This is a genomic window from Pseudomonas sp. GW822-FHT02G04, assembly GCF_058802085.1.
In genome coordinates this window covers 226,121-282,027 of record NZ_JBXANU010000003.1, presented here as the reverse complement: position 1 = coordinate 282,027, position 55,907 = coordinate 226,121, and the positions used below count along the sequence as shown (strand labels likewise).

The following is a 55,907-nucleotide window of genomic DNA, read 5'->3' as shown; positions in this document are numbered from 1 at the left end:
CGGTTGGCGTTTGCTCCCGCAGGCGGATCGAATGGTTGGTCGCCGCCAATTCACGCATACGCGCTTCGATCACAGGTAGCGCGGCCAGGGTTAACGATCGCTGGAAAGCAAACTCATAAAAGAAGCCGTCACCCAGCGCCGATCCAGCCCGCAACTGCGCATTCGGATGCAGCTGTTTGACGGCCATGGCCAGCATCAGCGCACAGGAACGCCGAAGGATCTCCAGACCGTCGGGCTCCTGGGACGTGACGATGCTGACCCGCGCATCACACTCGATCAGGAATCCACAGTCCACCAGCACGCCATCCACCCGACCCGCGAGCGCCGCATTAGCCAGGCCGAGGCTGATACTCGCGGCAACCTCAAACACGGACAGTGGTTGGTCGTACTCACGCATTGAACCATCAGGCAGGGTGATGTGGATCATGATCGGTGTTCTCGAATGTTTTCGATAACGTGCGTCAGCGCATAAACCGTAGTGGTAAGCCCTGACAGTTGTCATTAAGACGTTTGTCGTGCCAGGCAATTTGCCCCGACACGACGGTGGTGCTGACGCTGTGGCGAAAGCGATGCCGGGCGAAGGGGGTCCAGCCGCATTGCGAGAGGACCGGTTGTCGGGAGACGGCAATGCCATCGGGTTCGGATTTGATCAACACCAGGTCGGCCCAATACCCTTCGCGCAGGTAGCCGCGGTCGGGAATGGCAAACAGATCGGCGACCCGGTGACTGGTTTTGGCCACTAGGGTGGTGATCGGCAGGATCTCATCGGCCACCAGTTCCAACAGTGCGGGCAGGGCGTGTTGCACCAATGGCAAACCGGACGGCGCCTGGCTGTAGGGTCGCTGTTTTTCAGCCCAGGTATGAGGCGCGTGATCGCTGCCGATCACGTCGAGTCGATTACTCGACAGTGCTTTGCGCAAGGCATTGCGGTCAGCCTGGGTCTTGATCGCCGGGTTGCATTTGATCAGGTTGCCAAGGTTCGGGTAGTCGCGGTCGTCGAACAGCAAGTGATGCAGGCAGACCTCGGCAGTGATGCGTTTCTGTGCCAGCGGCTTGTCTTCGAACAGTGCCAGTTCGCGGGCGGTAGTCAGGTGCAAAACGTGCAGACGGGTGCCATGTCGCTTGGCCAGGTCGACGGCCATTGAGGAGGATCGAAAGCACGCTTCGGCATTGCGGATCAGCGGGTGAGCAGCGGGTGGAAGGTGCTCACCGAACAGCTCTCGCAGGTTCGCCGCGTTGGCTTCAATGCTGGGCGCGTGTTCGCAGTGGGCCAACAAAAGGGTTGGCACTTCGGCGAAGAGTCGCTCAAGAATTCGTGGATCGTCCACCAGCATGTTGCCCGTGGAGGCGCCCATGAACACTTTGACCCCGGCCACTTCACAAGGATTGAGCGCGGCGACGGTATCGAGATTGTCGTTGCTCACACCGAAATGAAAGCCGTAGTTGGCCACTGAATGGATTGCTGCTCGACGCTTCTTGTCAGCCAACGCGGCGAGGGTCAGGGTGGCAGGAGAAGTATTGGGCATGTCCATGAAACTGGTGATGCCGCCGGCCACCGCCGCCCGGGATTCGCTATGGAAGCTGCCCTTGTCCGGTGCTCCGGGATCACGGAAATGCACCTGGTCATCGATCATGCCTGGCAGTAGCCATTGGCCGTCGGCATCGATTTCCACGGCGGCTTTCTCGCCTTCGATGCTGCTGGCGATCTTGACGATGCGACCGTGGCTTACCAGCAGATCACCGTCGAATTCCCGACCTTCGTTCACTAGCCGGGCGTTGCGAATCAGCACGCTGCTCATGGTCAGAACTCGTTCTGCAGGGCTTTGTAGCCGCGGACTAAATCAACGTTGGTGCGCGCCACGTCTTCGGAAAACTCCGAGGCGCTGACGCTGACGGGTGGGAATTGCGACAGGTCGGTGTTGGGACCGATGCGTGTGGTGGAGGGCACGTAGAAGGCTTCAGGCAAGTCACGACCGTCGACCACCGAGTTGTGCCGCACCACGCAGCCGTCACCCACCGCGCAGTTGAACAGCACGCTGTTGAAACCGATGAACACGCGATTGCCGACGGTGCAGGGGCCATGGACGATGGAGCGGTGGGCGATGGAGCTGAACTCGCCGATGGTCACCGCCGCGCCAGACTTGGAGTGGATCACCACACCGTCCTGGATGTTCGAGTTGGCGCCGATGGTGATCGCTTCCATCTCGCCCGAGTCGTCCACTTCATCGGCGCGAATTACCGCGTAGGGGCCGACGAAGACGTTCTCGCCGATCACCACTTTGCCGCAAATGATTGCGGTTTTATCCACGTACGCCGACTCCGCAATCAACGGCAGATCACCTGAAGGATTCTTGCGGATCATGGCTTGCTCAACGCCTCGTACAAGGTATTGAGGTTGTATTCGAACAGCCCGGTGAAGGTGCTGGCCGGGCCGGTTGCTGCTAGAGCATCGGAGTACAGCGTTCCGCCGATGTGCGCACCGCTTTCATCGGCGATTTGCTTGAGCAGGCGTGCGTCCTTGATGTTTTCCATGAACACCGCTTTGACCTTGGCCTGACGGATCTGTGTGATCAGCGCAGCGACTTCGGCGGCCGAAGGTTCGCGTTCGGTGGACAGACCTTGAGGCGCCATGAAGTCGATGCCATAAGCCTGACCGAGATAGCCGAAGGCGTCATGGGAGGTGACGATTTTGCGATTACCCGGCGGCAGCGAACCGAGCTTGGCTTTGGCTTCGGCGAGCAAGGCGTAGATCTTTTTCAGGTAGACCTGGCTGTTGTGTTCGTAGTCGGTTTTGTGTGCAGGGTCGGCGGCGATCAGCGCTTTGGTGATGTTGCTGATGTACAACTCGGTGTTCGCCAGGTTGTGCCAGGCGTGCGGGTCGGGAATGGTTTCGCCGTCTTCATCCAGCGAGCGCGGAATGACACCGTGGCTGGCACTGATGACCGGGGCTTTGGTCTCGGTGCTGGTTATCAGGCGGTCCAGCCATGGCTCGAAACCCAGCCCGTTCTTGATAATCAGTCTGGCGTTGAGCAATGCCTTTGCATCGTCTGGAATCGGCTCGTAGGTGTGGGCATCGGCGTCCGGGCCGACCATGTTGGTGATCTGAATGTGGTCGCCGCCGACCTGATGAGTCATGTCGGCGAGGATGCTGAAGCTGGTGACCACCTGGAGTTTTTCCGCGGCAGACAGCGACATCGACAGCATCAGACTGAACAGCACGAGTAAAGCGCGCATCGGGTTACACCTCATTGGGATGTGAGTAAAGGCGGGCGGCGCAGCAAGCCGTGTACCGGACCGAACACCACGGACAGCAGATACAAACCGCCAGCCACCAGCACGATCGCCGGGCCGCTGGGCAGCGAGTAGTAGAACGACAGCAACAATCCGAGCCAGACCGAGAGGCTGCCGAGCAGCGCGGCGATGGCGATCAGCACCGGTAAGCGACGACTCCAGAAGCGAGAAGCCGCAGCCGGCAGCATCATCAAACCGACTACCATCAGCGCGCCGATAGCCTGGAAACCGATCACCAGGTTCAGCACCACCAACGTCAGAAATACCCCGTGAGCCAGTGGCCCGAGACGGCTGACGGTCTGCAGAAAGAGCGGGTCGAGGGTGTCCAGCAACAGTGGTTTGTAAATGAGGGCCATGGCGATCAGGCTGAAGCCCGAGACCCAGAGCATGCCGGTCAAGGTTGGGCCATCGACCGCCAGCGCCGAACCGAATAACAGGTGCAACAGGTCCAGGCGCTTGCCGGCGATGCCGAGGATCAGCACGCCGCTGGCCAGCGATATCGGGTAAATCGCGGCCAGGCTCGCGTCTTCCCGCAAGCCGGTGCGACGGGTAATCCAGGCGGCCAGTCCGGCCATGCTCAGGCCGGCACCGAGGCCGCCGATGGTCAGTGCGGGCAGGCTCAACCCTGCGAACCAGAAGCCCAGTGCGGCGCCGGGCAAAATGCCGTGAGCCACCGCATCGCCGATCAGGCTCATGCGTCGCAGGATAAGAAACACCCCAAGCGGCGCCGTGCTGCAGGCCAGAACAAGGCCACCCAGCAGTGCCCGACGCATGAACACGAACTCGTGGAATGGTTGCCAAAGTTGAGCAGCAGCGATCATCAAGCCACCTGCGTCTGAGGTTGTTGGTGAATCAGTTCGGTACTGGGACCGAGGACGCAGCCGCTGCTTTTGATCAGTAGCGCTTGTGGAATCTGTTGGCGCACGGCGGCCAAGTCATGACACACCACGACCAGGGTTCGGCCTTCGGCATGCCAGGCGTGGATGTGTTTCCACAGCAGCGCCTGGCCGAGTTCGTCGAGTGCGGCGTGGGGTTCGTCGAGCAGCAGCAAGGGCGCTTCGGCGAGGCTCAGTCGGGCGAGCAGGGCCCGCTGCAATTCACCTCCGGAGAGGGCCATCAACGGGCGATGCTCCAGACCGGTCAGGTACCAGTCTTCCAGCGCAGACATGAGGCGCTGGTTGCGTATCTCTGGCGCTTGTTTGTTGCCCCAGAAACCGGCAGCCACTAACTCTTGCAGGCTAATGGGGAATTGTCGGTCCAGGTGTTGTTGCTGAGGCAGGAACGAAAGGCCGCCCTTGCGTGGAACATCAATGACGATGTTGCCGGCCAGTGGCTTTTGCAGGCCAGCGATGACTTTCAGCAGGCTGCTTTTGCCCGAACCGTTGGCACCGATGACGGCGGTCAGACTCCCCTTGGGTAATTCGAAATCAACCGCTGGAGTGAGCGGCTGACCGGGTGCGCCCCAGCGCAAGGCTTGGCATCGGATCATGCGGCCTCCCAGTTCCAGCGGCTTTCGGCGACCGCATCGTGGGCGTGAAGGCTTTCGGCGTGGACGACTCGCACGTGAAAGGCGTTGATGCCCGGGGAGCGTTTCAGTGCCAGGTTCAAGCGTCGCGCGGCGTCTTCGCAGAACATCAGGTTCTGACCGTTGGCGAGGGCGAAAGCTTGTTCGTCGGCGCGTTTCACGGCGGTTTGCACAGCGGTGCCGAGGGCCGCTTCCGCGTCGTTGATCGCGGCGATCAGCGGCAGGTCATCCAGATAATCATCCAGACGCAGCCGCAATTGCGCATTGCTGCGTTGGCTATGCGGCGTCGCGACGATGCCTTTCGTGGAGCCGAGCCAAACCAGAACGTCAGCGTGTTGCAATGGCCGATTGGCGAAGTCGTCAACGAATTGCTGCTGAATCAACTGCCTCGAAAGGGCTGCTGAGCAAGGACAGGTTGAGGAATAAGGCACGTCGATTTTTAGTTCCACGTGGAACATCGCGTTTTTCAGACTCGCTTCGACGCTCACCGGATAAGTTTTCCAACCGGCCAACGGACTGACGAGCGCGGGTCTTTTGAGCAGTAGTTCGGTATGAATTTTTAGGTAAGCGTTGTGGGAAAGTCCTTCATGAGTCTCGAGAAAACTCCGCAAGACTCGCCGCAACAACGCGGGTGAAAGGTTTTCCTGCTCAAGCATTTCCAGCGCCAGATACAGCCGCGACATGTGGATACCACGCGCCTCTCCATCGTCGAGGCTAACGCCAGCGTCGGCCTTTGCGCTCAATCGCTGGCCATCGAATAAAACAGGAAGAGCAATGCCGCACATGCCCACCCAATCGAGTGGCAGGGCTTGGCGTGAGGCCTGCGCGGCGATATCCGGCAGAGTCAGCGCATTCATGAGCAGGTCCATCGTGGGAGTTGATTTGGCATGTTATATTATAACAGTCAAATCGACGATGCCTTTTTCGTGAACGAGCTTTCATCATGCACAGACGTCACTTGCTCAACCTGATTCTGGCCAGCGCGGCCTTCGCGTTACCTTTTGGTGTGTCGGCCACGCAAATTCGCAATGCACGACTGTGGCGTTCGGACGACAAGCTGCGACTGGTGTTCGATCTGAGCGGGCCGGTGCAATACAAAACCTTTTCCCTGAGTGCTCCGGAGCGGCTGATCATCGATATGAGCGGCGCCAACTTCAGTGGCGACTTCAGTCAGCTGGCGCTCGACAACTCGGTGATTCGCGCGATCCGTTCTGGGCATTTCGGTCAGGGCGACACACGGATCGTCCTCGACCTCAGCGGCCCGGTGCAGCTCAACAGTTTTCTGCTGCCGCCTCAGGACGGACAGGGGCATCGATTGGTGCTCGATCTGAAGGCTTCAGCACCGCTACAAATCGCGGCGGCGCCGTCGGAAAAACGCGAACCCGTCACCGATAAGGCCCACCCCAAGCGCGACATCATTGTGGTGGTCGACCCTGGTCACGGCGGCAAAGATCCGGGCGCGGTCGGCGCCAAAGGCGAGCGGGAAAAAGACGTGGTGCTATCGATCGCCCAACTGCTGGCCAAGCGGCTGAAACGCGAAAAGGGCTTCGACGTGAAACTGGTGCGCAACGACGACTTCTTCGTCCCGCTGCGCAAGCGCGTGGAGATCGCCCGCAAGCACAAGGCCGACATGTTCATCTCGGTCCATGCGGACGCCGCGCCGCGTCTCACTGCTTCAGGTGCGTCGGTGTACTGTCTGTCCGAAGGCGGCGCGACCTCGGCCACGGCGCGTTTCATGGCGCAACGAGAGAACGGTGCGGACCTGTTGGGCGCCACCAGCCTGCTCAATCTCAAGGATAAGGATCCGATGCTCGCCGGGGTGATTCTCGACATGTCGATGAACGCCACCATCGCCGCCAGTTTGCAGTTGGGCAATACGGTGCTCGGCAGTCTGGCGGGCATTACCACCCTGCATCAGAAGCGTGTGGAGCAGGCGGGATTTGCGGTGTTGAAGTCGCCGGATGTGCCATCGATTCTGGTGGAAACCGGCTTCATTTCGAACGCCCGCGACAGCCAGCGATTGGTGACGGCGCGGCATCAGCAGGCGGTGGCGGATGGTTTATTTGATGGTTTGCAGCGTTATTTCCAGAAGAATCCGCCGATGAACAGCTACATCGCCTGGCAGCAGGAGCAGAAGAAGGCTCAGGTCTAACAGCCAGTCAGCCGGCTACAGGTGAACTTCGCGCTGCTGCCTCCGGAGCTGGAGAACCGATTGATGGTTGTCCAGCCAACCCGACGGTTGTAGCCAACCCAGACTTCGCCATCGGACGCGATGCCGGTAAAGAACGTCAGTTGCCCGTAGCGGCTATTGGTCTGCGCCCAATGGCGTTTACCGGCCACTTCAAAGCCACGCAAGTAGATCGTGCTACCGACGGTGTTAACGCTGTAGGCATTGCCGTCGGCATCCACGCAGGCCAGCAGATTGGCGCTGCGGGTGCATTTGGCCAGGCTGGGGATCTGTCCCCAGGCATCGACCGCGACCAGCAGCGAAAGGCTCAACAGCGAGAATCTCAGGGCGTTTCCCATGGCATTTCTCAAGGGGCGGACGGGTTAAAGCATCATGCCCTTTGTCGTGATGAGCAAGAGGAGAGTGGTTCGATTGTGTTGTTATACTATAACATAAACTAAGCCCGACATTGCGACCGGGCATCCCTGTGAGGAATACCTGATGCCCAATCGTCTCCCCGTGACCGTCCTGTCGGGCTTTCTCGGCGCCGGAAAAAGTACACTGCTTAATTACGTACTACGTAATCGCGATAATCTGCGGGTCGCGGTGATCGTCAACGACATGAGCGAGATCAATATCGATGGCAGTGAAGTTCAACGCGATGTCAGCCTGAACCGTGCCGAAGAAAAACTCGTGGAAATGAGCAACGGCTGCATTTGCTGCACCTTGCGTGAAGATTTGCTCGAAGAAGTCAGCAAACTCGCCAAGGACGGTCGTTTCGATTACCTGTTAATCGAGTCCACCGGCATTTCCGAGCCACTGCCCGTGGCGGAAACTTTCACGTTTCGCGATGAAGAAGGGCAGAGCCTGGCCGACATTGCGCGGCTCGACACCATGGTCACCGTGGTCGACGGCATGAACTTCCTGCTCGACTACCAGGCCGCCGAAAGCCTCGCTTCCCGTGGTGAAACCCTGGGCGAGGAGGACGAGCGCTCGATCACTGATCTGTTGATCGAGCAGATTGAATTTGCGGACGTGATCCTGATCAGCAAGATCGATTTGATCAGTAGCCGCGAACGCCAGGAGCTGATCGCGATCCTCGAACGGCTCAACTCCCAGGCGGAAATCATTCCGATGGTTATGGGTGACGTGCCGCTCAAGAAAATTCTCAACACCGGCCGTTTCGACTTCGAGAAGGCCGCTCAGGCACCGGGATGGCTGCAGGAAATGCGCGGTGAGCATGTACCGGAAACCGAGGAGTACGGCATTGCCTCCACAGCTTATCGGGCGCGGCGACCGTTTCATCCGCAGCGCTTTTTCAGCTTCATCGATCGCCCGTGGGTGAACGGCAAACTGCTGCGGTCCAAGGGTTTTTTCTGGCTGGCCAGTAAACACATGGATGCCGGTAGCTGGTCCCAGGCCGGTGGCTTGATGCGCCACGGGTTTGCCGGGCGCTGGTGGCGTTTCGTGCCGAAAAGCCAGTGGCCGCAGGATGAAGAAAGTACCGCCGGGATCATGGAAAACTGGACGGCCGCCACCGGCGATTGTCGGCAGGAACTGGTGTTTATCGGCCAGAACATCGACTTTGCGCAACTCACCGCCGAACTCGATAACTGCCTGCTGACAGATGACGAAATGGCTTTGGGCGTCGAGGGGTGGAGGTTGTTGCCCGACCCGTTCGGTCCTTGGCACGAAGAGGCGGCTGCTTGATGTTGGCGCCCAGCCTGAAGCTGCGACCGGTCATTGCTCAGGTTCAAGGTGAAACGCCAAAGGTGCTGACCGGGATTCTGGACGACGGTGTGAACCTCGCCCTTTGGCAACGCCAACTGCCGACGCACATTGCCGATTTCGGTCGCTTGCTGTTGTCGCTGAACCAGCCGCTGGCCGAGTCGCTGTCCCTGGAAATGCCCAGTGATGACGTCGAGCCCAATCTTCACGGTTTAGCCTCAGGCTTCAGCGACCTTGAAGGTTACGAAGGCTTTATCGCCGACGTTTCCTGGCTGGTCAGCGCGTTCGCCTGCCTGTTGGGCGCCCAGCGCATCGGCCTGCGCCTGCGGGTTCTGGACAAAGCCATGTGCCCGCGTTTCCACGTCGATCATGTGCCGGTGCGGTTGATCACCACCTACGCAGGGATCGGCAGCCAATGGTTGAAAGAAGGGGCGATGGATCGCCGGCAATTAGGCAAGCCTGACGCCGAACCGCAGGATGATTCGCTGATCCAGCAAATCGCCAGCGGTGAAGTGGCGCTGCTCAAAGGAGAGAAGTGGCACGGCAACGAAGGCTTCGGTCTGGTTCACCGCTCGCCGCAGCCGGCGCCGGGCGAGCGTCGTTTGATCCTGACCCTCGACTGGCTGGGCTAGCGGCTCAAGGTTTGAGCCAGGTTCCCTGGCTCTGGGCTTCGCAAAACGGCTTCAGATACGCCGCATCGGTGGCCACGCCGTAATAGTGAATATCCTGCCGGTAAGGCATATTGGCGACTTGAGCGTTGCTGCATACGCCGAACGCGCCGGCGGGGCATTGGTCGACGTACTGCACCTCGACTTTCTGTCCGGCCAGATTCGGCTGGCAGAAGCCGTCGGCGAACAGTTTTTCCGGGATGTTGCGGTTCTGCTGGCAGACCTTCACGTCGAGCCGCGCAGCCGTACTATGTACCACGCAGGCCTGGGCCAGCGCTTCACCCGACGTAAGCGCCAGAAGCAACGACCATCCCATCAACCGCATCCTTTACCTCCTCAGAAAACCTCGACCATGTTGCAGAACATTCCCACCCACGTCATCGCCGGCCCGCTGGGTGCCGGCAAGACCAGCCTGATCAAGCACCTGCTGGCACAACGGCCGGCCGGTGAGCGCTGGGCGGTGCTGATCAACGAATTCGGCCAGATCGGCCTGGATGCTGCGCTGCTGACCCAGGACGCCGATGGTATCGCACTGGGGGAAGTGGCCGGGGGGTGTTTGTGCTGCGTCAATGGTGCGCCGTTTCAGATCGGCCTCGGGCGGTTGCTGCGCAAGGCACGACCGGATCGACTGTTCATCGAGCCCTCCGGGCTGGGGCATCCGGCGCAGTTGCTCAGGCAATTGAGCGAGGCGCCGTGGCAAGGCGTCCTGGCGGTGCAGCCTTGCGTGCTGGTACTGGACGCCCGGGCGCTCGCGGCCGGAAAACCGCTGCCAGCGGCGCAACAGCAAGCCTTGGACAGTGCCGGGTTGCTGTTGCTCAACAAGGCGGAAAGCCTCGACGACAGTGATCGCCAGCGAGTTGTCGCACAGTTGCCGTCGCGTCCTTTGTACTGGACGCAGCAGGCTGTCTTGCCACTGAGCGAGTTACCGGGCCTCAAGGCTCAGGCTGTCGCGGGTGTGGATAACTTGATCGTGCCCAAGGGATTGGCGCAGATGCCGGCCATCTGGACTGACCCCGCCCAGCCGATTTGCTTGAGTCAGGCGCAAGAAGGTGGCTGGAGCGTCGGCTGGCGCTGGCATCCGAGTCAGACGTTCGATGCCGTGCTTGTCGGAAAGTGGCTTGAGAGCCTTGAATGGCTGCGGGCGAAGCTGGTTATCCACAGCGTCGAGGGCTGGGTGTTGGCCAACGCACTGGATAACTCGCTACTGGATTGGCAACCCAGCGAATGGCGACGGGATTCGCGCATCGAGCTGATTTTCAGTGAGGTGCAGGATATTGAGTCGCTGCAAAGAGATCTGGCCGATTGCCGGTCGGTTTGAAGATCAAAAAATCGCAGGCTGCGATCTTTTGATCTTCAGGGACGCCACTTGGTGTGTTCTTGCCGCCACTGGCTCAATTCAATCACCTCGGCGCTGGGTTTTGCGACTTCGACCACCGGCGGTGTGTCGTCGAATGGCATTGGGTAGGGCGCGAGCTCGATCTGTGCGCTATGGGCGCCGAACTGGGTGATGGTGCCGTTGTGGCGGGTTTCGCCGGTCACGGTAAATTCGAAGTTATACACACGGGCCAGGCGCCGACGGCCGTTGGCGTCTTTAATGAAAGCGATCTTTTTCAAGGCTACGTTGCCGTCCAGCAGCTCGATCCGCAGCTTGGCGCAATGCTGCTGAACCCGCTCCAGTGCGCGTTCGCGCAAGCCGTGGTTGTGCCACAGCCACGCGCCACCGGTGGCGAGCAGCATCAGCACGAAGATATTTCCTAGGGTCAGCATCAACAGGGTGCTCCAACAAGATAGTGCCAGCTTAACTGCGTCTCTGGTCTGTCGTACAGGCTGCGTTTAGTCGCATACTGCGCGGCTCGAATTTCAATCGGTTTATGGAAAACTCACCGCATGAAACGTACGCCCCATCTGCTCGCCATCCAGTCCCACGTGGTGTTCGGCCACGCTGGCAACAGCGCCGCGGTTTTCCCGATGCAGCGGGTCGGGGTGAACGTCTGGCCGCTCAATACCGTGCAGTTCTCCAACCACACGCAATATGGCCAGTGGGCCGGGGAAGTGCTGGCCCCGCATCAGATTCCGGAATTGGTGGAAGGGATCGCGGCGATTGGCGAACTGGGCAACTGCGATGCCGTGTTGTCCGGCTACCTTGGCAGCGCGGCTCAGGGCCGGGCGATTCTGGCGGGGGTGGAGCGAATCAAATCGATCAATCCCAAAGCCTTATACCTCTGCGATCCGGTGATGGGCCATCCGGAGAAGGGCTGCAGCGTTCCAGCCGAAGTCAGCGATTTCCTGCTGGAAGAGGCGGCGGCGATCGCCGACTTCATGTGCCCGAATCAGTTGGAGCTGAACAGCTTCTCGGGGCGCAAGGCGCAGTCACTGTTCGATTGCCTGGCCATGGCGCGGGCGTTGCTGGCACGCGGTCCGAAGGCGGTGCTGGTCAAGCATCTCGACTATCCCGGCAAACTGGCGGATGGCTTCGAGATGTTACTGGTGACCGCCGAAGGCAGCTGGCACTTGCGTCGGCCGCTGCTGGCGTTCCCGCGTCAGCCGGTGGGTGTTGGTGATCTGACTTCCGGGCTGTTCCTGGCGCGCGTGCTGCTGGGTGACAGTCTGGTGAGCGCCTTCGAGTTCACCGCGGCGGCGGTGCATGAAGTGCTGCTGGAAACCCAGGCTTGTGCCAGCTATGAGCTGGAACTGGTGCGGGCGCAGGACCGGATCGCCCATCCGCGGGTGCGGTTCGAGGCGACCGCGATCAGCCTTTAAAAGCTTCGCGGGCAAGCCTCGCTCCTACAGGTTCGGGTTGATCACACATTATGTGTACGACCCGGACCTGTAGGAGCGAGGCTTGCCCGCGAAAGCGATCTAAAGGCCGAACACGTCAGGCGTCGCCCTTGATTTCCTGATAGCGCTTTTCCAGTTCCTGACGAATCTGCCGACGCTGCTGGGCCTGCATGTACCGACGCTTGTCTTCGCTGTTCTGCGGTTGCAGCGGCGGGACGGAGGCCGGTTTGCGCTGGTCATCCACCGCGACCATGGTGAAGAAGCAGCTGTTGGTGTGACGCACCGAGCGTTCGCGGATGTTCTCGGTCACGACCTTGATACCCACTTCCATCGAGGTATTGCCGGTGTAGTTGACCGAGGCCAGAAAGGTCACCAGTTCGCCGACATGAATCGGCTCGCGGAAGATCACCTGATCCACCGACAAGGTCACTACGTAACGGCCGGCATACCGGCTGGCGCAAGCGTAGGCCACTTCATCGAGGTATTTGAGCAGGGTGCCGCCGTGGACATTGCCAGAGAAGTTGGCCATGTCGGGGGTCATCAATACCGTCATCGACAGCTGGGCGTTTCCGGGTTCCATAACGTACTCACGGGTTCAAGGCAGGGTTTCGGGGTTGCACCTCTGTGGGTGCTTGTCGGTGTTTTTCAAACCAACAGTTATCGGGACGCCGGGCGGGGAGGCGCCGTCACGCCCGAAGCGATCTGTTTCCATATATTGCACCGTCTTTGCGCCGGAAGTCGTGGTGTTACCCTTCAAAAGCACATCCCCGAAGGAGCCACACACCATGCATGCCATCAGTTTCATTCAGGATCTGGCAGTGATCATGTTGATCGCGGGTGTGGTGACCGTGCTCTTTCACCGTCTCAAACAGCCGGTGGTGCTCGGCTACATCGTCGCCGGTTTCATCATCGGCCCGCACACGCCGCCGTTCGGCCTGATCCACGACGAAGAAACCATCAAGACCCTTGCCGAACTCGGGGTGATTTTCCTGATGTTCTGCCTGGGGCTGGAGTTCAGCCTGCGCAAGCTGTTCAAGGTCGGTGCCACGGCGTTTATCGCGGCCTTCCTGGAAATCGTCCTGATGATCTGGATCGGCTACGAAATCGGCCGCTGGTTCGACTGGAATACCATGGACTCGCTGTTCCTCGGCGCGATCCTGGCGATTTCCTCGACCACCATCATCGTCAAGGCGCTCAACGACCTGAAGATGAAGAACGAGCGTTTTGCGCAGTTGATCTTCGGCGTACTGATCGTCGAGGACATCCTCGGTATTGGCATCATCGCCTTGCTGTCGAGCATCGCGGTCAGCGGCACGGTCAGTTCCGGCGAAGTCTTTTCCACCGTCGGCAAGCTTTCCCTGTTCATGATTGTCGCACTGGTCATCGGCATTCTGCTGGTGCCGCGACTACTGGCCTATGTGGCGAAATTCGAAAGCAATGAGATGTTGCTGATTACTGTGCTGGGCCTGTGTTTCGGTTTCTGCCTGCTGGTGGTCAAGCTTGAATACAGCATGGTTCTCGGCGCGTTCCTGATCGGCGCGATCATGGCCGAATCACGCCAGCTGCTGAAGATTGAGCAGTTGATCGAGCCGGTTCGCGACCTGTTCAGTGCGATCTTCTTCGTCGCCATCGGCCTGATGCTCGACCCGATGATCCTGTTGCAATACGCCTGGCCGATCGCGGTGATCACCGTCGCCGTGGTGCTGGGCAAGATGCTGTCCTGTGGCCTCGGCGCGTTTATCGCTGGCAATGACGGACGCACCTCACTGCGCGTGGGAATGGGGCTTTCACAGATTGGCGAATTCTCTTTCATCATCGCCGCGCTAGGCATGACGCTGCAGGTCACCAGCAGCTTTCTCTATCCGGTGGCTGTGGCCGTTTCGGTGATCACCACGCTATTGACGCCGTATCTGATCCGCGCGGCCGATCCGCTGTCGATCAAGCTTGCAGCCGTGATGCCGCAGCGTCTGAGCCGCGTGCTGGGGATGTATGGCGAATGGCTGCGCAGCATCCAGCCTCAGGGCGAGGGCGCGCTGTTGGCGTCGATGATTCGGCGGATTCTGTTGCAGGTGGGGGTCAATCTGGCGCTGGTGGTTGCGATCTTTTTATCAGGCGCCTTCTTCGCCGAGCGCATGTCCGTTTACCTGCAAGACTGGATCAGCGACCCGAGCTGGCAGAAAGCGTTAATCTGGGGCGGGGCGTTGCTGCTGTCGCTGCCGTTTCTGATCGCCGCCTATCGCAAGCTCAAGGCGCTGTCGATGCTGCTGGCAGAAATGGGGGTGAAGCCAGAGATGGCCGGCCGCCACACACAGCGAGTGCGTCGGGTGATCGCCGAAGTGATCCCGATCCTCTCGCTGTTGGTGATTTTCCTGCTGTTGGCAGCCTTGTCGGCCAGTATTTTGCCGACCAACAAGTTGCTGGTGCTGATTGTCGTGGTCGCGGCCGCGGTGGCGGCGCTGCTCTGGCGCTGGTTCATCCGCGTGCATACGCGGATGCAGGTGGCCTTGCTGGAAACCCTGGATAACCACAAGGATTCATCAAGCCACTGACAAGTCGTGCAGGGGTAAATCAGCTTTCCAGCCAGACGTCCCGTGCCCAGTGCCAGACCGATTCCCAGGTTTCTTCGGCAAGCAATTCTTCTTCGGCCAGCCACAACACCACGGTGCCGTCTTCTTCGACGCAGTAGTAGTTGTCACCGTCCTGGCAAATCGGGATCAGGCTGCGATCAACACCAGCGTCCCAGGCGTTGGCAGCAACATCCGGCAGGTAGGTGTGGGATTGCGGGTCGGTGACGGTCACCGGCTCCAGGCTGCCGTAGACCACATCGCTGACGGTCAGCAGGAATTCTCTGAATACGAAGGGAATGTCGATGAACAGTTGTTCTTCGATTTCTACCAGCAGATCTTCGTCGGGCAGCTCCAAGGGGACCGGTACCGGTTCGTTGGCTTCACGCAGTTGTTCGATGATTTCTTCCACGTCCGGGATCCTCTTGCTTGATGGCGCGGTTTAGTTGGGGCGGTTTATACAGTAGCTCGCTATAGATGCAACCGTGAAATAGAAAACCCCGGCAGAGCCGGGGTTTTCATTACAGTATGCGAAAGCGCGAAGTTATCAGCCGTTCTGGCGGATACCCGCTACCAGCCAAGGCTGATTTTCGCCCTGTGGACGTTCCATGTTCCAGCTTTCGCTGAACACTTCGCCCTGGTCGAAACGCGAGGTCTTCGACACGCCGCTGAAGGTCAGGGTGGCGATGGTCTTGTCTGCACGGTCATCAACGCCGTCCAGTTGTACCTGGAGGTTGTCGATGTAGGTCGACTGGAAGCCGTCGCCCAGGTCGGCACGTTCGCGCTTGAGGAACTCCAGCAATTGCGGGGTCACGAACTCGGCGATCTTGTCCATTTCGTTGGCGTCCCAGTGCTGTTGCAGGGACTGGAAATGGTTGCGGGCGGCTTCGACGAAACGCTGTTCGTTGAACCAGGCCGGAGCATTGATCACCGGACGCGCAGCAGCAGGTGCAGCAGAACCGCCGAAGATCGAACCCATGGCTGGCTTCTGCTCGAACACTTCACGTTGCATCGGCGCGCCAGCCGGAGCCAGGTGCTCCTGCTGCTTGCGACGGCGAGCGGCAATAAAGCGGAAGACCAGGAAGGCGATGACCGCCATGATCAGGATGTCGAAGAATTGCATGCCCTGGAAGCCGCCGCCCATGAACATGGAGGCCAGCAGGCCACCGGCCGCGATACCGGCCAGAGGGCCGAGCCAGCGCGAAGCACCGCCGGCCTTGGTGGCAGCGCCAGCGGCACCGGCCGCGCCGGCAGTGGCGGCTGCACCGCCCACGCCAGGAGAAGAAGGAGCCATTTGGCTGGTCTGGTGAGTCGGCGCCGCACCGGCGCTTTTGCCGCCACCAAAGCGCTTGGCGTTGGCGTCCAGGCTCATCGTCAGGCCGATGCACAACGCCATGGCGATGCTAAGAAAACGTTTCATAAAGGGAATTCCCATTTGTGGATGGCACGCGCGCCATGTTGCACAGCTGAAGTGTTACTGGCTAGCGGCAGAGTGTTTCGGGCTTTTGCCTGACAGGTTGTGTTCAGCTTCAGTCAGCGCAATAAGGCCTGTTAGCGTTAGTCTGTAGGACGAGTGGACAGCTTCTGTAGGAAGGATGCCTAGCGCCGCAGCGCCAGCATGACCACACCGGCCGTAATCAGGCCGATTCCGCCCCATTGGCGCAGGTCGAGTTTTTCGCCCAGCAGAATTACGCCGAGCACTGCCACCAGCACCACGCTGAGCTTGTCCACCGGAGCGACCAACGAGGCCGGTCCCAGTTTCAGCGCGCGGAAGTAGCAGATCCACGAGGCACCAGTGGCCAGTCCCGACAGCAGCAGGAACAGGTAGCTCCTGGCCGAGATCGATCCTAATGACTGATATTGGCCCGTAGCGTACAAAATCAAGGCCAGGCTGACCAAAACCACCACCGTGCGCAGCAGCGTGGCGAAGTCCGAGTTAACGTTTTCGATGCCGATTTTGGCGAAGATCGCGGTCATGGCGGCAAACGCCGCCGACATCAGGGCCCAGAATGTCCAGGAAGAAAAGAAACCCGAGCCCATGTATTCGCGCCTTTTATAAGATCAACCTGAAACACAGAACATTGTGGGAGCGAGCAGACTCGCCCCCACATTAAATCACTGGCAGGTTTAGATCGCTTCCAGCTTGGCGTAACCGAGCATCAGCCACTTGCTGCCTTCGCTGAAGTTCACCTGCACCCGCGCCTGAGCACCGGCGCCTTCGAAATTCAGGATCACACCGTCACCGAACACCGAATGCCGCACAGTCTGGCCGAGGCTGAACCCGGTGTCCGGGATCTCGCTGCCGCCGAACAGGCTGCTGGAACTCTGCTGCTGGCCACCACCGAACGGACGGCTGACGCTGTTGGACAGCCGCACTTCCTGGATCAGGCCTTTCGGCACTTCACGGACGAAGCGCGACACCTTGTTGTAGGTCTCGCTGCCGTACAAGCGTCGGGTTTCCGCATACGTCAGCACCAGATTCTGCATTGCCCGGGTGATACCGACGTAGGCCAGACGACGCTCTTCTTCAAGGCGACCAGGTTCTTCCAGGCTCATCTTGTGCGGAAACAGGCCTTCTTCCATGCCCACCAGGAACACGTAAGGGAATTCCAGACCCTTGGCGCTGTGCAGGGTCATCAACTGAATGCTGTCCTCGTGCTCGTCGGCCTGGGTGTCCCCGGCCTCCAGCGAGGCGTGGCCGAGGAACGCCGCCAGTGGCGACTGCTCTTCGTCCTCTTCCGGGTTTTCGAAGTTGCGCGCGGCGCTGACCAGTTCCTCAAGGTTTTCTACCCGGGCCTGGCCTTTCTCGCCTTTTTCCGCCTGGTGGTAGGCGATCAGCCCCGACTGCTCGATGACGGTCTGGGTCATCAGGTGCAGCGGCATTTCCATGCACTTGGCGGCGAGGTTCTCGATCAGCTCCATAAACGCTCCAAGGGCGCCGGCAGCGCGACCGGTCAGGCCCTTGTTGGCCACCAGCTGACGCATGGCTTCCCACATCGACACATCACTGTGGCGCGCATGATCGCGAATCGCTTCGACGGTTTTTTCGCCGATGCCACGGGCCGGAACGTTGATCACCCGCTCCAGGGCCGCATCGTTGCCACGGCCTTCCAGCAAGCGCAGGTAAGCCATGGCGTTCTTGATTTCTGCCCGTTCGAAGAAGCGCTGACCGCCATAAATGCGGTACGGGATGCGCTCGCGCAGCAAGGCTTCTTCCAAAACGCGCGATTGGGCGTTGGAGCGGTACAAAATCGCGATATCACTGCGAGCCAAGCCGGTTTTCAGCGCGCTTTCAATGGTTTCAACCACGTAGCGTGCTTCATCGTGTTCGTTGAATGCGGCGTACAGATTGATTGCTTCGCCTTCGCCTCCATCGGTCCACAGCTCTTTGCCCATACGCCCGGTGTTGTTGGCGATCAGGGCGTTGGCGGCCTTGAGGATCCCGGCGGTGGAGCGGTAGTTCTGCTCCAGACGAATGATCTCGGCATCCGGGAAATCGTCGGAATACTGATAGATGTTCTCGATTTTCGCGCCGCGCCAGCCGTAGATCGACTGATCGTCGTCGCCGACCACCATCAGGCTGTCGCCACCCTTGGCCAGCAGACGCAGCCAGGCGTACTGCACGGCGTTGGTGTCCTGGAACTCGTCCACCAGAATGTGCCGGAAGCGCTTCTGATAATGGGCGAGCAGGCCCGGGTGATCGCGCCACAGATCGAGGGCGCGCAGCAGCAGTTCGGAGAAGTCGATCACGCCGGCGCGCAGGCACGCAGCCTCGTAGGCTTCATAAATGTTGCGCATGGTCGCCAGGAACAGATCGCCGCTGGCTTGAATATGTTGTGGACGCAGACCTTCGTCTTTCTGCCCGTTGATGAACCACTGAGCCTGTCGGGCTGGCCAGCGTTGCTCGTCCAGGCCCAGCTCGCGGATCACCCGCTTGACCAGCCGTTGCTGGTCGTCGCTGTCGAGAATCTGGAAGGTCTGGCTCAGGCCCGCCTCTTGCCAGTGCGCCCGCAATAAGCGGTGCGCCAGGCCGTGGAAGGTGCCGACCCACATGCCGGCCGGGTTGATACCCATCAGCTGCTCGATGCGATGACGCATCTCGGCAGCGGCCTTGTTGGTGAAGGTCACCGACAGGATGGAGTGGGGCGAGGCGTTTTCGACCTGGATCAACCAGGCGATACGGTGCACCAGCACTCGGGTTTTACCGGAGCCAGCACCGGCCAGGACCAACTGACGACCCACGGAGGCAGCTACGGCCTGGCGTTGGGCATCGTTGAGGGAGTTCAGCAGAAGGGAGAGATCATCGCGCATCGGGGCATTCTAGGGTGCGACGTCACACCGGGCAAACCGAGCTTTGCATTAGCCGATGAAAGAAGCACCGATGACGACCGGTCGGTCACTGGCTGCGAGCAGGGGCGGGGCTCGTCTGGATGTTTTTGTGCCGGATGCGGGCGACTAAAACTTTTGTCTATTTTATGACCTGGGGCAGTTTGGTCCGGGCATTTGCTTGTGTATGCTCCGTTCACAATTCGGGCTCACATGCTCACTATAAGAACAAGAACATTGCCTATGACCCTCAGTTCCGACCTGTCGGGCCCCTCTGTGGAGCCGCGGGCTATCCGTAAACAATACGCCATGGAGATGGCGGTCGAACGCACGCGTCTGCTGTACCAAGGCTCGTTGTTGCCGACGCTGTTCATGCTGATCAACGGTCTGGTGTGCGCCGGGTTGCTCTGGAGCCCGCAGCGTTACTTCGTGGTCAGCGTCTGGCTGATCTGGTTGTTGTCGCTGGTGGCGTTGCGAGTGATTCAGGTCGCGGCCTTCGATTCGGCGATTCCCAACCGTCAGGCCCATCCGATCTGGCGTCGCATGTTTCTGCTCGGTTCGGCGATGACCGGTTTGACGCTGGCCGGTGCTGGCATTGCACTGGTGCCCGCTGACAATTTCATCCAGCAAGCCTGGGTGTTCGGCCTGATCGGCGCCGCAGCCCTCTCGGCCAGCGTCGCTTATGCGGTCAGCCTGCCAGCATTTCTATCCTTTACCTTGCCCTGTCTGTTGCCGGCCATCGGCTATCTGTTCTGGGGCGGCGATGAACAGGAGCAGGGCTGGGGCTGGTTCGGGCTGATTCTGCTGGGCTCGTTGAGCGTGGTCGCCTGGCAGGTCAATCGGCTGATCGATCAGGGTTTGTTGCGGCGTTTTCAAAATCAGGCGCTGATCGAGCACTTGCAGCAGGCGCAAAGTCGCAGCGAGCAACTCAATCACGAACTGGCCAAGGAAATCGACCAGCGTCGTCGCGCCGAAGACGAATTGCGCGAAACCCAGGTCGACCTTGAAAACCGGGTCGCCCAACGCAGTCTGGAACTTGACGCGGCCAACCAGGCCTTGAGCAAGAGCGAAGCGCGGCTGGCGCTGGCGTTGAAGGCGAGCGAACTCGGTTTGTGGGACTGGAACCTGCAGACCGACGAAGTCCATCACACCCAGCTCCAGGAGTTGTTCGGGCTGGAGCCGGAATACGTGACGGCGATGCTCCGCCACCTCAAGCCGAGGCTGCACCCCGACGACTTGCCAGCGCTGAAGCGGGCGCTGGTCGAGCATTTGAAGGGCCGCACCGAGGATTATCAGATCGAGTACCGGGTGCGACATGGGGATGGCCATTGGGTCTGGATCGAGGACCGTGGTCGAGCGGTCGAGCGTAGCGAAAACGGCAGGGTGATCCGCATGGTCGGCACCCGCCGCGATATCAGCGCCAGCAAGCACCTGGAAGAACAGCGCCAACTGGCGGCGACCGTATTCGAGGCGGCCAGCGAAGGCATTGTGATTTTCGACCCGAATTACGCGCTGATCGCCGTCAATCAGGCCTTCAGTCGGGTAACTGGCTATGAAATCGACGACATGCTCGGGCGCAATGTGGTCGATTTACCCTGCAGCCGCGATGCCCGTCGGCATTACGCGGCGATTCGTCAGGCGCTGGAGCAGCACGGTAGTTGGCAGGGCGAATTGGTCGAGACCCGCAAGAATGGCGAGTTGTATCCGCAGTGGCTGCAATTGAATGCCGTGCGCGATATGCGGGGAAATGTCAGTCATATCGTCGGCTTCTTCGCCGATCTGTCCGCCCGGCGAGAATCCGAAGAGCGTATGCGTTACCTGACCCATTACGACGAGCTCACGGGGCTGGCCAACCGTTCGTTATTCCGTGAACGACTGAGCGAGGCTCATCAGCGGGTGCGCCAGGGCGGTCGGCGCAGCCTGGCGTTGCTGCACATCAATCTGGATCGTTTCAAGCTGCTCAACGACAGCCTCGGCCACGAAATCGCCGATCAGCTGTTACAGAAAATGGCCCGGCGATTGGTCAATGCGCTGCCGGAAGCGGACACCATCGCCCGGTTGTCCGGCGATGAATTTGCGGTGCTGTTCGATGCCTACGGCAACCTGTCGAGCCTGGCGCGCGTGGCGACCCGATTGTCGACCAAGCTGCGTTTGCCAATCACCGTCGAGGGGCATGAACTGGTGATGAGCGCGTCCATGGGCATCAGTCTGTTGCCGGACACCGCGCGGGAGATTTCCGCGCTGGTCAGCCAGTCGAATATGGCCATGCAGCATGCCAAACACTTGGGCGGCAACAACTTCCAGTTCTACACCGACAGCCTGCAGGCCAGCACGCTCGAGCGTTTGCAGCTTGAGAACCAATTGCGCAAAGCCATCGAAGAAAAGCAGTTGAAGGTGTTTTATCAACCGAAACTCTGCCTCGCCACCGGCCGGCTGAAGGCCGCCGAGGCGCTGGTGCGTTGGGATCACCTAACCCTGGGTCGAGTGCCGCCGGGGGACTTCATTGGTCTGGCCGAGGAAACCGGACTGATCAACGCTATCGGCGAGTTCGTATTGCGTCAGGCCTGCTGGCAAGCCTGCGAATGGCAGCGTCAGGGACTTGAGCCGATTCGGGTGTCGGTCAATCTGTCGGTGCATCAACTGCGTCAGGGGAAACTGGTCAGCCTGGTGCGCCAGGTGCTGGAGGAAACCGGTCTGGCGCCGCACTACCTGGAACTGGAACTTACCGAGAGCCAGTTGCTGGACAGCGTCGAGCACATCATCGCGACCTTCCAGCAATTGCGCGATCTGGGGGTGAAGCTGGCGATCGACGATTTTGGTACCGGTTATTCGTCTCTGAGTTACCTCAAGCGCATCCCTGTGGATTACGTGAAGATCGATCAGGCATTTATCCGGGGGCTGGGGGAGAGCAGTGAAGATGCGGCGATCACCCGGGCGATCATTGCCATGGCCCATGGTCTGTCGTTGAAAGTGGTGGCTGAAGGGGTCGAGCGGCCGGAGCAGTTGGAGTTTCTGAAGGTCGAGCGTTGCGATGAAGTGCAGGGTTATTGGATCAGCCGTCCGGTTGAGGCCGCGGACCTGGCCGAGCTTTTACGCGCAGACGAAAAAACCTCGTAGGTGCTACATGGAGCATATGTCGCGTGAAACGGGGACATTGAGTTACGCATTGAGCAGGCAAAAAGCCGATTCATGTAGTATAACTACAAGCGTGCTACATCCCCGGCAAATGCCAATAACAAAGAGTCCAGCCCCTTGAATCTGCTGCAACACATCGCCCAGTCACGCCACCTGTTACGCAAGTCGGAGCTCAAGGTCGCCGACCACGTGCTGCTTGATCCTGCGGCGGTGATGCACAGTTCCATGGCCGACCTGGCCCACAGCGTGGGCATTAGCGAGCCGACCATCGTGCGTTTTTGCCGCGCCATCGGTTGCACCGGGTTCCAGGATCTGAAGCTGAAACTGGCGCAGAGTCTGGCGGCCGGTGCGAGCTTCGGGCAATTCGCGATCCATGAAGACGATTCGGTTGCCGATTACAGCCTGAAAATCTTCGACACTACCCTGCACACCCTGATGGAAGTTCGCGAGAAACTTGACCCGGTAGCGTTGCAGAAAGCCGTGACCGCGATGTCCCAGGCCCAGCGTGTCGAGTTCTACGGCTTCGGCGCGTCCGGTGCGGTAGCGGCGGATGCCCAGCACAAGTTCTTCCGTTTGCTGCTGACCGCGGCGGCGTATTCTGACCCGCACATGCAGGCGATGTCGGCGGTGACCTTGAAGCCGACCGACGTGGCGATCTGCATTTCCCAGTCCGGTCGCTCAAAGGATCTGTTGATCACCGCTAACCTGGTGCGCGAAAGCGGCGCCTCGTTGATCACCCTGTGCCCGAGCCAGACACCGTTGGCCGAGCTGTCGACCGTCAACCTGGCGATCGATGTGCACGAAGACACTGAAATCTACACGCCGCTGACGTCGCGTATTGCGCATCTGGTAGTGATCGATGTGTTGGCGATGGGCGTGGCCATGGCTCGTGGGCCGAGCCTGGTCAACCACCTGAAAAGCGTCAAGCGCAGCCTTCGCAGCTTGCGGTTGTCGCCCAAGTCAGTAAAAGCGCTGGACGATTGATTCTGGCCGGAATTGTGGCGAGGGAGCTTGCTCCCGCTCGGCTGCGCAGCAGTCGCAAAATCTTAGGGCTGCTTTGCGACCCAGCGGGAGCAAGCTCCCTCGCCACAGGTTCGCGGTCAGCCTGTGAGTTTCATCGTTCTGTAACCCTCCCGCCGCCAAACCGTCATCCCTCGCGCCTATCTTGAAACTCCCGTACTCGCCTTGGGAGACTCGAAATGGCCCAGCCCTACGAAGAACGCAACAGCGCCGTCAAAACCCGTCGTCAGCAAGAAGACCAGCGCCGCATGGAATTTCGCCGCGCCATCGAAGATCGCTGCGAACGCCGCCAGCTTCTGGCCGAAATTGGCGAATTCCCCGACGACCTCGAACTCAACTACTGGCAGGCAGCGCCGGTAACTTCCCGTCGAAACGCTCAACCAGCGCGCTGATTTGCGCCCGTTCGCTGCGAATAAACGCAAGGAACGCGTGAGCTACCGGCGATAGCCGTTTGGCCTTCGCCTGCACCAGGCACCAACTACGCAGCAGCGGCAGCTCTTCGACCGGCAGCTCAATCAGGCCACCGGTCGCCAACTCAAGGTTCAGGGCATGGCGCGTCAACAGCGCCAGGCCCAGACCCGCCAGCACACATTCACGCTGGGCTTCCGCCGAGGCGACCTCCTGGGTCTGGGTGAAGTGCACGCGCTTCTCTTTGAAATACTCCTCGCAGGCCAGTCGCGTGCCGGAACCGGGTTCGCGCAACAGTAGCGTGTAGGGCTCCAGATCCTGCAAGCGCAACGGACCCATGTGGCACAGCGGATGATCCGGTGGCGCCACGGCTACAATCGGGTTATTGAGGAATGGCAGGAATTCCAGCCCCATGTCCTGTGGGACCATCGACATGATCACCAGATCGTCACGGTTGTCCGACAGGCGCCGGATGACCTGGCCACGGTTGACCACCGTCAGGTGCAGGTTCACTTCCGGATGCTGGCGTTTGAACGCGGCAAACAGGTGCGGCACGAAATACTTGGCGCTGGATTCCACCGCCAGTTTCAGCTGACCCTGCAATGAGCCTTGCATGTCCGACAGCTGCATATCGAGGTTTTCCAGGTGCCCGAAAATGTCCCGGCTGGCGCGCTGCAGTGCTTCGGCCGCCTCGGTCATGTAGAGTTTTTTGCCGACATAATCGAACAGGGGCTGGCCGATCAGCTCTTCGAGTTGACGAATCTGTAGGCTCACGGCAGGTTGTGTGAGAGACATTTCGTCGGCAGCGCGGCTGTAGGACCTTAAGTCGCACACCTCATTGAAGATCTGCAATTGACGCAATGTCATACGCATCAATGACTTACGCATTTTCTATGAATCCTGAGCGAAGGCCGATGACTCAACTATAAGTCTTTGCTTATGCGTGACCAAATTATTATTCATTTTTGTTAATCCCTTGCGAGAGCTAGTGTGGAGCTGCGACTGAATTGAAACATTTGGTCACGCGTCGACCTGTCTAATCGGGTCGTGGGTGCCACCGGCTCAAGGGAACCTCCAAGTGATAAAAAAGATCCTGATTGCCAACCGTGGTGAGATTGCCGTACGAATCGTGCGTGCCTGCGCCGAGATGGGCATTCGCTCGGTCGCGATCTATTCCGACGCCGACCGTCATGCCTTGCATGTGAAGCGTGCGGACGAGGCCCACAGCATCGGTGCCGAGCCACTGGCCGGCTACCTGAACCCGCGCAAGCTGGTGAACCTGGCGGTGGAAACCGGTTGCGATGCGTTGCACCCCGGCTACGGCTTCCTTTCGGAAAATGCCGAGCTGGCGGACATCTGCGCCGAACGCGGAATCAAATTCATCGGCCCGTCGGCGGAAGTCATTCGTCGCATGGGCGACAAGACCGAAGCGCGCCGCAGCATGATCAAGGCCGGCGTGCCGGTCACACCGGGCACCGAAGGCAACGTGTCGGGCATCGAGGAAGCCCTGACTGAAGGCGACCGCATCGGTTACCCGGTGATGCTCAAGGCTACCTCCGGTGGTGGCGGCCGCGGTATTCGTCGTTGCAACAGTCGCGAAGAACTCGAACAAGCCTTTCCGCGAGTGATCTCCGAAGCCACCAAGGCTTTCGGTTCGGCGGAAGTGTTCCTGGAAAAATGCATCGTAAACCCGAAACACATCGAAGCGCAGATCCTCGGTGACAGCTTCGGCAACGTGGTGCACCTGTTCGAGCGTGACTGCTCGATCCAGCGTCGCAACCAGAAGCTGATCGAGATCGCTCCGAGCCCGCAACTGACCCCGGAACAGCGCGCCTACATCGGCGACCTGTCGGTGCGTGCAGCCAAGGCCGTGGGTTACGAAAACGCCGGTACCGTGGAGTTCCTGCTCGCCGAGGGCGAGGTGTACTTCATGGAGATGAACACCCGGGTGCAGGTGGAACACACCATCACCGAAGAAATCACCGGCATCGACATCGTTCGCGAGCAGATCCGCATCGCCTCCGGTTTGCCGCTCTCGGTGAAACAGGAAGACATCCAGCACCGCGGTTTCGCGCTGCAGTTCCGGATCAACGCCGAAGACCCGAAAAACAACTTCCTCCCGAGCTTCGGCAAGATCACCCGTTACTACGCGCCCGGCGGTCCCGGCGTGCGCACCGACACAGCGATCTATACCGGCTACACCATTCCGCCGTTCTACGATTCGATGTGCCTGAAACTGGTGGTCTGGGCGCTGACCTGGGAAGAGGCGATGGACCGTGGCTTGCGAGCCCTCGACGACATGCGTCTGCAAGGGGTCAAGACCACCGCCGCGTACTACCAGGAAATCCTGCGTAACCCGGAATTCCGTAGCGGCCAGTTCAACACCAGCTTCGTTGAAAGCCACCCTGAACTGACCAACTACTCGATCAAGCGCAAACCCGAAGAGCTGGCCCTGGCCATCGCCGCCGCCATCGCCGCCCACGCAGGCCTGTGAGGAATATGACAATGTCCAAGAAGATCCATGTAACTGACACAATCCTGCGCGACGCCCACCAATCGCTGCTCGCCACCCGCATGCGCACCGAAGACATGCTGCCGATCTGCGACAAGCTCGACAAAGTCGGCTACTGGTCGCTGGAGTGCTGGGGCGGCGCGACCTTCGACGCCTGCGTACGCTTCCTGAAAGAAGACCCGTGGGAGCGTCTGCGCCAACTGCGCGCCGCGTTGCCTAACACGCGCCTGCAAATGCTCCTGCGTGGCCAGAACCTGCTGGGCTACCGCCATTACAGTGACGATGTGGTCAAAGCCTTTGTCGCCAAGGCCGCGGTCAACGGCATCGACGTGTTCCGCATCTTCGACGCCATGAACGACGTGCGTAACCTGCGCGTGGCCATCGAAGCGGTGAAAGCTGCCGGCAAACACGCCCAGGGCACCATCGCCTACACCACCAGCCCGGTGCACACCATCGAGGCTTTCGTGGCGCAAGCCAAGCAGATGGAAGCCATGGGTTGCGACTCGGTGGCGATCAAGGACATGGCTGGTCTGCTGACCCCGTACGCCACGGGTGAACTGGTCAAGGCACTGAAGGCCGAGCAATCGCTGCCGGTGTTCATCCACTCCCACGACACCGCTGGCCTGGCTGCAATGTGCCAACTCAAAGCGATCGAAAACGGCGCCGACCATATCGACACCGCGATCTCCAGCTTCGCCTGGGGCACCAGCCACCCGGGCACCGAATCGATGGTCGCCGCCCTTAAAGGCAGCGAGTTCGACACCGGCCTGAACCTGGAATTGCTGCAAGAGATCGGCCTGTACTTCTACGCCGTGCGCAAGAAGTACCACCAGTTTGAAAGCGAATTCACGGCGGTCGACACCCGTGTTCAAGTCAACCAGGTGCCGGGCGGGATGATTTCCAACCTGGCCAACCAGTTGAAAGAGCAGGGCGCCCTGAACCGCATGAGCGAAGTATTGGCGGAAATCCCGCGTGTGCGTGAAGACCTCGGCTTCCCGCCGCTGGTGACCCCGACTTCGCAGATCGTCGGCACCCAGGCGTTCTTCAACGTGCTGGCCGGTGAGCGCTACAAGACCATCACCAACGAAGTGAAGCTCTATCTGCAGGGTGGCTACGGCAAGGCGCCGGGCACCGTGAACGAGCAACTGCGTCGCCAGGCCATCGGCAGCGAAGAGGTTATCGACGTTCGTCCGGCCGACCTGCTCAAGCCGGAAATGGCCAAGTTGCGCGCGGATATCGGAGCACTGGCCAAGTCTGAAGAAGACGTGCTGACCTACGCCATGTTCCCGGACATCGGTCGCAAGTTCCTCGAAGAGCGTGCGGCTGGAACCCTGACACCTGAAGTGCTGTTGCCGATTCCGGAAGCCGGAAAGGTGGCTTCGGTGGGCGGCGAAGGCGTGCCGACCGAGTTCGTCATCGACGTTCACGGCGAGACCTACCGCGTCGATATCACCGGTGTGGGCGTCAAGTCCGAAGGCAAGCGTCACTTCTACCTGTCCATCGACGGCATGCCGGAAGAAGTGGTGTTCGAGCCGCTCAACGAGTTCGTCGGCGGCAGCAGCAAGCGCAAGCAAGCTACTGCACCGGGCCATGTCAGCACCACCATGCCGGGCAACATCGTCGATGTGCTGGTCAAGGAAGGCGACACAGTGAAAGCCGGCCAGGCCGTTCTGATCACCGAGGCGATGAAGATGGAAACCGAAGTCCAGTCGGCCATCGCCGGTAAAGTCACCGCCATCCACGTCGCCAAGGGCGACCGGGTGAACCCGGGCGAGATTCTGATCGAGATCGAAGGCTGAGTTAACAGCCTCGATATACCGCTTTAAACCTCGGGGGGGCATGTGCTCCCCTTTTTTTTTCGCACTGGGTTTGTGGCTGTTAGAAACTCATTCGCCACTGACCCGTCACGCCGTGGTTACGGCTGTCGGTGCCTATCTCGCCAGTGAGTCCGATGCCCAGGGTGTGTTTTGCTGACAATCCAAGGTCCAGCCCTGTATCGACCAGCAGACTGTCACGATCCAGCGGCGCACCGGAAACGGTGAAGTTTTTTCCGCCCGTTACCAATCGTTGGCGGGTATCGCTGTAGACGTCCCCGTAAGTGTGTTTCCAGCCGGCACTGAACCGTGGCGTCAGTTGCATGCCGTTATCCAGAGTGTTGAGCTTCGCCACTCGCAGGCCGAATGTGCTGTTCAAATTGTTCTGTGTTTGACCGTGTACCTTCAGAGCCGCTGCGCCACCTTTTTCTGTGTAAGTGTCGCGCTGATAGCGCTGGTAGCCCAGGCTGGCAAACGGTTCGATGCTGACGTTCGTCCGCCCCAGGTTGTAACCCAATTCCGCAAAGGCCTGCTGGGTGTTGGCATCGTAACGGCCTTCGGGACGGTCGCTGAAACCTTTGAAGGCAACCCGGCGTTTAGTGCTGCCATCGTGACTGCTGTAGGTCGCACCCAGGCGCAGGGACATTGGTCCGTTTTGACGTAGGGCATAAGCTCCCAAATGCCAGCTGTCGAGATCGCCGTCGAGTCCGCGGCTGTCCAGGCGCGTTTCGGATTTGCCGCTCATCACCCCGATGCGCCATTCCTCATCGATGCCCCAATCAGCTCCCAGTACCAGACCGTGGGTTGTGTGTTTCAGAGCGTCGTAGTCGCGATCCAGCGTTCCACCGTGACCCAATGCTTGAAGCCAGACTCGGCCATCGGTGTCGCTGCCGGCGGCCAGGCGTGGCGCATTGCGCCTGGTGGAATTGCTGTAGCTACTGGCGCTGTCCAGCTGACGCATGGCCGAGAGCATGGTCGCGCTGATTGGGCTGTCACTGTTCAGGGTTGCTTTCGCAAAGTTGGCGTTGTTGCCGCCGTCCAGTTGGTCGATGGCCTGGGAGGCTGTTTCGGTGGTGGAGGCAAGCAGGGCCGTGACAGCGGCGTTCGCGGTATTGGGAGGTGTCTGCGCCGTCGGACTGGCTTTGGGTTCTTCAATACTGCGGGCGAGTTCCCGACCGTTTTTGTTGGTCGCGAGACTCTCGAAAGGCACTTCGTTGCGAGCGTAGGTCAGGCGGACGGCCTTTTCGTCGCCGTAGTCCGGGGTGGCCGTCATGAATGCGAGATTGTTTTCAATATTGCCGAACTGCCCATCGACCTTGTCGGCCTCGATAATGGTGTACTGGGTAGTTTGCGGATAGTCACCCGATGGTGCGACGATTTTCAGGGTTGCACCGCTGAGGGTGGCGGTACCGTCGACTTTGATCGTTTCGTGACGGCCGTCGGGATTGACCTCATAGGCGAGTACAGCGGTCTTGGAGAGATTCAAGTCACCTTTGACCTTTGGGGCGCCATGCAAGCTGTTGACGGTGAGACGCCCCTGCACATCCAGGCTAGCGACGGTGCCTGCTCCTGCAAAAGTTCCTTCCTCGTAGACGTCCACATGGCCCTTTATATCGCCGTTATTGAAGAGCATTCCGGCTGCAATCGCTCCGCCTTCGATTTCTCCTTTGTTGGTCAGTATCCCGTCATTCAGCACCAACACACCTTCGTGAAAATCTCCAGTGCTGGTCAGCGTCCAAGAACCTTGGGAAACATACAGACCGTTGAAGTTGCGGGTGTTCCCCAATTGGCCACCGTCGGTACCAATAAGTTGTATGGCGTTGGTTCCTTTGCCGCCATCGACCCGACCTTCGAAGCTTCCACCATTCTTGACGATGATGAGGTCATCTCTGTCTTCCGCTCTCACGGAAATACCTCGCCGAGCAGGTTGGGGCGAATCAATCTCCTTCTTGAAGGTGCTGTCCGCATTGATAAAGGCTTGGAGCCGGGAAAATGGGTTCGGTATAGATTCCGGCCGCTTGGTTGCCTCAGTGAGGTCCGTCGGTTCAGCTTGCTCTGGTAGTTCCTGGGCGTTTGTAAATTCTGCGCAACCCACTGCAAACGCAATGGCCAGCGCCAGGTGTTTTGGTCGGTATTTGTGTTGAACGGGCATCGAGTACGGCCTCTTTTGTAAGAAGGCCAAACTCTAAGAGGGAGGCTATAGGCACCGATGTCAGCTGCTTCCGGCGGGCTTGCGGGGGTTGTCAGAAGGTTGTGTAGAAAATTGCCAGCCTCCTGAGGAAGGTTGTTTTTACCCGTTCGGGCTGATGCTTTTTCTTACAGCAAATCGAGACGCGGTCGGCTGTCGCAAACTCGGAAACTCATCTGCCGCTGACTGATCAACCCGGGCTTCGTCTGTTGCTGCCGATACCAATGTTGGTTCGGATCTGCATTATTTTGCGTATTTTCTACATAAAGTTGAATGTATCTGCATTTTATTGCGCATGGATACGATGCTTGGCGGCTATAAATGCACTATATTGCAGTTCTAGTACGCACTAGCTTCTGAGAGATGCATTTAAATGCAGGTGATGACGATATGTACGACCTGACTTTACAGATCTTTGCCTACGGCAAATGGCACGATGCCATGGTCTTAAGCTTCGACAGCCCTGAAAAAGGTTTCGAAAGTCGATGCAACTTCGGCTACGAAACCCCCTATCTCGTCGAAAACATTGAAGGTATTGGAACACCCTTTGCCAAAGCCGTGAGTGCTAGGTTTCCTTTGGACTGGGAGGGTAAGCGATCCAACGCGCCAGCATTTCTGCATGACATTGCACCTGCCGGTGCCGCCAAGAAGTTCCTGCTGGCACACATAGGTCGTGACAAACCTGCTGACGTCAGTGCCGACCTTTATTTACTGGCCAGAAGCACTCCGGCACCGATTGGCAATATGCGCATAAAGGAATCCGCCGAGGCAGTAGATCAGCGCGAGCCTATAGGGTTTAAACGCCAGGACGTCATTAGTCGTGATAACCGGTTTCTGGAATATGCCTATGAGCAGGGCGCTGCAATTGGTGGCGCAACGGGGGCAGGTGGCGAGGCGCCAAAGCTTTTGTTAGCTCAGTGTAAGGGCGCAGATCTATACCCCGATGCAGTATTGGACGATGCGGACGTTACCCAGCACTGGTTCGTGAAGTTCTCTCGCAATAAAGGAACCCGGAACGATCAGGACATTCTCAGAAGCGAGTACCACTACTACAAGGCGCTCCAAAAACTAGGCATCGAAACGGTGGCAGAACACGGCTTGGCCTTGGAGGAGGCGACCAAACCTAGCTTGTGGATGCAGCGTTTTGATCGGCAAGTGACCCCTCAGGGTGTCGAGCGTTTTGCCGTGGAGTCGATCTACTCTCTGGCGCAAATCACCACACCCGGTAGCCCGATGGACCACATGGAAGTTATCCGGCTACTTGCGGGGCTATGGCGTGATGCGGGGCAGGCGGACCAAATCCCGAATCTCGTTGCTGACTATCTGCGTAGGGATCTGCTCAACAAAATCCTCGGCAATTCAGATAACCACGGACGCAACACCGCAATCATTCGCGACACTGCCTCGTTCCGCCTGGCACCTATCTATGACTTGGCACCGATGGTAATGGATGACGAAGGAGTAACAAGAACCACCAAGTGGCCAAAAGAGTTGGAGAGGGCTGGGGACGTAAATTGGCGAGGTGTGTGCCAGACATTGACCGATATCGCTGATCCGAATGATCCGCTGGCAGTGTTGAGTGACTGGTCGGTTTCTTTTGAACGCCTGCGTGAGGATGCCAAACGCTTGATGGCGCTCCCGGACATTCTGGCTGACAGTGGATTGCCCGACGTAACAATGAATCACCCGCGAATAGCTTTGAAAAATCTGGAGCAGCGCTTGAAAGAGTGGGATCTGAGATGAGCATGACCGTTGCCGAGCGCACTGTGCTCATAGAAAGCATTCAAGAGGCATTGGCCCAAGGCACGCTTGAAATTGGCGAGGCTGTTCGCCGTTTACGTGTGGAAGTCACCGGTTTGCACCAAGCCCAATTTGCAAAGATGTGCAAAATATCGGTGCGCACACTGGTGCATATGGAGCATGGGGAGGGAAATCAGACGCTGAAATCGCTGAATGCAGTATTCAGACCGTTTGGGCTGAAAATGGGCGTAGTGCGTATTCGGCGCAATTTCAGCTGATTCTGCCCTGACCCATGTGGATGAGCTCGCTCACGCTGTAGATTGGGCGGCTAACCCAGTACTACGCGTACAGCCACCACCCCAATTCGTTTAGCCGCGAAAAGGGTGAGGGCTTCTCCTATCAGATGAGATTCAAACTATGTCCCGCTTCGATTTGTTGCTAACTACGACTTAAATACGCCTTCCCATAATGCCGTTCCATCCGTGCCTGAATCAGCTCCAACCCAATCGACATCAGCCAATAAATAATCGCCGCCGTCGTCAGCATTTCGATATAGCGATAGCTCGAACGCCCATACGATTGCGCCAGGAACATCACTTCCCAAACCCCCATCACCGAGATCAGTGATGAGTCCTTGAGCATGGAGATGAACTGGTTGGTGGTGGGCGGGATGATGGTGCGCATGGCTTGGGGCAGGGTGACGCGCCAGAAGATCACGGTTTCGCGCATGCCCAGGGCCAGCGACGCTTCGCGTTGGCCATGGGGGACGCCAAGGATGCCAGCGCGGAAGATTTCGCTCAGGTAGGCGCCGTAGTTCAGCGACAGGGCGATGATGCCGGCGGCAATCGCGCCGGGCACGACGCCCAATTGCGGCAAGCCGAGGTAGATCAGCAATATCTGGATCAGCAGCGGCGTGCCGCGAAAGAACGAGGCATAAAAGCTTGCGATGCCGAACGCCACGGCGCTTTTCGACAGTCGAGCCAGGGCAGTGATGAAGCCCAGCAGCGACGAAACCACGATCGAGCACAGGCACAAAAACAGCGTCAGCGCCGCGCCTTGCAGAAAGCCGTTGGGCGCCAGGTGCAGGCCGATCAGGTTCGGCAGTTTGTCGAGAATAATCGAGAACTTCAGGTCGAAGCTCAGGAAGAAACTCGCGAACAGGCCGAACATCGCCGCCCAGGTCAGGTACAGCCGCGTGCGGAAACTGAAAATCCGTTGCAGCAACGACTCAGCCACCGGTTGCGGTGGCTGAGGAGGTTTGGGGAAAGAAGTCATTTGCTGATGTCGGCGCCGATCCATTTTTGCGACAGCTTACTCAAAGTGCCGTCCTGTTTCAGTTGGGCAAACACATTACGCACTTTGGCGTCCCACTGGGCGTCGCCTTTTTCGATGGCCACCGAGTTCGGCTCCGAGTACAGCGGCTCACCGGCGAGTTTGAAGCGTTTGTCTTCGTTCAGGCGTGGTTGAGCGGTGACGAGGTTGGTGAGGATCGCGTCCAGACGTACGCCAGCGCCCAGGCCCAGATCCTGGAATGCGACGTTGTCGGTGTCATACGGGGCGATCTGCACATTCTCGAACGGATATTGCAGTTGGGTGTCTTCGGCGCCTTCGATCACCAGGTTTTTGTTCATGTAGCTTTCATAACTGGAGGCGCTGGTGAGGCCGACTTTCTTACCGCTCAGGTCCTTGGCGCTGTGGATGCTATCGTCCTTGGCATTGACCACGATCACGGCGGGGGAGGCGTAGTACTCGACCGGGAAGTCGAAGACTTCGGCGCGGGCCTTGCTCGGGGTCATGGAGCAGATGCAGATGTCGTAACGCCCGCTCCAGCGGCCGGCGGCGATCACATCCCAAGACGGCGTTTCGAGGCGCAGCTTGACGCCCAGTTTGTCCGCCACGGTCTTGGCCACGTCGACGTCGAAACCGTCGAGCTGGTTTTGATCGTTGAGGAACGAGAAGGGTGGATAGCTTTCCATCAACACGCCGACCAGTTCTTTCTTTTGCTCAACGCGATCCAGAGTGGCGCCCGCAAAGGTTTGGGTGGAGGCAGCCAGAATCGTCAGGCCCAGGGCCAGCAGCGGTTGAAGTTTCACAGTTGGATCCCTGAAAAAAGAGGTTGTTATTAACCGGGTAGTGCGTATTAAATAGTTATAAGAACGACTCTGGTAGTGAGTTATTTTCATAAGCTTATGAGTGAAAAGCATATGGGTGCAGGCAGCACGGTAATTCTGGATGGGGGCATGGGTCGTGAACTGCAACGCCGAGGGGCGCCGTTCAGGCAACCCGAGTGGTCGGCGCTGGCCTTGAGCGAAGCGCCGCAAGCCGTGGAGGCAGTGCACGCGGCTTATATCGAAAGCGGTGCCAACGTGATCACCAGCAACAGTTACGCGGTGGTGCCGTTCCACATTGGCGAAGAACGTTTCGCGGCTGAAGGCCAGGCCCTTGCGGCATTGGCTGGTGAGCTGGCTCGGCGTGCAGTCGATGCCTCGGGCCAAGAAGTGCGCGTGGCCGGCTCTTTGCCGCCGCTATTCGGCTCCTACCGCCCGGACTTGTTCGACGCTGCTCGGGTGACTGAACTGCTGAGCCCTCTGGTCAATGGCCTGGCGCCTCATGTTGATCTGTGGCTGGCCGAAACCCAGAGTTCGATCGTCGAGGCACGGGCGATCCATGCCGGTCTGCCGAAGGACGGCAAACCGTTGTGGCTGTCGTTTACCTTGAAGGATGAAGACACCGACGAAGTGCCGCGTTTGCGCTCCGGTGAACCCGTGGCTGAGGCCGCCGCGGTGGCGGCTGAGTTGGGTGTCGAGACGTTGCTGTTCAACTGCAGCCAGCCGGAAGTGATCGGCGCGGCGATTGATGCGGCGCGGGAAACCTTCGAGCGCTTGGGAGTGAAGATTCACATCGGCGCGTACGCCAACGCCTTCCCGCCACAGCCGAAAGAGGCCACGGCCAACGACGGTCTGGACCCGCTGCGCGACGATCTCGACCCGCCGGGTTACCTGGTTTGGGCGGCTGACTGGCGGAAGAGGGGGGCCAGCCATTTGGGCGGATGCTGCGGGATCGGGCCGGAGCATATTGCGGTGCTCGCCCAGACATTAGCGTGATGCCATGAAAGATCGTTCCCACGCTCCTGCGTGGGAACGCATCCCGCGACGCTCTGCGTCGCCTTCCGGATCGAACGCAGAGCGTCCGTGGCGGCATTCCCACGCAGGAGCGTGGGAACGATAATCAGGTGCGGCACTCCGCCAACGTTTTCACTTGCCCTGATTCCGTCTGGTTTTCATCGCTCAACCACCGCTCGAACCCCGCCTGAATCGCCGGCCATTCCGAATCCAGAATCGAATACCACGCCGTATCGCGGTTCTGACCCTTGACTACCATGTGCTGGCGAAACACCCCCTCAAAACTGAACCCCAAGCGCTCCGCCGCGTATTTGGAGCGGGAATTGCCGTTGTTACACTTCCATTCCAGGCGCCGGTAACCCAGCGCAAAGGATTCCCTGGCCAGCAGGTAAACCGCCTCGGTACTTTTCGGTGAGCGCTGCATTGGCGCGCCGAAGGTTACATGGCCGATCTCGATGCGGCCCTGAGCCGGGACAATCGACATCAGGCTGAGGATGCCCTGCACTTCGCCGCTGACACGGTCGATCACGCTAAAAAAGTACGGATCGCTGTTGGCCGCATGGTTATTCAGCCAGTCGTTGAACGCGCTGCGTTCGGGGAAAGGACCATAAGGCAAATAGTCCCAAAGCTTCGGATCCGAGCCAGGGCCTTCCAGGGCTTTCCACAAACCGTCGGCGTGACGTGCCGGGTCAAGTTTTTCCAGGCGAATGAAACGTCCTTCGATCAGTTGAACCGAGGGCGGCGGAACGCCTTTCCAGTCCGCGAGTGAAGTCGACATGCTGCTCTCCTTGAACCTTAAAGGGCTTTGCGAAACTGGATGAAACCGGGACGTTCGGCGATGCGCTCATAGAGCTGGATCGCGGTGGCGTTGGTTTCGTGGGTCAGCCAATGGACCTTGCAGCACCCGTCGGCCTTGGCCGTGCTGTAGACGAATTCGATCAGTTGCCGACCGACGCCGGTGCCACGGATTTCAGGTGTCACCAGCAAGTCTTGCAGGTAACAGGAGTTTTCGATGCTCCAGTTCGAACGGTGATAGATGAAATGCACCATGCCTACCGCTTTGCCATCGGCCCAGGCCAGCGCCCCATGGGTCGGTTCGCTCGGGTCGAGCAGGCGTTGCCAGGTGCTTTGAGTCACGACATCGGGCAGTTCGGTGTTGTAGAAGCGCAAGTAGGCTTGCCACAACGGCAACCAGGCAGCGTGATCGTCGGCGGTGACCTGGCGGATGTCGATCTGACTCATGTTTATTCCTTAACGCGTCAAAGTGGCAGGTACAGGGAAAATTTCCTTGGCGAATGCCTGCATCCTAGGCAGGCTAATGGTCTGTTGTAAGAGCCATTAATGACCAATTTAATAGGTCCATTTTCATGTCGAATACGCCGCTCCCCTCGTCGTTCAACCCGACGGGTATCGAACTCGACCGCCGCCAGGGCCTGAGCCGGCAGCTCTATCAAGCGCTGCGGGTACGCGTGCTCGACGGACGATTGGCCAGCGGCACCCGACTGCCGGCCAGTCGCGATCTGGCGGCGGCCTTATCGATTTCCCGCAACAGCGTGGTCCGTGCCTACGATCAGCTTTACGCTGAGGGCTTCATCGAGGGGCGTGTGGGCGACGGGACTTACATTGCGCAATTGCCTCAGGCGGCGTTGCCGGTGAAAAAATTATCCACAAAAGTATCCACAGGGTTTTCAACAGGGTTACCCACATCCTTATCCACAGATTGGCTGGATTTGCCTGTTGATTCATCCAGTAAAGTTATCCACAGCGGCGCTTTGGGGCGCGTTGAAAAGAACCATTTGGCCGTACCGCCCGGTGGCCCGCCGCGTGCATTCAGGGTCGGTGTGCCGGCGTTCGATCTGTTCCCTTTCGAGGTCTGGGCCAAGCTGAGTGCGGCTTTCTGGCGTAAGCGGGATTTACAGCAACTGTGTTATGGCGATCCGGCAGGCGATGAACGCTTGCGCGGATTGATTGCTGCTTACTTGCGCAGTTCGCGCGGCATGCAGTGCACCGCTGAGCAAATTGTGATCACCAGTGGCGCACAGCAAGGGATCAGCCTTTGTGCACAGTTGCTGGTTGAGCCTGGCGATGGGGTGGGGATTGAAAATCCGGGTTATTGCGCCGCCGGTCATGCCTTTGCGGTAGCCGGCGCACGGTTGCACGGTGTGCCGGTGGATGAAGAAGGGATCGACTGCAGTGTGCTGGCGCAGTTGAGCGATTGCCGGCTGGCTTACGTCACGCCTTCCCATCAATACCCGACCGGTGTGGTCATGAGCCTGGCCCGGCGCCTGGAACTGCTTGCCTGGGCCGAACGCAACCAGGGCTGGATCATCGAGGACGACTACGATGGCGAGTATCGTTACAGCGGCGCGCCACTGGCGCCGTTGGCGGCACTCGATCGCCATGGGCGGGTGCTGTATGTCGGCACCTTCGGCAAGGTCGCCTTTCCGGCGTTGCGTCTGGGGTATCTGGTGTTGCCCCCGGGTCTGGTGGAGGCGTTCGCGCAACGTCGGGCGGTGGATATGCGCCATTCCGAGGTGAGCACTCAGGCGGTGATGGCCGAGTTCATGGCGGCCGGGCATTTTCAGCGGCACATTCGCCGGATGCGGCGTGCCGCCCTCAGCCGTCGCAACTGTTTGCTGGACGGTTGGCCGACGGGGATTACCGGTGTGGGTGGCCTGCCCACCGTCTCTGCCGGGCTGCACCTGACGGTTTCGGTGGACAGCCTGGCCCGCGAACGGCAGCTGATCGAACAAGCAGAAAGCGTGGGCGTGGAGATCAGTGGCTTGAGCAATTACTGGCTGCCGGATTCGGGCACACAGCTGGATCAACGCGCCGGGCTGGTTCTGGGTTTCGCGGCGGTGCCCGAGGCGGCGATCCACGCAGCGCTCGGGCGGTTGCGAAAGGTCTGGTGTCTCTGAGGAGGATTGACCCCCAGGCCTCAGGGGCCGCTCCTCAAGGATTGGCCTGGGGCTCCAGATCCAGAAACAGTTTGCGCAGTGTCGGGTCCTCGATTTTGCGCAGGACGCCATCAATCGGATCGAAGGTGGTCAACTCTTGTTGGCGTTCAGGTGTAAGCGTTTTCAGATACGAGTCCGCGATTTTCAGGTGGGCGGTAGCAGGCTTGTCGACCGGACTCTTGACGGTTTCATAGTGGAAATGTGCAACCCACAACTCCTGATCATTGCTTGTTTTGTCCAGAACCAGGTACTCCTGAAAGTAGTCCCCAAGCTGCCTGGTCCGGATTCGACCTTGTTCGTTTCGAGTGATTCGAATCTGTTCGTTTTCATGCATCCATTTGAAACTGCTTTGCGTGGGTTTGCGCTCTTTGTACAGGCTCGCTCGGGTGCTGATACCTGCTGCTCTTACCTTGATTGCTGCCTCACGCAGTTCCAGGCTCAGGGTGGTCACAGGTAGTGAGGTGTTTTGGGTGTCTTTGATCCTGATTAAGGCCAGATCAATGTTCGTAGCACTCTCTTCCAGTTTGAGTGCGTGCTGATTGAACAGATCCTGCATGTCGGCGGGGATGCGCCGCGGTCGCAAAGCGTTTTTGCGGGTACGTTCGATAAAGTTGTGCACATCCTGCGTCTGCTCAAGGCCAGCCTCAATAATGTCGGTATCTTTCGGCACCGGCGTTGTCTGCAAGCGGACTCTCGGCATGATGGCCTTGAGTGGTTCTTCCGTGGCTTGGGCGGCTTCGCTGTTAGCGCGATTGCGTGGGCGGGTCTTGTTAACTTTGATTGGCGGACGTGATGGTCCGGGGCGCACGGGTTCTGCTGAGCCCTGCGTTATCAGCGCCTCGCTTTCCGGCAGTAATGCCTGGAGTTGGGTGTGTGCCAGTTGTGCAAACTCGTCGATCACGCTTCGCAGATGTTCAAGTTTAGGTTGATTGAACAAGTTGGGGTAGGTGTCGGGTAATTCCTGGATTCGCTGATCGGCATCGGCAAAGCTCTCGGCAAGCTTACCGAGATCTTCGACAAGCTTCTGTGGGCTAGCGTTGTCGGCTGCAACGCTCATCAGATCCGCGACCTGGTGGGCGGCTTGGGCGGCGCTCACGATAATGCTGCCAATGGCGTCACGGGCCAGGGGCATTGTCGGGCTAGCCTGTTCTTGCATGCACAGCTCTTGCGCCATGCCTATCTCGTTAGCCTTGAGCTTCAGTGCCGAGAATGAAGGCAGTAGCTTGCTGATTTTTATAGCTTCAGCAATGCCCGGTCTTCCCGCCTCATGCATTCCTTGAAGTGCCGTTTGCGAGAGCTCAAGTTTCTCAACCATTGCATGGCTCAGGTCTGTCGCTAGCCGGATGTTGTCGATATAGGTTTGCCGTGTGATCACTGTGTCCGGCCGGGAGTCTTGAGTAAATGTGCTGGTGACTTGAACATACTGGTGTTTTCTTGCGGTAAACCAGAGCGAAAGATGCTTCTGCAGCTCGGTGCTCAGGCGCAGCAAGTCGTAGGTATAGCCCGTCGTTCCGCCGAGAGTGCGCCACTCTCGCAGTTGCTTGAGTGCTTGCTCATAACCATTGATCATTACTTCCAGTTTTTCCGCATACACCCTGAGCATTCGGTCAAAGGCATCGCCACTGACTGTCAACATTTCTGTGCGTGCTCTTGTCAGCTCCCTTGCCTTCGCTGGTTCCTGGGTTTTGAATGAATCCAGTGCGTTTTCCAGTACGTGTTTGCGCTGTTCTTTGGCGGCTTTCAGGTTTTTGAGGCGATTTTTCGGGCCGCCGCCACGCAAGCGCAGTCGGGTGTCCACGAACCATTGACCTTTCTGGTTATGGACTAGCAGGGGGCCGGTTCTTGTGACGTCTTTGGGATCGATGAGGATCACCTGAGCGTCGGCGTCCAGCATGACGTTGAACCAGCGTTCGCCGACCTGTGCATAGATCTTGTCGTTGAGCTGGTAGAGATGGGGAGGCGCTTCATTGACCGTGGTCAGTTCTTTGTTGGCAAGGTCTGGCGCAGAGACTTTGAGGGTGTCCAGATACGTGCCCAGTGCCGAGGTTGTGCGGCGCGGCACACCTCCTGCCATCTCAACCGAGGAGTAATGGTTTTGTGGTAATTCTGCGACAACCGGGGCGGGGTCCAGTGTGATGGTGACCGGCACGGTGGGCGGTTTTGATTCCTCATCGATCGACAGGCGTGCAGGTTGTGGTTTGCCCAAAGCCGTTTTGCGACGCATCACTGCGTGATGGCTGAGGATGATCCCGAGCGCCAGCAGAATATCGGCAATGGAAGTCCATTCGATGAGGCTGTCATTGCGATCCCGGGCATCGAGTGCCTGCTGGATCTCGTTGATGGTCTGCCAGACCCAGACAGCGGTTCCGACAGCACCACTGAGGAAGTTTGAGGTGACGCTGAACAGAGCCCAGCCGCTGTCTTTCAACAAGTGCCAGCGCCGTTCGGCATTTGATTGCGACTGACGATCAGCCAAATCGACAATCGCCTGTGCGTTGTTCTTGAACAGTGTCGAAAGGACGTTGCCGGTTATCTCCTCGTATTTGAAAACCACGCGTCCGAATCCGTCCACTCTCAGCAATGGATCGACAATCTGTTCGGCCACCAACCAGGGAGACGGCAGGCCGACCGGGAAAGCGTATTGAGCGTATTCAAAACTCAGTGTCTTGTCGGGCAGCCATGCCAGCACCGAATCGCGGAGTTCACCGGGTTGGTGCAAGGCATACAGTAAATTCTGCCGGGAGGGGAACTGCATCAGTGGCGGGTCCAGCATCGGACGATAAAGCAGGCAAGGGCCGCTCTCGGCATTTCGAAGGCTGATGATGAACATGTTGGCGATCGTATCGCTGGAGCTGATCAAGCGATGTTGCGGGGTCATCGTGAGTGGGTAGATTGCGATAGGTTGTGCCGTTTCTGAACGGGGGGCGAGTAGCTCACGGACGAATCGATAGCCGTGTTCATCAATGCCCGCTTCTTGTTTGACCTTGCATTCCAGCGCCATGAGCGGCAATAGCAGACGTAGCTGGTCGCCATAGAAATTTTCCTGGCGACGGGATTCGACGGGGTCATCGATCAGCTTGCGCTTGATCTGTTTGGGATAGACCTCGCCGACATTGACGCGAGCCGCCACAGTGGTGAGGAACTCGGGCGTCAGCCAACCCGGAACCTGCTCGGCGTTTTTGAAGAAGAGGCTCGCCATGTAAGGTGCCTCATTCTCCAGGGCGAAGTCGGCGAGTGTTTCGATGTACTGGTTGCGGGGATCGGGAAGCGTGAAATCACCAGCGGTGAAACTGTTGGTGATCTTGATCCGTAATTCATCCAGCGCCAGGTCCGAGGCACCGACAGCGTGGGGATCGGCAATGATCGCTTCGCTCATTTTGTATTGAGCGTACTGGGTGATGGAAGGGAGCTGGTCTTTGACGGTCTTGTAGTCGGGTTGACGATACAACTTCCCCAGCGCCGTGACATAACGACCGTAGTCTTGTATGTCGCTGTCTGATGCGTTGCGCAGCCAGTCGGGAATCGCCGCAGCCAGTTGCCGGATCCGTACATGTTCCGTGCTGCCGGGCTCGACATCGGGCTCAAGCACTTCGCTTGTTGGGGTCTCAAGGAGCCTGAGTGAATCGATGGCATCGAGCTGCGTCGACACCAACGCCCAAGCCATGTGATCGAAGACATTGCCATCAGGTTCGTAAAGACGCCATTTCAGGGCGCGCCCTGCCAGTTGCTCTTCCAGGCGAGCGGGAAGCGAGTCGCCCAGTTGTTCCATCGAGTCGAATGACTCGTAAGCGCGTTCGATGGTGTACATCACAATCAATTCGCGTTTGCGATACGTTGCCTTGAGAACCAGAGCGCCACCGATCAGGAGGTGGCTATCAACTTCGTTGTCGACAGTGTCGACAGTGTCGATGTCGATCAGGCTCGCCTGGATCGCTGAAAAGTCGCTGTTTACTGCTTTACGTGTGGCTTTGTCGGGAGCCATGGAAATTTCCCGCGCCATGGCACATTCATCAGCATCCCAACCTTTGACCTGTCGTACGTTCAGAGCCTTGCGCAGTGAGTCGGAGAGTTCCTGCCAGCGCGCGATTTTATGTTCCCTTCTCATTCCAGAACTCCAGCTGTCGTGCCTGGAGCTCGACGAACAACAGAGGTGCATAGTCGTTGAGCGTTCCGGCGATTTCCTCGATGCTGACGGCGAGATGAATCGGGTTTTTGGCGTTTGGCTCAAGGGTGAGAAAGTGCTCTCCTTCGATGTAGTTAGCCGTTGTCGAATTTAAACCTTGGCGGATGAGTGCGTGCGTCAGTGATTCGAATCGAGTCGGCCCTTCCTCTATCCGGTTGTCCACCTGGCGCCATTGCGGTGTGGCAACCATTGCCTGGTCGGGATCGATGTTCAGGTTCGGGTAGAGTTCTTCCAGCGTCTGACTCAACAGGTACGAGGCAACCTGATTCAGCGTTGGGCCGTGACTGGTCTGGTTAATCAGATCGCTTTTCTCCACCAGGGGAGTCGAGTCGTCTGGGGGAGGGGGAATATTGCTGGTCATGGTCGGTACCTGGATGCGGTAATTGAGGACGAGAAAGGCGTCCACTCTTGTTGCACCCAACGTAGCGGGAAGCTGAGAGCCCCTGGCGGTAACTAAATATGCGTGCAATAAAAGACCCGCATCAATGCGGGTCTTCAGTTCAGACGAGTGAGGGTGTCAGGTGCCCGATTTGATCTTGGTCCAGGCCCGGGTCCGCGCCCGTTCGGCATCGCGAGGCAAGGGTTGCAGGGTGTAAAGCGTGCTCATTGCCGTTTCGGTCGGGTACAGGTTCGGGTTGTTGCGAATCGCCGGGTCGACCATTTCCGTGGCGTCCTTGTTCGGGTTCGGGTAGCCGACGAAGTCGCTGACCGGTGCGATGACCTGGGGTTGCAGCAGGTAGTTGATGAAGGTGTAGGCGTCTTCCGGGTTTTTCGCGCCTTTGGGGATCGCGAGCATGTCGAACCAGATCGGCGCGCCTTCCTTGGGCAGACGCATGTCGACGATCACACCGTTCTTGGCTTCCTTGGCGCGGTTGGCGGCCTGGGAGAAGCTGCCGGAATACCCGACCGCGACGCAGATGTCACCGTTGGCGATGTCGGCCATGTACTTGGATGAATGGAAGTAGGTGATGTACGGCCGGATCTTCATCAGCAGCGCTTCAGCCTTGGCGTAGTCCGCCGGCTTCTTGCTGTTGGGGTCCAGGCCGAGGTGTTGCAGGGCCAGCGGCAGGATCTCCGACGGTGAGTCGAGCAGGGCCACGCCGCATTGCTTGAGCTTGCTGATGTTCTCTTCCTTGAAGATCAGGTCCCAGCTGTTCACCGGTGCGTTGTCGCCCAGCGCGGCCTTGACCTTGTCCGGGTTGAAACCGATCAGGATGGTGCCGTACATGTACGGCACGGCGAATTTGTTGCCCGGGTCGTTGGCTTCGATCAGCTTCATCAGCTTGGGATCGAGGTGGTTCCAGTTCGGCAGTTTGCTGCGATCCACTGGCTGGAATACGCCGGCTTCGATCTGCTTGGCGAGGAACACGTTGGACGGCACCACCACGTCATAGCCGGAGTTGCCGGTCAGCAGCTTGGCTTCCAGCGCTTCGTTGGTGTCGAAGATGTCGTAGACCAGTTTGGTCTGGGTGTTCTGAGCCTTGAAATCTTCCAGTGCTTTGGGGGTGATGTAGTCGAACCAGTTGTACACCCGCAACGTGCGTTCTTCAGCATGAACGGCGCCACTGAGCAGCGTGGCGCATAGAGCTGGAGCGATAAGACGCTTGAGTCGGTTCATTGTTCTAATTCCTCATTGGGCGCTTTCAAAACCTTCGAGAACGTTCACGGCATTGATGCCGATTTCTTCTACTGCGTAACCGCCTTCCATCACGAACAGTGTCGGCTTGCCGAGGCCGGCGATGCGCGTGCCCATCGCCAGGTAATCCGGGCTGTCGAGTTTGAATTGGGAGATGGGGTCGTCCTTGAACGTATCGACGCCCAGAGACACGACAACGATTTCGGCGCCGTAGGTTTCGATCTCTTTGCAGGCTTGTTCCAGTGCGGCGCTCCAACGGTCCCAAGCGCTGCCGGCGGGCAACGGGTAGTTGAAGTTGAACCCTTCGCCTGCGCCTTCACCGCGTTCGTCTTCGTAGCCGAGGAAGAACGGAAACTCGGCTTCTGGATGACCGTGGATCGAGGTGAACAGCACGTCGCTGCGTTCGTAGAAAATCGATTGAGTACCGTTGCCGTGGTGGTAATCGACATCGAGGATCGCAACCTTTTTGTGGCCTTGATCGAGGAACGCTTGAGCGGCGATGGCGGCGTTGTTGAGGTAGCAATAACCGCCCATCAAATCGCTGGCGGCATGGTGTCCCGGTGGACGGCACAGGGCGAAGGCACTGCGGGCTCCACGCTGGATCGCCGCCTGGGCCGTGAGGGCAACTTGCGCTGCGCTGTACGCCGCTTGCCAGGTGCCGGCGGTAATCGGTGCGCCGCCGTCGAAGCTGTAATAGCCGAGTTGGCCGTGCAGGCTGGTGGGCATGATTCGGCGCAGGGTGCGGGCCGGCCAGGTATAGGGCAGCAAGTCGCCGTCGGTATTGAATGCGGTCCAGCGCGCCCAGGCACCTTTGAAGAAGTCGAGGTAGTCGCGGCTGTGGATGCGTTCGATCGGCCCGAGACCGAAATCCTGCGGCGCCTCCACCGGGCCGAGGTTGCGGTACTGCACGCGCTTTAGCACATGGTCGGCCCGTGAAGGCATTTCGAAGCAGGGCATCAATTGCCCGTCCATCAATTCACAACGGCCATGATGCAGGTGGTGGTCGTCCGAGTAGATCGTCAGCATTCTTGTTCTCCGCAGGCTGATTCGGTTTGAACACAGTCTTGCGGCAGGCGACGTTTGGGAGAACGGCAGGAAAGGCCAAAAGGGGATCGATATGGCCAAAACATTTGACCGAAATTCGCCCCCTGTGGTGAGGGAGCTTGCTCCCGCTCGGCTGCGCAGCAGTCGTTACCCGGCAACTGCTATCTGAAGGGAGGAATGCGGTGTTCGGTTTGGGTCTGCTGCGCAGACCAACGGGAGCAAGCTCCCTCGCCACAGGGGCGGCTCAAGGCCGGAACTGGCTCGGCGCCACCCCACTCCAGCGCACAAACGCATGCCGGAAACTCGCGGTCTCGCTGAACCCCAATGCTTCGGCAATCTGGTAGATCGGTAGTTGATCCTCGCAGAGCATGCGTTTGGCCTGTTCAAATCGCAGTTCATCGAGCAGTTCCTGATAGCTGCATCCCAGGTCCTTCAGATGTCGGCGCAGGGTGCGCGACGAGCAGTTCAACTGTTCGGCCAGCCCGTCCAGGCCCGGTGCCGCGCTCAGTTGCGCGGCGAGCAATTGGCGGATGCGCCCCAGCCAGGCCTGACGCCCGGTGAACTCGGTGTTTTGCTTGCGACAGCGCTCGGCCATGGCCTGGTGGGTGATGGCGTCGGCCAGCGGCAGGGGGTGTTCGAGCCAGCGCTTGTCGAAGGCAAATCCGTTGGATGCTGCATCAAACTGCAACGGACAGTCGAAACGCTCGGTGTAGCGCGCCTGATAGTCCGGTGCCGGGTAATCGAAGCGAGCGCCGAGCAAAGGCAGGGGGTGGCCGAGCAGGTCTTCGCAGGTGACTTTCATCGAGACCAGGCAAAACTCGACATTGAACGGTGCCAGCGCGGGGTTTTCCCGATAGTCGCCAGCGGTGAGCCAGATGCGCTCGCCATCTTCCTCCAGGCTCAACTCGAACAGTGTTCCCAATAGCGCCGGATAGTGCAGCGCCAGCTGCAAGGCGTCACCTAAAGTGGCGCTGGTGAGTAAGGCGTACCCGAGCATGCCATAGGACGAAACGTGCATCCGCCGGCCCAACTCCAGGCCGATATCGCGGCGTAATGCGACGGCGTTGGCGCACACCAGCATCTCTTGATTGGTGGTGATGCGCGTGTCCGCCCGGCTCAGATCTGCCGTGCTGATGCCGCTGCCGGCCAATAACGCCTCGCTGGACAAGCCTTCGGCCTTGAAGGTGTTGAGCACCAGGGAGACAGCGTTGAGGGTGGTGAGGTGGGAGTGGAGCATGAGTGCTTCCAGCGTTGGGCATGCCGGAAAGGGAGCAAGTTATATGCCGGTTATGACCAACCCTGTAGGAGCGAGGCTTGCCCGCGAAGGCGTCCTCAAGTGCGCCAAAAGCTTCGCGGGCAAGCCTCGCTCCTACAGGGTTTTGTGTAGTGTCAGCTGAGTTCGCCGCACAGGTCGAGCTCGATCAGCCGCCGCACTTCTGCAGTTTCAAGCCCTGCACCCAGCAATCCATGCAGCTTGCCGAATGCCGCCTCGCGGGTCATGCCGCCACCGGACAACAGACCGGCATCACGCAAGCGGCTGCCCGCTTCGTACACGTCGAGCTTCACGCCGCCTTCATGACATTGCGTGACCGCGACCACCACTACGCCGTTGTCTCGCGCCCGTTCCAGGCTGGCGAGAAACCCGGGGTTGTCGCTGGGCCCGGTGCCGCTGCCATAACATTCCAGCACCAGACCCTGAATACCACTGTTGAGCAGGCCATCCAGTTGCTCGGCGCCGATGCCGGGGAACAGCGGCAGGACCGCGACCTTCGCCAGTTGCTTTGGCTGGTTGTAGTTCAGTTGGGCAGGTATCGAGGAAGCTTTCACGCCGCCACCCTGACGCTCCAGCCGCTTGAACGGATGACGACCGAAACTGCGAACCTTGGCGCAACGGGTCGGGTCGAGCAGTTCACCGTGGAAGTACAGATGAACACCCGGCGCGAGGCCTTGGCCAAGGGCAACCAGTGCGCCGCTGATGTTTTCCCAGGCATCGCTGTCGGTCACGCCGGCCGGCAGCATCGAGCCGGTGAAACATACGCGTGCATGCAGGCCGAGCCACTGAAAGCTCATGGCCGCGGCGCTGTAGGCCAGGGTGTCGGTGCCATGCAGGATTAACACGCTGTCGCAGCCCTGGACATCAACGGCGTCGACCACCGCTTCACGCAGTTGCTGCCAGTACGCGGGTGTCATGTTCGCGCTGTCAATCAGTGGCGACATCTCGCGAAAGCGCCACTGCGGCACTACCAGCTCAGGCTGGCTGTGCAGGTAGTCGCGCATCCGCGCTTCGAAACCGGACGCCGGGGCCAGGCCGTGGACACTGGCTTGCATGCCGATGGTGCCACCGGTGTAGAGCACCATGACGGTTTGGGCGGCAGGATAGGTCGAGGAATTCATGGAGACTCTCCGAAAACGATGACTGTGGGAGCGAGCCTGCTCGCGATGGCAGCGATGCGACTTGAAGCCCGAATCAAAACGGCAGCATCAAAAAAGCTGCCACAACGTACAACCGAGCATGACGCCGGTCATACGTTGTGTCACGCCGGGCGCAGGGGATGCGCCCGGTTTTTTACCGATCAGCGTTGCGCTGCGGTCACGCCTGCAGGCTGGGCCTGTGGCTGAGAGGTGGCGGCTGGCGGATTGGCCGGCCAGGCTTTCAGGTCCAGGTCCAGATCCGCGAATTTGCTCGAATCGAACACTGGGGTCTTGATGCCGGCGGCACGCTGGTCATCGTAGTCACGCAGGATGCGCATGCCGACCTTGAACAGCAGGAACAGCGCGATCAGGTTCACGAAGGCCAGCAGGGTCATGGTGATGTCGGCGAATGCGAACACCGTACCCAGGTTCTCGATGGCACCCCAGAAGATCAACGCCAGTACCAGCGCGCGGTAGCCCATCAGCGCCTTGCGGTTTTCACCGACCAGGAAGCGCAGGCTGTTCTCGCCCAAGTAGTAGTTGTAGAGGATCGAGGTGAACACGAACAACGCCAGGGCCACGGAGATGAACATCCGGCCCCAGTCACCGACCACGGCGGCCAGGGAGTTCTGGGTCAGGGCAATGCCGTCGCCTTCAAAGCCCGGGGTGTAGAAGCCCGACAGCAGGATCAGCAACGCGGTGCAGGTGCAGATCACGAAGGTGTCGAGGAACACGCTGAACGCCTGAACCACGCCTTGTGCGACCGGGTGCTCGACCGCGGCCACGGCGGCCACGTTCGGCGCACTGCCCAGGCCTGCTTCGTTGGCGAACACGCCACGCTTCACGCCCATGACGATAGCGCTGCCGATCAGGCCGCCGAACGCCTGGTCCAGACCGAAGGCGCTTTTGACGATGGTCATCAACATCCCTGGAACGTGGTCGAACTGCAGCACGATCACGTAGATGGTCACGCCGATGTACACCAGGGTTTTCACCGGTACCAGCAGGTCAGCGACCTTGGCGATCCGCTTGATACCGCCGATGAACACCAGACCCAGCAATACCGCCAGGGCCAGCCCGGTGTAAGTGGTGTCGAGGCCGAAGGCGCTATTCAGCGAGTGAGTCACAGCGTGGGATTGCAGACCGTTGAAGGCGAAGCCGAAGGTCACCAGCAGCAGCACGGCCATGACCATGCCCAGCCAGCGTTTCTGCAGGCCGTGCTGGATGTAGTAGGACGGGCCGCCACGGAACTGGCCTTCGGAGTCGCAGCGCTTGTAGAGCTGGCCGAGGGAGCATTCGAAGAAGCTGCTGGACATGCCGACCAGCGCGGTCACCCACATCCAGAACACCGCACCGGGGCCACCGAGGGTCACGGCGATACCGACACCGGCAATGTTGCCCGCACCAACGCGACCCGCGAGGCTGAGCATCAGGGCCTGGAACGAGCTGAGTTGACCGGCGCTGCTGCGCAGGCTGTCGCGGAACACCGCGAACATGTGGAAGAAGTGGCGCAATTGGACGAAACGCGAGCGGATCGTGAAGTAGCTACCGAGCCCGACAATGAGCGCGATCAGTACTTTCCCTGAGAGGAAGTCGTTGATGACTTCGAGCATGGATTATTCCTCGCTATTTTTTGTGTGTGCGAATACTGGGTGGTCGACACATCGCGTTACACCGGGTTGTGCGTGGCACAACTGGTGGGTCGAAGGTTCGTCCCTGTTCCATTTCGCGGGTTGTTATTAGTTCGGGGTTCGCATGGGTTTGGGCCTCGTTATCGACAACCGCTCATGCGAAGAGGGCCGGCACTATACATAGGAGAGTGCCGTCCGTCTGCACAGTTGTGGTGCAAGCGACGAAACGAAAGCGCTGCAAAATCAAAAAATCGCAGCCTTCGGCAGCCTCTACGGGTATCTGTCAAACCCGGTAGGAGCTGCCGAAGGCTGCGATCTTTGCGGCACTGAAAACATTCAACATGTTCGTAAAATCCGCAAAAGTGTTGAAAAAAAAGGGCTTGAGGGAGTAAATCCCCAAGCCCTCAAAAGGTGAGAGGTGTCTAGTCCCTCGACCTGGTGAGCGTGCTCTTCAAAAGAGCCTGCGTTTGGTTAAGCCTTCAAAGGCACCAGACGCGGAGCAATCATGTTTTCCGGGCGCAGGATGTCGGCGAGCATTTCTTCGTCGAGCAAGCGTTCTTCGCGCACCAGTTCCAGCACGCCGCGGCCGCTTTCAAGGGCGACACGGGCAATGCGGGTGGCGTTTTCATAGCCGATGTACGGGTTCAGCGCGGTGACCAGGCCGATCGAGTGTTCGACCAGTTCACGGCAGCGCTCTTCGTTGGCGGTGATGCCGACGATGCAGTGCTCGCGCAGCATGTCCATGGCGCGTTGCAGCAGGCGGATCGAGTCGAAGATCTTGAAGGCGATCAGCGGCTCCATCACGTTCAGCTGCAGCTGGCCGCCTTCGGCCGCGATGGTCAGGGCCAGGTCGTTGCCGATGATCTGGAACGCTACCTGGTTCACGGCTTCAGGGATAACCGGGTTGACCTTGCCTGGCATGATCGAGCTGCCTGGCTGACGCGCCGGCAGGTTGATTTCGTTGATGCCGGTGCGTGGGCCGCTAGACAGCAGACGCAGGTCGTTGCAGATCTTCGACAGCTTGACCGCGGTGCGCTTGAGCATGCCGGAGAACAGCACGAAGGCGCCCATGTCGGAGGTAGCTTCGATCAGGTCGGCGGCTGGAACCAGCGGTTGACCGCTGATCAGGGCCAGACGCTCAACGGCCAGGGCCTGGTAACGCGGGTCGGCGTTGATGCCGGTACCGATCGCGGTGCCGCCCAGGTTCACTTCGGTCAGCAGTTCAGGCGCCAGGGATTTGAGGCGCGCCAGGTCTTCGCTCAGGGTGGTGGCGAAGGCGCGGAATTCCTGGCCGAGGGTCATCGGCACGGCGTCTTGCAGCTGGGTACGGCCCATCTTCAGGACGTGGCTGAATTCTTCACCTTTGGCGGCGAACGACTGGATCAGGCTGTCGAGGCTGGCCAGCAGCGCGTCGTGACCCAACAGCAGACCCAGGCGGATGGCCGTCGGGTAGGCGTCGTTGGTCGACTGCGCCATGTTCACGTCGTTGTTCGGGTGCAGGTACTGGTATTCGCCCTTGCTGTGGCCCATGGCCTCCAGCGCGATGTTGGCGATGACTTCGTTGGCATTCATGTTGGTTGAAGTGCCAGCGCCGCCTTGAATCATGTCCACCACGAATTCTTCGTGGAAATCGCCGCGGATCAATCGGGCACAGGCTTCGCTGATGGCAGCGTGCTTGGCTTCGCTCAGGTGACCCAGCTCGCGGTTGGCGTCAGCGGCGGCCTGTTTAACCATCGCCAGACCAACAACCAGTTTTGGGTAATGCGAAATCGGAACGCCGGAGAGACGGAAGTTGTTCACCGCTCGCAGGGTCTGGATGCCGTAATACGCTTGAGCAGGTACTTCGAGTACGCCAAGCAGGTCTTTTTCTGTGCGGAAAGATGCAGCGGAAGACATGATAGAAATCATCTCGATATGGACCCGGTCTATGCCGGAACAGCGCAAATGCTAGGCTTGTGCAGAATTTTGAGCCAATGCTGTTAAACACTAGCCTATGCACATTCGGCATAATGCCCGTGTGACGCCGCGTGCGCGGCGAACGTGTGACCTAAATTGGTGCATGTCCGGGAGGGCGTGATGAATCTGGAAAGCAAATGGCTTGAGGACTTTAGTGCCCTGGCCGCCACCCGCAGCTTCTCCCAAGCGGCTGAAAGACGCTTCGTGACCCAGCCTGCATTCAGCCGACGGATCCGCAGCCTCGAAGCCGCGCTGGGGCTGACGCTGGTCAACCGTTCCCGCACCCCGGTCGAGCTGACGGCGGCGGGGCAGTTGTTTCTCGTGACCGCGCGAACCGTGGTCGAACAGCTGGGTGAAGTGCTGCGTCATCTTCATCACCTGGAAGGCGGGCAGGGCGAGGTGATCCAGGTCGCCGCCGCCCACTCCCTGGCGCTGGGTTTCTTTCCGCGCTGGATCGCACAATTGCGCAACGAAGGGTTGAACATTGCCACGCGGCTGGTGGCCACAAACGTTGGCGATGCAGTGCACGCGCTGCGTGAAGGCGGCTGTGATCTGATGCTGGCGTTCTATGATCCGGACGCAGCGATGCAAATGGACTCGGAGATTTTTCCGTCACTGCATCTGGGGGACACTGAAATGCTCCCGGTGTGCGCCGCGGACGCTGACGGCAAGCCGTTGTTCGACCTGGAAGGTGAGACCAGCGTGCCTTTGCTGGCCTACAGCGCCGGGGCATTTCTCGGGCGCTCGGTGAACATGCTGTTGCGCCAGCGGGCCCTGAGGTTCACCACTATTTACGAAACCGCCATGGCCGACAGCCTGAAAAGCATGGCGCTGGAAGGCCTGGGCATCGCCTGGGTGCCGCGCTTGAGCGTGCGCGCCGAATTGGCTCGCGGCGAGTTGGTCATCTGCGGTGGCCCGCAATGGCATGTGCCGCTGGAGATTCGGCTGTATCGCTGCGCACTGGTGCGTAAGGCGAATGTGCGGTTGCTCTGGCGCAAACTCGAGGGTGGTGCAGCGCAGACTGCATAAAATACGGCCTGCACAGCCACCAAAATCGCAGCCTTCGGCAGCTCCTATAATGTTCGGCGCAGGAGCTGCCGAAGGCTGCGATCTTTTGATCTTTTTGGCTGACCCTGAAGTCAATAAAACCGGTACTTTGAGCCGTATGACAGATGGTCGTATGGGGGGCTGTTTATCTGCTTCATTGAGGTATACTGCGCGGCCTTCGGCCGGTTTGACTGGCCATAATTCGTACAATCAAGCCACGCATTTTGCGTGGCTTGTTGTTTTTTGACGCGCCTGCGGGCGCCCAGAGAGAAGAGGCACGACGATGAGCGCACTGGTTGGCGTGATCATGGGCTCCAAGTCCGATTGGTCCACCCTTAGCCACACCGCCGATATGCTGGAAAAGCTCGGCATCCCTTACGAGGTGAAAGTGGTCTCTGCCCACCGCACCCCGGACCTGCTGTTCCAGTATGCCGAAGAGGCTGAGGCCCGTGGCATCGAGGTGATCATCGCCGGTGCCGGTGGCGCGGCCCACCTGCCAGGCATGTGTGCGGCCAAGACGCACCTGCCGGTGCTGGGTGTACCCGTGCAGTCGTCGATGCTCTCGGGCGTCGATTCACTGCTCTCTATCGTGCAGATGCCAGCAGGCATTCCGGTCGCCACCCTGGCCATCGGCAAGGCCGGCGCGATCAACGCTGCCCTGCTCTCGGCGAGTATCCTGGGCGCCAAGCATCCGCAGTTTCATACCGTGCTGAAAAAATTCCGCGCTGAGCAGACAGACAGCGTCCTGGACAATCCAGACCCACGCATCGCCTGAGGTTGTTGACGATGAAGATCGGTGTAATCGGTGGCGGCCAGTTGGGTCGCATGTTGGCGCTGGCGGGCACTCCGCTGGGCATGAACTTCGCTTTCCTGGACCCGGCGCCGGATGCTTGCGCAGCCGCATTGGGCGAACACCTGCGGGCCGATTACGGCGATCAGGATCACCTGCGTCAGTTGGCCGATGAAGTCGATCTGGTGACCTTCGAGTTCGAAAGCGTCCCGGCCGAAACCGTGGCCTTCCTGTCGCAATTCGTTCCGGTGTACCCGAGCGCCGAAGCGCTGCGCATCGCCCGCGATCGCTGGTTCGAGAAGAGCATGTTCAAGGAACTGGGAATTCCGACCCCTGCGTTCGCCGACATCCAGTCCCAAGCCGATCTGGACGCCGCCGTGGCTGCCATCGGCCTGCCGGCCGTGCTGAAAACCCGCACCCTGGGTTACGACGGCAAGGGCCAGAAAGTCCTGCGCAAGCCTGAAGACGTGGTCGGTACCTTCGCCGAACTGGGCAGCGTTGCGTGCCTGCTGGAAGGCTTCGTGCCGTTCACCGGCGAAGTCTCGCTGATCGCCGTGCGCGCTCGCGATGGCGAAACGAAGTTCTATCCGCTGGTGCACAACACCCATGACAGCGGCATCCTCAAGCTGTCCGTGGCCAGCACCGATCACCCGTTGCAAGCGTTGGCTGAAGACTACTCCAGCCGGGTACTCAAGCAACTGGACTACGTCGGCGTGATGGCGTTCGAGTTCTTCGAAGTCGACGGTGGCCTCAAGGCCAACGAGATCGCCCCGCGTGTGCACAACTCCGGGCACTGGACCACCGAAGGTGCCGAGTGCAGTCAGTTCGAAAACCACCTGCGAGCCGTTGCCGGTCTGCCGCTGGGTTCGACGGCCAAGGTCGGTGAAAGCGCGATGCTCAACTTCATCGGTAAAGTACCGGACACCGAGAAAGTCCTGGCCATTGCCGATTGCCATCTGCATCACTACGGCAAGGCCTTCAAGGTCGGCCGCAAGGTCGGTCATGCCAACCTGCGTTGTGCTGATCGGGCGACGCTCGCTGCGCAGATCCTCAAGGTCGAAGCGCTGATTGCCGAATAGTTTCATGTAGCAGCGGCGGAACCTTCCGAGGCCGCCGTTCTCTGATGGCAGGATGCCAAAGTCTGTCTAGGCTTTGACATAGCCAACCTAATCAGAGGGAAATGCCATGGGAATTATCGGAACCATCTTTATCGGCTTGATCGTCGGCCTGCTGGCTCGGTTTCTGAAACCGGGCGATGACAGCATGGGCTGGATCATGACCATCCTGCTCGGTATCGGCGGTTCACTGGCGGCCACTTACGGCGGCCAGGCCCTGGGCATCTACCATGCGGGTCAGGGCGCAGGTTTCATCGGTGCACTGGTGGGCGCGGTGATATTGCTGGTGATCTACGGCCTGATCAAAAAGAACTGATTCAAGCGACAAAGCCCTCTCTGCGCCAACACCGGAGAGGGCTAGAATGCTTGGCGTTCCAACGTCCTTTCCTTTGCCGAGCACCTTCATGCGCCGTCTTCTGTTGACTCTTCTCTTCCTGGGCAGTGGTTTGGCCCATGCCGGCGAACTGCCGGAAACCGACTGGCTCGAACTGATGCCCAAGTCGGACCAGAAGGCCCTCGAGGCCATGCCCGAAATCGATCACAACTCCCCGGAAGCCAATGGCACCTTTACCCAAAAGGGTGGCATGAAGCAGAGCAAGGGCTTGCCGGCGGTGATGTATTCGACCAAGACCGTGCCGTCGATGAACGACAAGCACATCCGCATCGGCGGTTATCCGGTACCACTGGAATCCGACGCCAAGGGCCGCAGCACGTTGTTCTTCCTCGTGCCGTACCCGGGCGCCTGCATCCACGTGCCACCACCGCCGCCTAACCAACTGGTGCTGGTGCGTTATCCCAAAGGCCTGAAGCTGAATGACATCTACACCCCGCTGTGGGTGACCGGCACGCTGAAGATCGAGAAGGTCAACAACGACCTGGCAGATGCGGCGTATGCGCTGGATGCGGCGCAGGTGCGGGCGGTCAAAGAGTCGGATTTGTAAGCACGGTTACCGCAAAAAAAGATCGCAGCCTGCGGCAGCGCCCACAGGCGCGTAGGAGCTGCCGAAGGCTGCGATCTTGTGTTCTTAAAGCGGTTTGCTGGCGACACTCACGCCCAGGGTATGGCTAGCCCCCGGCGCCAGCGTCACCACATCATCCATCACATTCGCCGTTTCAATGCACAACATGCGCTGCCAGCCGTCGTCAGCCATGTCGCTGAACGCTGCGGCGCGGTCGATCCACGGGTTCCAGATCACCGCCGAGCGCGAACCGCTGCTGGTCAGTTCAATGCGTCGTTCCCAGTGCGGGTCAACGATGCTCAGCGTCGGCGGGGTATTCAGATAGATGCGGTCGGTCTCACCGGTAAAGCGCAGATCGCCGGTCTGAGTGACGGTTTTCCAGTCGTCCAGCGTCTCGATGTAACTCAAGCCATCCAGCCCTTCAACGTGCACGTTGCGCACATCGCTGACCGCGAAATAGCTGTGCAGCGCCTGGCTGATCGTGACGGGTTCAGCGCCGTTGTTTTCGCTCGTCAGGCTGATGTGCAACTGCTCATCCAGGCGAATGCTCAGCTTCAAGCCCACCTGATGCGGCCAGCCTGGCAGGCCGCCTTCGGGGTAGGGCAGGACGAACTCCACCTTCAGGCTTACGCCCTCGGTTTCGATGCCGCCCAGTTCCCAGTCCATCGCCCGCACCAGACCGTGAGCGGTCGGCGGTTCCTGGCTGACGCGCATGGCCTGGACACTCTGCGGGTTGCGCGACAGATTGCCGAACCACGGCCAGCACACCGGCACGCCGGCACGAATAGCTTTGCCGGTCTTGAACACCGCCTCGTCGTTGAGCCAGATCAGCGGCGGTTGGCCGGCCAGTTGATAACTGAGGATGTGCGCGCCTTGCTGGGCCACCAGCAATTCGGCCTGACCGTGGCGGATGCGCCAGCAGTTCAGTTCATCCAGTTTCACGGCTTCGACGGTGGGCGTGCTCATGGGGCGACTCTCAATCAGGAACAATGACTGCTATGGACCGCAAAACGGTCACCGCGTTTAACGAGCGCCTTGTTTAACGAGCTCTGGGCGGAACCGAACGAGTGCGGCCGCTGCCGTCGATGGCGACGAACACAAATACGGCTTCGGTGACTTTACGCCATTCGCTGGACAGCGGATCGTCGCTCCAGACTTCGACCATCATCTGAATCGAGCTGCGACCGATTT

The 55,907-nt window shown here is 59.4% G+C and carries 51 protein-coding genes (2 of these 51 running past the window's edge); 20 read left to right on the top strand and 31 right to left on the bottom strand.

The genetic code is table 11. From position 1 onward, the window contains the following. The 7 genes in view from AC1RO5_RS06085 to folE2 are tightly spaced (at most 34 nt apart) and all read right to left on the bottom strand, a layout consistent with a single transcriptional unit that may run on beyond the window. A protein-coding gene (locus AC1RO5_RS06085; protein ID WP_493173582.1) for a His/Gly/Thr/Pro-type tRNA ligase C-terminal domain-containing protein crosses the window boundary here: on the bottom strand, positions 1-427 show its 5' end (the start). 467 nt of this gene lie to the left of the window's left edge; only the first 427 of its 894 coding nucleotides appear in the window; its start codon is at positions 425-427; its stop codon lies beyond the left edge, outside the window. A 34-nt stretch (positions 428-461) separates the two neighbouring features. Beyond that, positions 462-1,799: a dihydroorotase gene (locus AC1RO5_RS06080; protein ID WP_493173580.1), complete on the bottom strand. Its 1,338-nt coding sequence runs from the start codon at positions 1,797-1,799 to the stop codon at positions 462-464. Positions 1,800-1,801: 2 nt separating this feature from the next. Beyond that, on the bottom strand, positions 1,802-2,362 hold the full coding sequence (locus tag AC1RO5_RS06075) for a gamma carbonic anhydrase family protein (protein ID WP_019651274.1): 561 nt from the start codon (positions 2,360-2,362) through the stop codon (positions 1,802-1,804). Then, positions 2,359-3,234, bottom strand: a complete 876-nt coding sequence (locus AC1RO5_RS06070; RefSeq protein WP_493173577.1) for a metal ABC transporter substrate-binding protein — start codon at positions 3,232-3,234, stop codon at positions 2,359-2,361. The genes AC1RO5_RS06075 and AC1RO5_RS06070 overlap by 4 nt, the downstream gene beginning before the upstream one ends. Positions 3,235-3,245: 11 nt before the next feature. Beyond that, positions 3,246-4,112: a metal ABC transporter permease gene (locus AC1RO5_RS06065; protein ID WP_493173575.1), complete on the bottom strand. Its 867-nt coding sequence runs from the start codon at positions 4,110-4,112 to the stop codon at positions 3,246-3,248. Continuing rightward, the gene (locus AC1RO5_RS06060; RefSeq protein WP_493173573.1) at positions 4,112-4,780 is read right to left on the bottom strand and encodes a metal ABC transporter ATP-binding protein; all 669 of its coding nucleotides are present in this window, start codon (positions 4,778-4,780) and stop codon (positions 4,112-4,114) included. Before AC1RO5_RS06060 ends, AC1RO5_RS06065 begins: the two co-directional genes overlap by 1 nt. After that, the gene (gene folE2 / locus AC1RO5_RS06055) at positions 4,777-5,673 is read right to left on the bottom strand and encodes a GTP cyclohydrolase FolE2 (protein ID WP_493173571.1); all 897 of its coding nucleotides are present in this window, start codon (positions 5,671-5,673) and stop codon (positions 4,777-4,779) included. The genes AC1RO5_RS06060 and folE2 overlap by 4 nt, the downstream gene beginning before the upstream one ends. Before the next feature lie 86 nt (positions 5,674-5,759). Here folE2 and AC1RO5_RS06050 point away from each other — a divergent pair, with 86 nt between their 5' ends. After that, complete coding sequence (locus AC1RO5_RS06050) at positions 5,760-6,968, top strand: N-acetylmuramoyl-L-alanine amidase (RefSeq protein WP_493173569.1); 1,209 nt, start codon at positions 5,760-5,762, stop codon at positions 6,966-6,968. Here AC1RO5_RS06050 and AC1RO5_RS06045 read toward each other — a convergent pair. Continuing rightward, positions 6,965-7,342: a glutamine synthetase gene (locus AC1RO5_RS06045; protein ID WP_493173567.1), complete on the bottom strand. Its 378-nt coding sequence runs from the start codon at positions 7,340-7,342 to the stop codon at positions 6,965-6,967. The genes AC1RO5_RS06050 and AC1RO5_RS06045 overlap by 4 nt on opposite strands. 142 nt (positions 7,343-7,484) lie before the next feature. Here AC1RO5_RS06045 and zigA point away from each other — a divergent pair, with 142 nt between their 5' ends. After that, positions 7,485-8,693, top strand: a complete 1,209-nt coding sequence (gene zigA, locus AC1RO5_RS06040; protein WP_493173566.1) for a zinc metallochaperone GTPase ZigA — start codon at positions 7,485-7,487, stop codon at positions 8,691-8,693. Next, on the top strand, positions 8,693-9,343 hold the full coding sequence (locus AC1RO5_RS06035) for a DUF1826 domain-containing protein (protein WP_493173564.1): 651 nt from the start codon (positions 8,693-8,695) through the stop codon (positions 9,341-9,343). Before zigA ends, AC1RO5_RS06035 begins: the two co-directional genes overlap by 1 nt. Before the next feature lie 4 nt (positions 9,344-9,347). Here AC1RO5_RS06035 and AC1RO5_RS06030 read toward each other — a convergent pair whose 3' ends face one another. Continuing rightward, positions 9,348-9,704 (bottom strand): hypothetical protein, encoded by a 357-nt coding sequence (locus AC1RO5_RS06030; protein WP_028940098.1) that lies wholly within the window; start codon positions 9,702-9,704, stop codon positions 9,348-9,350. 27 nt (positions 9,705-9,731) lie between these two features. On the opposite strand from AC1RO5_RS06030, the gene AC1RO5_RS06025 reads away from it, so the two are divergent. Continuing rightward, complete coding sequence (locus AC1RO5_RS06025) at positions 9,732-10,697, top strand: CobW family GTP-binding protein (protein WP_493173562.1); 966 nt, start codon at positions 9,732-9,734, stop codon at positions 10,695-10,697. 35 nt (positions 10,698-10,732) lie between these two features. Here the strand turns inward: AC1RO5_RS06025 and AC1RO5_RS06020 are convergent, their stop codons facing one another. Then, positions 10,733-11,146 carry a DUF3301 domain-containing protein gene (locus AC1RO5_RS06020; RefSeq protein ID WP_138866545.1) on the bottom strand — a complete coding sequence of 138 codons (414 nt, stop codon included), beginning with the start codon at positions 11,144-11,146 and terminating at the stop codon, positions 10,733-10,735. Between the two features lie 120 nt (positions 11,147-11,266). Here AC1RO5_RS06020 and pdxY point away from each other — a divergent pair, with 120 nt between their 5' ends. Then, positions 11,267-12,139, top strand: coding sequence for a pyridoxal kinase PdxY (gene pdxY, locus AC1RO5_RS06015; protein ID WP_493173559.1), 873 nt, complete (start codon positions 11,267-11,269; stop codon positions 12,137-12,139). Between the two features lie 115 nt (positions 12,140-12,254). Here the strand turns inward: pdxY and AC1RO5_RS06010 are convergent, their stop codons facing one another. Continuing rightward, the gene (locus AC1RO5_RS06010) at positions 12,255-12,737 is read right to left on the bottom strand and encodes an acyl-CoA thioesterase (protein WP_007934430.1); all 483 of its coding nucleotides are present in this window, start codon (positions 12,735-12,737) and stop codon (positions 12,255-12,257) included. Between the two features lie 205 nt (positions 12,738-12,942). Here AC1RO5_RS06010 and AC1RO5_RS06005 point away from each other — a divergent pair, with 205 nt between their 5' ends. After that, positions 12,943-14,706 (top strand): cation:proton antiporter, encoded by a 1,764-nt coding sequence (locus AC1RO5_RS06005; protein ID WP_493173557.1) that lies wholly within the window; start codon positions 12,943-12,945, stop codon positions 14,704-14,706. Positions 14,707-14,725: 19 nt separating this feature from the next. Here the strand turns inward: AC1RO5_RS06005 and AC1RO5_RS06000 are convergent, their stop codons facing one another. The 4 genes from AC1RO5_RS06000 to uvrD form a co-directional block, all read right to left on the bottom strand. Continuing rightward, entirely contained in the window at positions 14,726-15,133 is a 408-nt protein-coding gene (locus tag AC1RO5_RS06000) for an SMI1/KNR4 family protein (protein WP_007934432.1), read from the bottom strand. Positions 15,134-15,268: 135 nt separating this feature from the next. Continuing rightward, positions 15,269-16,141, bottom strand: a complete 873-nt coding sequence (locus AC1RO5_RS05995) for a Tim44 domain-containing protein (RefSeq protein ID WP_493173555.1) — start codon at positions 16,139-16,141, stop codon at positions 15,269-15,271. 179 nt (positions 16,142-16,320) lie between these two features. After that, on the bottom strand, positions 16,321-16,761 hold the full coding sequence (locus AC1RO5_RS05990) for an EamA family transporter (protein WP_007934436.1): 441 nt from the start codon (positions 16,759-16,761) through the stop codon (positions 16,321-16,323). An 87-nt stretch (positions 16,762-16,848) separates the two neighbouring features. Further along, on the bottom strand, positions 16,849-19,032 hold the full coding sequence (gene uvrD, locus AC1RO5_RS05985) for a DNA helicase II (RefSeq protein ID WP_493173553.1): 2,184 nt from the start codon (positions 19,030-19,032) through the stop codon (positions 16,849-16,851). Positions 19,033-19,290: 258 nt separating this feature from the next. Between uvrD and AC1RO5_RS05980 the strand changes: the two genes are divergently transcribed. The 3 genes from AC1RO5_RS05980 (at position 19,291) to AC1RO5_RS05970 (ending at position 23,594) form a co-directional block, all read left to right on the top strand. Then, positions 19,291-22,164, top strand: coding sequence for an EAL domain-containing protein (locus AC1RO5_RS05980; RefSeq protein ID WP_493173551.1), 2,874 nt, complete (start codon positions 19,291-19,293; stop codon positions 22,162-22,164). A gap of 135 nt (positions 22,165-22,299) precedes the next feature. Continuing rightward, the gene (gene hexR / locus AC1RO5_RS05975) at positions 22,300-23,166 is read left to right on the top strand and encodes a transcriptional regulator HexR (protein ID WP_493173549.1); all 867 of its coding nucleotides are present in this window, start codon (positions 22,300-22,302) and stop codon (positions 23,164-23,166) included. A 215-nt stretch (positions 23,167-23,381) separates the two neighbouring features. Then, entirely contained in the window at positions 23,382-23,594 is a 213-nt protein-coding gene (locus AC1RO5_RS05970; RefSeq protein WP_026346042.1) for a PA3496 family putative envelope integrity protein, read from the top strand. Here AC1RO5_RS05970 and AC1RO5_RS05965 read toward each other — a convergent pair. Continuing rightward, positions 23,536-24,498 carry a LysR family transcriptional regulator gene (locus tag AC1RO5_RS05965; RefSeq protein ID WP_493173547.1) on the bottom strand — a complete coding sequence of 321 codons (963 nt, stop codon included), beginning with the start codon at positions 24,496-24,498 and terminating at the stop codon, positions 23,536-23,538. The two genes, AC1RO5_RS05970 and AC1RO5_RS05965, sit on opposite strands and share 59 nt — an antisense overlap. A gap of 190 nt (positions 24,499-24,688) precedes the next feature. Between AC1RO5_RS05965 and AC1RO5_RS05960 the strand changes: the two genes are divergently transcribed. Beyond that, positions 24,689-26,104: an acetyl-CoA carboxylase biotin carboxylase subunit gene (locus AC1RO5_RS05960; RefSeq protein ID WP_007896523.1), complete on the top strand. Its 1,416-nt coding sequence runs from the start codon at positions 24,689-24,691 to the stop codon at positions 26,102-26,104. A gap of 11 nt (positions 26,105-26,115) precedes the next feature. Continuing rightward, positions 26,116-27,921 (top strand): sodium-extruding oxaloacetate decarboxylase subunit alpha, encoded by a 1,806-nt coding sequence (oadA, locus tag AC1RO5_RS05955; protein ID WP_493173545.1) that lies wholly within the window; start codon positions 26,116-26,118, stop codon positions 27,919-27,921. A 79-nt stretch (positions 27,922-28,000) separates the two neighbouring features. Here oadA and AC1RO5_RS05950 read toward each other — a convergent pair whose 3' ends face one another. After that, the gene (locus tag AC1RO5_RS05950) at positions 28,001-30,088 is read right to left on the bottom strand and encodes an autotransporter outer membrane beta-barrel domain-containing protein (protein WP_493173543.1); all 2,088 of its coding nucleotides are present in this window, start codon (positions 30,086-30,088) and stop codon (positions 28,001-28,003) included. A 426-nt stretch (positions 30,089-30,514) separates the two neighbouring features. Here AC1RO5_RS05950 and AC1RO5_RS05945 point away from each other — a divergent pair, with 426 nt between their 5' ends. Together AC1RO5_RS05945 and AC1RO5_RS05940 are read left to right on the top strand one after the other, a co-directional pair. Continuing rightward, entirely contained in the window at positions 30,515-31,867 is a 1,353-nt protein-coding gene (locus tag AC1RO5_RS05945) for a HipA domain-containing protein (protein ID WP_493173541.1), read from the top strand. Further along, a complete protein-coding gene (locus tag AC1RO5_RS05940) occupies positions 31,864-32,142 on the top strand; it encodes a helix-turn-helix domain-containing protein (RefSeq protein WP_493173539.1) in 279 nt (92 codons plus the stop codon). Before AC1RO5_RS05945 ends, AC1RO5_RS05940 begins: the two co-directional genes overlap by 4 nt. Before the next feature lie 160 nt (positions 32,143-32,302). On the opposite strand, the gene AC1RO5_RS05935 is transcribed toward AC1RO5_RS05940, so the two are convergent. Further along, positions 32,303-33,139 carry an amino acid ABC transporter permease gene (locus tag AC1RO5_RS05935; RefSeq protein WP_493173537.1) on the bottom strand — a complete coding sequence of 279 codons (837 nt, stop codon included), beginning with the start codon at positions 33,137-33,139 and terminating at the stop codon, positions 32,303-32,305. Then, positions 33,136-33,957, bottom strand: a complete 822-nt coding sequence (locus AC1RO5_RS05930) for an ABC transporter substrate-binding protein (protein ID WP_493173535.1) — start codon at positions 33,955-33,957, stop codon at positions 33,136-33,138. The genes AC1RO5_RS05935 and AC1RO5_RS05930 overlap by 4 nt, the downstream gene beginning before the upstream one ends. Before the next feature lie 111 nt (positions 33,958-34,068). Between AC1RO5_RS05930 and AC1RO5_RS05925 the strand changes: the two genes are divergently transcribed. After that, a complete protein-coding gene (locus tag AC1RO5_RS05925) occupies positions 34,069-34,968 on the top strand; it encodes a homocysteine S-methyltransferase family protein (protein WP_493173533.1) in 900 nt (299 codons plus the stop codon). A gap of 124 nt (positions 34,969-35,092) precedes the next feature. On the opposite strand, the gene AC1RO5_RS05920 is transcribed toward AC1RO5_RS05925, so the two are convergent. Both AC1RO5_RS05920 and AC1RO5_RS05915 read right to left on the bottom strand, forming a co-directional pair. Beyond that, on the bottom strand, positions 35,093-35,764 hold the full coding sequence (locus AC1RO5_RS05920) for a GNAT family N-acetyltransferase (protein ID WP_493173531.1): 672 nt from the start codon (positions 35,762-35,764) through the stop codon (positions 35,093-35,095). Between the two features lie 17 nt (positions 35,765-35,781). Next, positions 35,782-36,228, bottom strand: a complete 447-nt coding sequence (locus AC1RO5_RS05915; protein WP_493173529.1) for a GNAT family N-acetyltransferase — start codon at positions 36,226-36,228, stop codon at positions 35,782-35,784. A gap of 125 nt (positions 36,229-36,353) precedes the next feature. Here AC1RO5_RS05915 and pdxR point away from each other — a divergent pair, with 125 nt between their 5' ends. Next, positions 36,354-37,904 carry a MocR-like pyridoxine biosynthesis transcription factor PdxR gene (gene pdxR / locus AC1RO5_RS05910; RefSeq protein ID WP_493173527.1) on the top strand — a complete coding sequence of 517 codons (1,551 nt, stop codon included), beginning with the start codon at positions 36,354-36,356 and terminating at the stop codon, positions 37,902-37,904. Between the two features lie 34 nt (positions 37,905-37,938). Here the strand turns inward: pdxR and AC1RO5_RS05905 are convergent, their stop codons facing one another. The 8 genes from AC1RO5_RS05905 to aspA all read right to left on the bottom strand — a co-directional run bounded on the left by AC1RO5_RS05905 (position 37,939) and on the right by aspA (position 50,745). After that, entirely contained in the window at positions 37,939-42,048 is a 4,110-nt protein-coding gene (locus tag AC1RO5_RS05905; protein ID WP_493173525.1) for a dermonecrotic toxin domain-containing protein, read from the bottom strand. Then, complete coding sequence (locus AC1RO5_RS05900) at positions 42,032-42,487, bottom strand: hypothetical protein (protein ID WP_493173523.1); 456 nt, start codon at positions 42,485-42,487, stop codon at positions 42,032-42,034. Before AC1RO5_RS05900 ends, AC1RO5_RS05905 begins: the two co-directional genes overlap by 17 nt. Positions 42,488-42,643: 156 nt before the next feature. Beyond that, positions 42,644-43,744 (bottom strand): polyamine ABC transporter substrate-binding protein, encoded by a 1,101-nt coding sequence (locus tag AC1RO5_RS05895; protein ID WP_019651298.1) that lies wholly within the window; start codon positions 43,742-43,744, stop codon positions 42,644-42,646. Between the two features lie 12 nt (positions 43,745-43,756). Further along, entirely contained in the window at positions 43,757-44,788 is a 1,032-nt protein-coding gene (locus AC1RO5_RS05890; protein ID WP_493173520.1) for a histone deacetylase family protein, read from the bottom strand. 262 nt (positions 44,789-45,050) lie between these two features. Further along, on the bottom strand, positions 45,051-46,043 hold the full coding sequence (locus AC1RO5_RS05885; RefSeq protein WP_493173518.1) for an AraC family transcriptional regulator: 993 nt from the start codon (positions 46,041-46,043) through the stop codon (positions 45,051-45,053). Positions 46,044-46,195: 152 nt separating this feature from the next. Beyond that, a complete protein-coding gene (locus AC1RO5_RS05880) occupies positions 46,196-47,200 on the bottom strand; it encodes an asparaginase (protein ID WP_493173516.1) in 1,005 nt (334 codons plus the stop codon). 179 nt (positions 47,201-47,379) lie between these two features. Next, positions 47,380-48,831: an alanine/glycine:cation symporter family protein gene (locus AC1RO5_RS05875; protein ID WP_493173514.1), complete on the bottom strand. Its 1,452-nt coding sequence runs from the start codon at positions 48,829-48,831 to the stop codon at positions 47,380-47,382. Between the two features lie 489 nt (positions 48,832-49,320). After that, complete coding sequence (aspA, locus tag AC1RO5_RS05870; protein ID WP_493173512.1) at positions 49,321-50,745, bottom strand: aspartate ammonia-lyase; 1,425 nt, start codon at positions 50,743-50,745, stop codon at positions 49,321-49,323. A 180-nt stretch (positions 50,746-50,925) separates the two neighbouring features. Here aspA and AC1RO5_RS05865 point away from each other — a divergent pair, with 180 nt between their 5' ends. The 5 genes from AC1RO5_RS05865 to AC1RO5_RS05845 all read left to right on the top strand — a co-directional run bounded on the left by AC1RO5_RS05865 (position 50,926) and on the right by AC1RO5_RS05845 (position 54,698). Continuing rightward, the gene (locus AC1RO5_RS05865; RefSeq protein ID WP_493173510.1) at positions 50,926-51,834 is read left to right on the top strand and encodes a LysR substrate-binding domain-containing protein; all 909 of its coding nucleotides are present in this window, start codon (positions 50,926-50,928) and stop codon (positions 51,832-51,834) included. Between the two features lie 301 nt (positions 51,835-52,135). Then, positions 52,136-52,627, top strand: coding sequence for a 5-(carboxyamino)imidazole ribonucleotide mutase (gene purE, locus AC1RO5_RS05860; protein WP_003196369.1), 492 nt, complete (start codon positions 52,136-52,138; stop codon positions 52,625-52,627). An 11-nt stretch (positions 52,628-52,638) separates the two neighbouring features. After that, a complete protein-coding gene (locus AC1RO5_RS05855) occupies positions 52,639-53,721 on the top strand; it encodes a 5-(carboxyamino)imidazole ribonucleotide synthase (RefSeq protein ID WP_493173508.1) in 1,083 nt (360 codons plus the stop codon). A gap of 106 nt (positions 53,722-53,827) precedes the next feature. Then, positions 53,828-54,073: a GlsB/YeaQ/YmgE family stress response membrane protein gene (locus AC1RO5_RS05850; protein ID WP_007934492.1), complete on the top strand. Its 246-nt coding sequence runs from the start codon at positions 53,828-53,830 to the stop codon at positions 54,071-54,073. Between the two features lie 88 nt (positions 54,074-54,161). After that, the gene (locus tag AC1RO5_RS05845; RefSeq protein ID WP_493173506.1) at positions 54,162-54,698 is read left to right on the top strand and encodes a DUF3299 domain-containing protein; all 537 of its coding nucleotides are present in this window, start codon (positions 54,162-54,164) and stop codon (positions 54,696-54,698) included. Positions 54,699-54,782: 84 nt separating this feature from the next. Here the strand turns inward: AC1RO5_RS05845 and AC1RO5_RS05840 are convergent, their stop codons facing one another. Then, entirely contained in the window at positions 54,783-55,682 is a 900-nt protein-coding gene (locus AC1RO5_RS05840; protein WP_493173504.1) for a D-hexose-6-phosphate mutarotase, read from the bottom strand. 73 nt (positions 55,683-55,755) lie between these two features. Continuing rightward, positions 55,756-55,907 carry the final stretch of an acyl-CoA thioesterase gene (locus AC1RO5_RS05835; protein WP_007896491.1) on the bottom strand. Its footprint extends 253 nt past the window's final position, so 152 of the gene's 405 nt are visible here — the last part of the coding sequence; the start codon falls outside the window, past its right edge; the stop codon is at positions 55,756-55,758.

What these genes read in the sequence shown, in the direction of transcription:
- AC1RO5_RS06080 (WP_493173580.1), bottom strand. Translation starts at nt 1,799, where the DNA reads ATGAGCAGCGTGCTGATTCGCAACGCCCGGCTAGTGAACGAAGGTCGG.
- AC1RO5_RS06075 (WP_019651274.1), bottom strand. Translation starts at nt 2,362, where the DNA reads ATGATCCGCAAGAATCCTTCAGGTGATCTGCCGTTGATTGCGGAGTCG.
- AC1RO5_RS06070 (WP_493173577.1), bottom strand. Translation starts at nt 3,234, where the DNA reads ATGCGCGCTTTACTCGTGCTGTTCAGTCTGATGCTGTCGATGTCGCTG.
- AC1RO5_RS06065 (WP_493173575.1), bottom strand. Translation starts at nt 4,112, where the DNA reads ATGATCGCTGCTGCTCAACTTTGGCAACCATTCCACGAGTTCGTGTTC.
- AC1RO5_RS06060 (WP_493173573.1), bottom strand. Translation starts at nt 4,780, where the DNA reads ATGATCCGATGCCAAGCCTTGCGCTGGGGCGCACCCGGTCAGCCGCTC.
- folE2 (WP_493173571.1), bottom strand. Translation starts at nt 5,673, where the DNA reads ATGAATGCGCTGACTCTGCCGGATATCGCCGCGCAGGCCTCACGCCAA.
- AC1RO5_RS06050 (WP_493173569.1), top strand. Translation starts at nt 5,760, where the DNA reads ATGCACAGACGTCACTTGCTCAACCTGATTCTGGCCAGCGCGGCCTTC.
- AC1RO5_RS06045 (WP_493173567.1), bottom strand. Translation starts at nt 7,342, where the DNA reads ATGGGAAACGCCCTGAGATTCTCGCTGTTGAGCCTTTCGCTGCTGGTC.
- zigA (WP_493173566.1), top strand. Translation starts at nt 7,485, where the DNA reads ATGCCCAATCGTCTCCCCGTGACCGTCCTGTCGGGCTTTCTCGGCGCC.
- AC1RO5_RS06035 (WP_493173564.1), top strand. Translation starts at nt 8,693, where the DNA reads ATGTTGGCGCCCAGCCTGAAGCTGCGACCGGTCATTGCTCAGGTTCAA.
- AC1RO5_RS06030 (WP_028940098.1), bottom strand. Translation starts at nt 9,704, where the DNA reads ATGCGGTTGATGGGATGGTCGTTGCTTCTGGCGCTTACGTCGGGTGAA.
- AC1RO5_RS06025 (WP_493173562.1), top strand. Translation starts at nt 9,732, where the DNA reads ATGTTGCAGAACATTCCCACCCACGTCATCGCCGGCCCGCTGGGTGCC.
- AC1RO5_RS06020 (WP_138866545.1), bottom strand. Translation starts at nt 11,146, where the DNA reads ATGCTGACCCTAGGAAATATCTTCGTGCTGATGCTGCTCGCCACCGGT.
- pdxY (WP_493173559.1), top strand. Translation starts at nt 11,267, where the DNA reads ATGAAACGTACGCCCCATCTGCTCGCCATCCAGTCCCACGTGGTGTTC.
- AC1RO5_RS06010 (WP_007934430.1), bottom strand. Translation starts at nt 12,737, where the DNA reads ATGGAACCCGGAAACGCCCAGCTGTCGATGACGGTATTGATGACCCCC.
- AC1RO5_RS06005 (WP_493173557.1), top strand. Translation starts at nt 12,943, where the DNA reads ATGCATGCCATCAGTTTCATTCAGGATCTGGCAGTGATCATGTTGATC.
- AC1RO5_RS05995 (WP_493173555.1), bottom strand. Translation starts at nt 16,141, where the DNA reads ATGAAACGTTTTCTTAGCATCGCCATGGCGTTGTGCATCGGCCTGACG.
- AC1RO5_RS05990 (WP_007934436.1), bottom strand. Translation starts at nt 16,761, where the DNA reads ATGGGCTCGGGTTTCTTTTCTTCCTGGACATTCTGGGCCCTGATGTCG.
- uvrD (WP_493173553.1), bottom strand. Translation starts at nt 19,032, where the DNA reads ATGCGCGATGATCTCTCCCTTCTGCTGAACTCCCTCAACGATGCCCAA.
- AC1RO5_RS05980 (WP_493173551.1), top strand. Translation starts at nt 19,291, where the DNA reads ATGACCCTCAGTTCCGACCTGTCGGGCCCCTCTGTGGAGCCGCGGGCT.
- AC1RO5_RS05970 (WP_026346042.1), top strand. Translation starts at nt 23,382, where the DNA reads ATGGCCCAGCCCTACGAAGAACGCAACAGCGCCGTCAAAACCCGTCGT.
- AC1RO5_RS05965 (WP_493173547.1), bottom strand. Translation starts at nt 24,498, where the DNA reads ATGCGTAAGTCATTGATGCGTATGACATTGCGTCAATTGCAGATCTTC.
- oadA (WP_493173545.1), top strand. Translation starts at nt 26,116, where the DNA reads ATGTCCAAGAAGATCCATGTAACTGACACAATCCTGCGCGACGCCCAC.
- AC1RO5_RS05950 (WP_493173543.1), bottom strand. Translation starts at nt 30,088, where the DNA reads ATGCCCGTTCAACACAAATACCGACCAAAACACCTGGCGCTGGCCATT.
- AC1RO5_RS05945 (WP_493173541.1), top strand. Translation starts at nt 30,515, where the DNA reads ATGTACGACCTGACTTTACAGATCTTTGCCTACGGCAAATGGCACGAT.
- AC1RO5_RS05940 (WP_493173539.1), top strand. Translation starts at nt 31,864, where the DNA reads ATGAGCATGACCGTTGCCGAGCGCACTGTGCTCATAGAAAGCATTCAA.
- AC1RO5_RS05935 (WP_493173537.1), bottom strand. Translation starts at nt 33,139, where the DNA reads ATGACTTCTTTCCCCAAACCTCCTCAGCCACCGCAACCGGTGGCTGAG.
- AC1RO5_RS05925 (WP_493173533.1), top strand. Translation starts at nt 34,069, where the DNA reads ATGGGTGCAGGCAGCACGGTAATTCTGGATGGGGGCATGGGTCGTGAA.
- AC1RO5_RS05920 (WP_493173531.1), bottom strand. Translation starts at nt 35,764, where the DNA reads ATGTCGACTTCACTCGCGGACTGGAAAGGCGTTCCGCCGCCCTCGGTT.
- AC1RO5_RS05915 (WP_493173529.1), bottom strand. Translation starts at nt 36,228, where the DNA reads ATGAGTCAGATCGACATCCGCCAGGTCACCGCCGACGATCACGCTGCC.
- pdxR (WP_493173527.1), top strand. Translation starts at nt 36,354, where the DNA reads ATGTCGAATACGCCGCTCCCCTCGTCGTTCAACCCGACGGGTATCGAA.
- AC1RO5_RS05905 (WP_493173525.1), bottom strand. Translation starts at nt 42,048, where the DNA reads ATGAGAAGGGAACATAAAATCGCGCGCTGGCAGGAACTCTCCGACTCA.
- AC1RO5_RS05900 (WP_493173523.1), bottom strand. Translation starts at nt 42,487, where the DNA reads ATGACCAGCAATATTCCCCCTCCCCCAGACGACTCGACTCCCCTGGTG.
- AC1RO5_RS05895 (WP_019651298.1), bottom strand. Translation starts at nt 43,744, where the DNA reads ATGAACCGACTCAAGCGTCTTATCGCTCCAGCTCTATGCGCCACGCTG.
- AC1RO5_RS05890 (WP_493173520.1), bottom strand. Translation starts at nt 44,788, where the DNA reads ATGCTGACGATCTACTCGGACGACCACCACCTGCATCATGGCCGTTGT.
- AC1RO5_RS05885 (WP_493173518.1), bottom strand. Translation starts at nt 46,043, where the DNA reads ATGCTCCACTCCCACCTCACCACCCTCAACGCTGTCTCCCTGGTGCTC.
- AC1RO5_RS05880 (WP_493173516.1), bottom strand. Translation starts at nt 47,200, where the DNA reads ATGAATTCCTCGACCTATCCTGCCGCCCAAACCGTCATGGTGCTCTAC.
- AC1RO5_RS05875 (WP_493173514.1), bottom strand. Translation starts at nt 48,831, where the DNA reads ATGCTCGAAGTCATCAACGACTTCCTCTCAGGGAAAGTACTGATCGCG.
- aspA (WP_493173512.1), bottom strand. Translation starts at nt 50,745, where the DNA reads ATGTCTTCCGCTGCATCTTTCCGCACAGAAAAAGACCTGCTTGGCGTA.
- AC1RO5_RS05865 (WP_493173510.1), top strand. Translation starts at nt 50,926, where the DNA reads ATGAATCTGGAAAGCAAATGGCTTGAGGACTTTAGTGCCCTGGCCGCC.
- purE (WP_003196369.1), top strand. Translation starts at nt 52,136, where the DNA reads ATGAGCGCACTGGTTGGCGTGATCATGGGCTCCAAGTCCGATTGGTCC.
- AC1RO5_RS05855 (WP_493173508.1), top strand. Translation starts at nt 52,639, where the DNA reads ATGAAGATCGGTGTAATCGGTGGCGGCCAGTTGGGTCGCATGTTGGCG.
- AC1RO5_RS05850 (WP_007934492.1), top strand. Translation starts at nt 53,828, where the DNA reads ATGGGAATTATCGGAACCATCTTTATCGGCTTGATCGTCGGCCTGCTG.
- AC1RO5_RS05845 (WP_493173506.1), top strand. Translation starts at nt 54,162, where the DNA reads ATGCGCCGTCTTCTGTTGACTCTTCTCTTCCTGGGCAGTGGTTTGGCC.
- AC1RO5_RS05840 (WP_493173504.1), bottom strand. Translation starts at nt 55,682, where the DNA reads ATGAGCACGCCCACCGTCGAAGCCGTGAAACTGGATGAACTGAACTGC.